Below are 57,671 nucleotides of genomic sequence, written 5' to 3'. Positions count from 1 at the left end.
GTGTCGTATTCTCCATGAACGGTTATCCGTTCAGTGGCACCAAGATTGACAGACGGTTCAGCTACTCCAAGATAGACGCGGTGTTGGATGCTAACCGTCATGAGGAACGGCAGCGGGTAATGGCCAACCAAATGGCAGATTACCGACATCCGGCATCGCCACCATCACAGTTTGAGCCCAAAGGTAGTGATGACTTGTATAGCGGCTCAATAGGTCTTTTCATGCCCGACAACTCAAACGCGCAGGCGGATGAGAACTATTTTGAGGAACAGCTAAAACGTAAGAACAAGAAAAAGAAACAACGTAAAATCAGATTCTAAATATGGATAATAATGAAGTTTATGCTCTCTTTGAAGACATCAGGAATGGCTTAAAGGGTATCAATAACAAATTGGAAAACACCCCAAAAGTTAGTAACAGTCAATCAGGAGAACAAGCTCCTGCAATGGATTTGACTCCCATAAAGGAGTTGTTCGACAGTTCCGCAAAGGAGCATCAACAGCAGACCAAAGCCATGCTGACCAAGTTCGGGGAGGCGGAGGTTCACGCATCGAACAAGATTCTGCACTTGTTGCGTGATTTGAAAGAGATGTTTGTCCGAAGTTCGGAAGAACGGACGGACGAGCCGCAGAAGCATTTCCACCGCCACTGTTTTGACATCCGGTCAAGCAAGGTCTTTTCTCTTTTGGTCGGCATGGGTGTCGTGTGCAGCCTATCCGTCTGGGGCAACATCGAGCTTTGGAAGAACAAACGGCAGTATGCGGACGATGCTTTGAAGTTCCGCGTTATCCGCTCGTGGGGAGGATGCGACGCAAAGGCCATCCTTTGGCTGAACGATGTGTTCGATATCCGGCGTGACGAGAAAACCATCGAATGGTTGCGTCAAGAGGCTGACGGCTATGACAGGGAGTTGAAGGCAGTTTCTGACAGCCTGATGCAGGATAAGCTGAAAAAAGTTACTCCAGAAGTAAGATAGTCCATTTCAGTAAGCCACAAGCAAAAATATAATCAGATGCTATTTTATCTGGCAACTCTTTGCCTGATTTGCTTGTGGCTTTCATTTTTTATTTTGTGATATTCTAAAGCAACGAATTCATATAATTGATGAAATATGCCATATTCTTGAAATAAAATTTCTAAATCAGATCCGATTCTCCGAGAAAAGCTGTATCTTTGCAAGATTTAAGGCTAACCATGCAACATAAGATATTAGTATATGCAAAAAATCAATAGAATAAAAGCTGTACTTGCAGAACAAAATAGGACCAGTAAATGGCTTGCTGAGCAATTAGGTAGGGATCAAGCCACAATATCTAAGTGGTGTACAAATACTTATCAACCTAGCTTAGAAATGTTGGTAAAAATTGCGGAACATCTTAATGTTGATGTTAGAGATTTAATTGTAAAAACAGAAATAAAAAACAGTCAATGTATAAGATAGAATGGGATAAAGAGACAGGGGGCATTCTTCTGAGTTCCAAGGTTACAAAAGAAACTTTGGGCATTTCTCCACGTCCTGTTTGGTTTGAAGAACTTAATTTGCTCGGTCTTGAAAAATTAGGATACATTTACCCTCCTGCTGAAGCACCACTAATGTGGGCTGTTAATAAACAATATTTCTATCGTGGTGAACTTATGTTTGAAGCCAAAGGTGCTAATATTTACGATGCACCTACCATTGTCTTTCAAGAGGGGAAAGAAACTGCCACATTAGTTCCCGTTGATTTAGAGGAAATGCTACGCCGCAACAAAGACCAAATGTTTCTCATTGAAAACGAAGCCTTGGAGTTTATCCGTGACACCTACATTGCATATGCAGGCGTCAATCAAGCTTACGATGCCATAATGGCCAACCAAAATATAGATTTCGAGGCTTTGGCTCAAAAAGTAGAGAAAAAAACCAAACAGAAGATGGCTGTCGTGAAAGAAGATTGCGACAGCTTTGATGTGATGCCCCTTGATGAGGCAAATGTAAAAGGCAAGCGTGTCTTGTTGTCTACTCGTATTGATAAGTTTATTGCGTCTTTCTCTGGCGGGAAGGATTCTCAAGTAGTGCTCGACCTCGTAACTCGAGCCATACCGCCTACCGCATTTGAAGTGATTTACTCTGATACTGGTTACGAATTACCTCCTTCATTGGAGCTTTATGAAGAAGTGAAACGTTATTATGGCAATCGTTTTCCCGCATTGAAGTTCACCACCACACGTAATCACGAATCAGTTCTCAACTATTGGGATAAAATTGGTACTCCCAGTGACACTCATCGCTGGTGTTGTTCGGTAATGAAAACAGCCCCCCTATACCGTTCACTCAAAATGGATGGTAACAAACAGGCACGTGTACTTACTTTCGATGGCGTCCGAGCAGAAGAATCTACACGTAGAAGTAGTTATAATAGGATTGGAAAAGGCAAACATATTTATACCTACAATGCCCACCCCATTCTTCAATGGAATACTGTTGAGATATTCTTATATATGTTTATCCACAATCTTCCTATAAACCAATCATATCGATATGGCTTTTCTCGTGTTGGCTGTGTAATTTGCCCTTTTGGTTCTGAATGGTCTGATTTTCTAGTAAGCAGACTGTATCCCAATGTTAGAAAACCATTCTTGGATAAACTGCAATATTGGGTTGAAGCATCAGGCATTAAAGACCCAGAAACTTTTATTAAAACAAAGCGTTGGCACATATCGGCTATAGGAAGTCCTGTTTTGCGGAATAAGGAAAAGGTCTTAATAAGTAGTAACAACCATGTTACGAGGCTCAAAATATCAGCCACTTCGAATATGTTTTTTGAATGGCTAAAAGTCCTCGGATCATACACTATGGGGTATTCAAAAAATTCTTTTTCAGGAGCTATTCAAATTGGCAAAGACATAATCCCATTTAGTGGAACAAAAACATTGACACATATTGATATTAAGTTCAACTCAAATGATTCTCGCTTTGCTAACAATATAATGCGAATTGCCCAAAAAGCTGCATACTGTATTCAATGTGAGGTTTGTGAGGTTCAGTGTCCTACTGGGGCTTTGAAAATTGTTCCACAGGTATCAATAGGCTCCCAATGTGTACATTGCTTAAAGTGCATTAATTTTCACGAAAAAGGATGCATTGCAGCTGATTGTTTAAGAAAAATATCAGGTAAAATAAAAATGGATTCTACATTATCAATTAAAGGTTATAAAACATTTGGTCTTCGCGATGAATGGGTCGATGAATATGTGAGTGACCCAGATAATTTTTGGTCAAGCACCTTATTAGGAACTGCGATGTTCGATTCATTTAAATCATGGACTAAAGACGCAGGATTACTTGATACCAAAAACAACCCTACGGAGTTTGGAAAATTGATGCAAGAAATTTATAGAAATACCCCCTCATTATTTTGGGAAGTAATCTGGATAAATCTTTCTTATTCTTCTTTTATCGTAAATAGATTTATTAATCAAATTTCTGTTGGTGATATATTTGACAAGAGAACTATAGCAGATAAAATTACCACATCTGAAAGTGTTTCATCTCTAACTACATTAAACAATGCTGTTGGAGCATTAATCGACATGTTTAAAAGTTCTCCGATAGGTGAGGATTTTTCCCAAGGTGAAGTGATTGAAAAAAAACGTATTAGACGAAGCTACGATGATTTAAGCCTAGAAGGGCTTGCATATTCATTATATCTATATGCTGAAAAAAACGATAGCACAGAATTTAGAGTTTCAGACCTTTACAACACTGAAGGCTATAAAAGCGCACCCTTGGAATTTGGCATACCAAGAAATGTCCTTCTGAAAAAACTTCGCTCTCTTTCTTCAGATTCCAATAGGGTCTTATTGGCGGAACTAAATATGGGGTTAGACCACATCACTTTGCGCAAAGACTTAAATGCGATTTCCGTTCTTGAACTATTAACAAAATAACATTCACTCGGCAATGGCAACGAAATATAACGACATCATACGCAAGCGCAGCGGTAGGGCTGCTTATAGCATTGAAGAAGAAAAAGGGAATCAATGGGCTTCATTCATCCCAAACGGCCAATTTAATACGGTTTTACGTACAGTACTTCGCTCAGTGCGTGGTAATGATATTGATGCTCATAAATCGTTTTGGATAAACGGCACATATGGTACAGGTAAGAGTCATGCTGTGGCCGTTATTTCCCACTTGCTCTGCGATACGTTAACCAATATCAAAGAATGGGTGGATTATGAATATGGAGCTGATAAATTCGACCTTATTCGAAGCCAGATTTATAGCCTACGTAAAGTTAAACGTCTGTTGCCCGTCAAGATTGAGGGATTGTGCGATATGTCGCACGTTTCCGACCTACCATTGGTGCTTCAAACAGCCGTTGTTAAAGCACTCAACGAGGTGGATCTTGAAATCGCCGTCGATACCGATTTCGATGCCCTCGTTCAGCACATTCAAGACAATCAGGTAATTTGGGATTATCTGATTGATAATTTTGCCGAGCTGCGTTCCATTGCATCCACTCGTGAAAAGTTAATACAAAAGCTCAGAGGCAAGGACATGGCGACTTTCCAAAAGGCAAAATCAGCTTTGCGGAAAGCCAATATGACCATTTTGCTGAATCAAGAAAATGTGGGAGCCTGGCTTATTGAGGTTCAGGAAAAACTACGCACCGAAACCGACTATAAAGGCTTGCTCATCATCTGGGACGAGTTTACTGATGTGATGGAAGATTCTATCGGCATCCCTGTGCTTAAAGCTCTTCAGACCATTGCCCAGAAATTTGCCAACGAAGAAAACGACAGTTTCCTATTCTTAATTTCCCATCCTTCGGCTTTCAATAAGCTGGGTAACGAGGAAACGAAGCAAACCGATGGACGATACCACCGTATGAAATACAACATGGAATCGGTGTCGGCATTCAAAATCATGTCGCGCAAATTTGAGATTATAGATCAAGAACGTCATCAATCGATGACCAATTTCTTTTATTCAGTCCACAATAATTTGCTCGATTTGTACACAGCATCTTCAAATGACCCCAAAGAAACTCGGGGTGATTTGCTCAATCTCTTCCCGATACATCCGGCAACAGCAAACCTTGCCACCCACTACGCAACTGTTGTCGGTTCATCGAGCAGAAGCGTGTTTGAGTTTATCGGTCAAAACGAGGCAATGGAACAGTTCCTAGAAAGTGAAACCGCTTTTGCTAATCGCGAAACAGTTACTGCTGACTATCTTTGGGACTTTGTCCTGAAAGTGTTCCAAGACGATGTGTTAAATTACGGCGCTGTTACCGAACGTTTCAATACCTATCGTCAGCATGTGGAGGATCACGGGAAAGCAGCATACGCCATATTTAAGGGCATCTTGTTGCTTAACGCCTTTAATAATATATCGGCCGAGAACAATAATGACCTTGTCACGCCGACAGAAGACAACATTATAAATCTATTTCTCGGCACTCAATACGAGAGTGAGGTCAAAGAAGTGCTCAACTGGTTTAATGACCAAGGTATCATTCAACGAACACCGGGCGGCATATTCTCGGTTCAATTTACCGCACTGCCCTCACACGAAATTGAAGAACTGAAACACTCACTTGCCAATGACACTGACAAATTCCGTTTCATTTCGAGCATTCTTAATTTTGGCGACACAGCCGCATCGTACTTTACTAAAAAAATTGTTCAGAAAATTATTCGTCCTTATACATATCATTTCTATTCTGAAGCATCGAACGATGCGTTGCTGAAAGACAGAATTAAGCGGGCAAAGAAAGAGTCTCGGCCGAGCGACCTGTATTTGGCATTGCTCTTTTCCAAGAACAATGCAGAAATAGCACATCTTCGCGAATTTGCCGACCTCGCTTCAAACAGCGGTGTGACGGACGATAAAGATTTGCGGGATATTATATTCATCGTGTTTGATACTGCTTTTGGCGACAAACAATATGCTCGTTTCATTGAGTATATGGCAAACTATACTTCTGCCCAATCTCATGGTTTTCTTGATCAAGTAAATGTGCATCGCGACCATGCTGCTGATATGATTAAAGAATGGTTGCAAAATGCCTCACGCGGCAATGCCACTGTCTACATTAACGGACAGCAAATTCCAATTTCGGTGAAACGCCTTTCGCCATGTCTCAATGACACGGTTGCTCCTATCATCTTTCCACAAGGACCTGATGCCATCGAAACAATTAGGTCAAAAGCCCCTAATACTTTCTGGAAGCCCCAAGTGTCGAAAGAGATTATTCGCACCTTTATTTTCAGCACCAGCAAGTCGGAACTTACCGAAGTTGCAGGGCAAATGAAACCTGTCCAATATCTCATCCAAGATGCAATTGATGAAAATCTTGAATGGCGTGTGGATATGCCAGAAAATCATCCTTTCAAAATGGTTTATGATTTTATACAAAACAAAATTAAATATGCGGATAAATCATTGTTGTTTAACTTCATTGAGAAATTTGACGATTTGCGCAAACCGCCATACGGACTTTCAGGTAACTATGCTTCTGCTGCGATGGTAGCTTTTGCCATGCGCAATTGGGAAAACAAAATTTTTGACACCTTAGGAAAGCCTCTTGACAAAAATAATTTGGTAGAAGTGATTGGCGAATTGTTTAGCGTTTGGGAAAAAGGGAAGAACTCAAACAAGTTGAGTTTCAAGTTTCAGACTCCCGAAGAAGGTAAACTTTGCAAATCACTTGTCAAGACTTTCAAACTTGACAAGTTGAAAGGATACAGTGATATTTCTAGCCTTAAAGATGCCCGCTTTGCCATAACAGGTTCTTTACTCGAAGAAAAGGGCTATCCGCTGTGGGCACTTAAATACATGGATGAGGAGTTTGTCAACTCTCACCCAGCAATATTGCTTAACGAAGACATCAAACGTCTGTTTGATAATATCGTTGCTATCTGTGGGGAGAAAGACATTAAGAATCCTGCACTTATTAAAGACACTCTCAACTTAATAGAAACTTATCGTGCGGATATTCCTGACATCATGGCTAAGCCGGGCAATTTTCAAAATGGATTCAACAACTTCATGCTTAGCCAACCCGGTATTGGCTTACAAAACTTTGAAGTAGATTCTGCCTATGACTTTGTGAAAAAACATCTGGAATCGACCGTTGGTTATTGGTCTGAAGAAGAAGTAATTGTCGCATTGAAAGACTGGCGTATTGCCGAGAACGACAAAATCGAGGCAGAACGCCGCCGTGAAGAAGAGGAGCGTCATCGTTTAGAAAGGGAAGAACGCGAGCGTAAACTTGAAGAAGAACATCGTCGCCTTGAAGAAGAAGCGAAAAACGCCAAAAATGCAGCTATTCAAGAACTAAAAGGAAATCCAGAGCACATAGCCCGCAAGAAAGTTTCTGCAAGACAATATATTGATTCCATTGACTCTGCGGATGTACTCCGTTCACTTCTTGACAAGGTAATCGATTTGGGTTACGAGTTTGTTATAGACAAAATTCTAGAATCATCAGATAATCAAGGGTAGGCCTATGTATAAGTCGTTCAACTCACTTGATGCGCTTTTTGCGTATATTCAGGAGGATAAGCATTGGACAGGTGCCAATGCTTCCCATTACAACAGGTATCCTGTCAGGTTTGTGTTATTTGATAATTTTTCTGACTTCAACGAATTTATTGTAAATAGACCGACTGGTATTTACAAGCATTCGATTGATACAATGATTGACATAGAGTCACCAGATGATTTCCTATCATATACCGAATTGTCTCGTGAAATACGTGCCTTTACAAAGAAAATTCCTATTAACGATTTTGTCATCTATCCGTTTTCTGAGATGGCTCGCTTCTATGATAACGAGGAATGCAAGGAATTTGATGCTCTTATCACTACTATACGCGCTTCTCAAGCCCCAGAGGATGCCCAAGAAGAGCATGTCCGTATATACATACCCATAGTCGGCATGCAAAAGAAAATGGGCAGATTTATGAACGACAATTCGACTTTTGTTTGGGAATTTAAGTCTGAAATTGACAAAGGCACATATAATTTGGTTGTAACTAATGGAACTATTTATGGCGTTTCAGGACTGTCCGACAAGTACACGTATGTCAAGACCTTGTACGAATGGCTTAAGTTATGGGAAAAAGGAGGTAAAATAAAACAAACAATCATTAGCAGTTCACCGAACATTTTTGCAAATACTCATTTTGCGCAACCGGACAACGCCTTCACATATACAGAGTGCAAAAATGCTTACCAATTTCTTGTCAACGGATTGCATATTGATTTTGGTGTAACTGAAGAACCCTGTAATGAAGAAATGCATTATTGGGAACAATTGGCGGCAAAGATTGATGTGAACACGTTCAACTTTGACGAGTTCGTAAAAGAACATCTTGATACATTTACCCTGCAAGATGGCATTGATTTTATAAAATCATGGTTTGATTGCGAAACAGATTTTGACCGTTGGCTATTGTCTATCTATTTCCGTAAGATTGCTGATAAAACAGGATACATCTATCGTGCTGTCTCTCAATGTACCAACCTTAGCAAATCAGAATTGTTCTCTCATATTGCTACGCTAATATTTGATGAGCCAAACAAAGAAACGTTTATCTCCGAGCGTTTAGCTGCTATGAAATTAGCTGCTGAGAAAGGTGTGCAAATCCCTGACATGGCGAGAACCAAATTGAAAGCAAAACTTACATCCATCGCAATAGCACCCGAACAAGGAGGATATTATCTTGCCACTAGGCTTCTAACCCCATTGACAGATGAAGAATTACAGCTTGCCATACGCTGGGTCGCTCAAGGGAATGTCAGTATTAACGATATAAAGAGCATCTTCCCAGATTTCTATTCGTATCTGCAACCCCTCAACCTAAACTACTTAGAGGCAGCTAATCAATGGATACTAGAATACTTCGACTGTTACCGCATATCAAAAATATCAGATACCATAAATGAACGTGTATCTGATATCATGTCTGAGAAAAATGCTAACTCTACATCATTCCTGAATTGGTATAACAATTTTAGAACTGTAAAGACGATATTACACAATCGTTCAGATATTGATATACTCTATTGGATAGACGGACTTGGCGTAGATTGGATACCATTCATCCGCAACATAATAGACAAGTTTGAGAAAGAGCATGTGTATCTTAACGAGATACACATCGCTGTAGCAGATTTGCCAACTATCACTGCTATCAATAAACCAATTCTGCAATCTCTCCTTCCAGACAATTGTCCTCTTGAAAGGATAGGTGACTTGGATAGCTTTGCCCATTCTGCGAAAAAATATCCTCAATATATCATTGGTGAAATGAGAATTTTGGAAAAAGCAATTACCCAAGTGCTTGATAAATATACAGGAAAGAAAATTGCTTTTGTTTCTGATCATGGTATTACTTACCTTGCACAACATTCTAACGGCCTTAAATTGGCAGGACTTAACCCTAACCATGAAGGCAGATTGGCTGATATTGTTGGTGGAAATTACGTGTCTGACAACAAATATATTATTCTTGATGATAAGAGAACTATATGTTCCTTAACTCACCAATCATTAACAGACAAGGTAAACATGGGGCATGGAGCACATGGGGGGTGTTCTCCTGAAGAAGTGTTAGTGCCAATCATTATTGTTTCTTCCCATAAAAACGCAAACACCTATTCAGTTACTATTGACAATGATGAGATAGATGGCAGGCAACCTAATCTTAAATTTACTATTAAGGGACTTGCCTCAGTAGATGTCCCAACGCTTGAATATAACGGTGTAATATATCATCTGTTAAATTTAGGTGGCGACAAATTTGAAAGTGAACGTCTGAACTTGGTTGATACTGCTACAAGGGCTGTTGTGCGTATCAACAACGACATTTTCGGAACATTTAATATCAAGATTTCGACGGGTGCTGTCGAAGATGATTTATTTGGCGATTTATAAATATTACAACAATGAACGAATCCTTATCAGATAAAATTCGCGAGCAATTTGCCGCAATGACTATATACAAAGATCCTACTTCTACAGGTAGCCTTTTTGCAGGAAGAAATTTACCTTCATTTGTTAAAGACTTTCTGCTCAAACGATATATAAACCCTGATGGTTCTGTTAATCGGCTCAAACTGACAGAATTTCTGGACTCTGTTATTCCTACTGAACAATCTACGGTTAAAGATCGATTGGATTGTAGAGAAGAACTAACCCTTCTGACACGTTTTATAGTATATATAGACCTTGTAAAAGGTATCCGCCGCTTTTCGATACCAGACATGGGTATCAAACAAAACGAAGGTCAGATTCCAGAGTATGTATATAAAGCCCATATGGGAGAACTTGTTGACGGAGAAAAATGGGGTATTATAAAATTAGCTCTTTTACCCGATGATGACGGGAAAAAGAATCATGTTGAAATGACTGACTACAAACCCTTCAAACCATACAAGTCAGTTGATATAGATTATTTCAGAAATGCAAGAGAGGCTTTTACTACTAAAGAATGGATTGACTTATTGCTTTCTGCTATGGAGTATGATGCCGAAGGTTTTCAATCGCAAACAGAAAAAATAGAGTTCCTTACAAGACTGCTCATTTTCTTAGAGCCTCGTCTAAATGTAATTGAGCTTGCTCCCAAAGGAACAGGAAAGAGTTATGTCTTTGGCAATCTATCCAAATATGGTTGGTTGGTTAGCGGAGGTAAGGTAACTCGTGCCAAGTTGTTTTATGACAAGCAAAAACAGCAAAATGGCATTATGAAAAATCATGATTTTACTGCGTTCGATGAAATTCAGACCATTGTTTTTCAAGAACCTGCAGAGATTCAAGCTGCCTTAAAATCATATCTCGAATCTGGTAAAACCACAATAGACAATAACGAATTCACATCCGAATGTGGCTTGATGTTAATGGGAAACATCCCTTTAAATGAGAGAAAGCGACCACTCAACTTCCGTTATTTTGATTCTTTGCCACAAAATTTCCGTGAGTCTGCATTGCTTGACCGTTTCCATTGTTTCATAGAGGGGTGGCATTTACCACGCATTCACAAAGGGATGATATTCTCCGGGTGGACTATTAATGTGGAATATTTCTCTGAAATTCTTCATGCTCTCCGCACTCAAAATATTTATGGTATCGTTTTTGACCAAATAGTTGGATATGACAAGAATGCGGATACCCGCGATTTCAATGCGGTCAAGCGAATAGCAGTTGGATATATGAAGTTGCTCTTTCCTCATTGGACTAATTCATCCAAAGTGGATATGGACGAGTTTGATCGATATTGTTTACAACCTGCAATATATCGTAGGGGAATTATTAAAGAGCAATGCCATTATATTGACCCTGAGTTTAAAACTACAATGCCCAACTTTTGGATTAAAAATGAACTTTTGAATATAAGTTCAAACAAACAAGGGATGGAAGAAAATGAGCTATTTTAGGTTAATGATTTCATATATCTTACAAGTTTATGAATAACGGCATTGAATCCCAAAACATAGAATTCAAAGAATCTTGGCGTGACGAATACCAGAAATGGATTTGTGGCTTTGCCAATGCACAAGGCGGTATCCTTTATGTGGGTATAAAGGACAATGGCGAGGTGTGCGGTGTGCAGGATGCCAAGAAACTGATGGAGGACATTCCGAACAAGGTGCGTGACATGATGGGTATCTTAGTGGATGTCAACCTGAAAGAAAAAAACGGAAAGCAATATCTGGAAATCATGACGGAGGCTTATCCTTATCCCGTCAGTTTCCGGGGCAAGTATTACCAACGGAGCGGTGCGACCAATCAGGAACTGAAAGGGGCGGCACTCGACCGCTTTATGCTTCGCAAACAGGGAAAGACTTGGGACGGTGTGCCTGTGCCTTATCTGAAAGCGGAGGACTTGGACAACGCTACGTTTGACTTGTTCCGCAAGTATGCTAAAAGGAGCGGACGCATGGAGGAAGCGGACTTGATGGATGACAATCACGGATTGCTAGAAAAACTTCGGCTTTATGAGGGCAGTTACCTGAAACGTGCTGCCGCCTTGCTGTTCCATCCCGACCCGGAAAAGTATGTGACCGGAGCGTTTGTAAAGATCGGCTTCTTCCGTGAAGGCATGGATTTGGTGTATCAGGACGAAGTGCATGGTAATCTGTTCCAACAAATCGTGAAACTGATGGACTTGCTGTGTACCAAATACATGAAAGCCATCATCACCTACGAAGGTATCCAGCGGATAGAAACATTGCCTATGCCCCGTGAGGCTCTGCGTGAGGCACTATTGAATGCCTGTATCAACAAAGACTATGCGGAGCCTTCCCCAATCCAAATCCGTGTATATGAGAACAAAGTGGAGATAATAAACGGTGGAGTATTGCCCGAAGGTTGGACTGTGGAAACCTTATTGTCCTCACATCGAAGTATGCCTTACAACCCGGATATTGCCAATACGTTCTTCCGTGCAGGTGAGATTGAGGCATGGGGACGCGGTATTGAGCGCATTATCACGGCATGTAAGAATGGCGGTTTCTCCACGCCGGAGTTCCGCTACGATGCTTCAGGGATTTGGACTACATTCAAGTTCGAGTATCCGGAAAGGGTTACGACCCAATACGACCCAGAAACGACCCAAAAGAACGACCCAGAAAAGACCAGAAACCGACCAGAAACCGGCCAGCAAAAGCAAGAAAACGTCATTCTTGAACTAATTAAAGAGAATCCTTATATACAAAGAAAAGAATTGGTAAGTCGCTTAGGCATACATGAAAGCAGCGTAAAACGTCGGTTGGCTTCACTCCAAGAAAAAGGGATGATAAAACATGTCGGCCCCAATAAAGGAGGCTATTGGGAAGTCCAACAAGGATTTTGAACCAAGGTGGAGAAATTTTCATGATTACATGCCTGACTTTCAAAAGAAAGCTGTATATTTGTAATCAATAAAGGAAACCTCCACGCAATCTGTCGCAGAACGCTGCAACAATCCGGTGGAGCAATAGCGGGAGATTACACTACTTGCTGATTCATAAATCAAAGATATTCAGCCACTTGAACGAATAGTTCGATTTCTGGTGGTACCACATCGTAATCCCGAAAAGCCTGTAGAAAGAGGGTTTTCGGGATTATCTATTTTATGTAAGGCACAATGCGACTTGCGAAAGGTAGACAACATTTGTGAAATGGATGCGAACAAGGGGAATGACAGTGCTGTCCGAACAGTATGAGATGTGGATGCGAACCCGCAAGAAGCTATGCAGTAACTCGCCATTGGAATCGCCAACTGCCGGACGCATCACCACAGCAAGCTGCCTGCCAACAGATTCCATTGTGCCCACCACGGTCCAACGGACCGCAATAAAAGCCAACAGTCGACAATGCCCGTGCCCTGGCCTACATGGCGGGCGGCATCGTCAACGCCACAATCATACCACTTCTGCAACGTGGCAAGAGCAGTCTGCTCGCCAGCCCTGGGCTGCCTGTCGGTGTCATTAAACCTGCAGCGGCCACAAACCTACATATCCAACCACCCTAACTAGGCAACAGGCACCACCAGACGGCGCACGCCTTAACCTAAGTAGCCCATTGCCGTCAAGCTATTTTAACCTTGTCTCCGTGCGGACAGCCCCTCCCTCCTTGCCAAAGGCATTGCCTGGCAATGGCGGCCATAGCCACGCGACACACATGCCGCAACACCGCTGCAAGCCCCACACCAACATGATGGCAACACAAATCAAACATTGCGCCTACGCTCAATCACACGGTTAATCTCGTCGATACGCTCGTCGGTGAGTTCGTAACGCGATATTATCATCAGGGCGACAACGAGCAAAGCCGCCGGTATGACAGCCACAAGCCACAGGATGCCCTGTTCAGCCAGCGGCGACTGTACGCTCTCGCTACCCTTGTCGAAGCCCACAAAGGCCAGCACCATGCCTGGTATCACACCACCCAGGGCCATTCCGGCTTTGTAGAATATGCCCGTCAGAGCGTTCACTATGCCAGATATCCGCTTGCCGTTTACATATTCGCCATACGAGATGACCTCTGGAACCAACGCCCACATGTAGCCCGTGGCCACAATCACGCCAGTTGACTTCACGAACTGAGCGGCATAAACCATCCATATATTGGCCCGCAGCGCCGGTACTACCGAGATGACATACAGCAGCACCATGCCCACAATGGCAACGGAAAGGAAGATGCTGAACATGGCCCGCTTGCCAACCTTCCGCTTGATGGCCGGAACCATTGGCATGAATATGAATGCAGGCACAGACCCCAGAGCCATGAAGTTGGCCACCTGCCCGGCATCGGCATGTATGTTATATATCATGTAGTAAGAGCCTGCCGAGTTGCCCACGGCCATCATGGCAAACGCCGTCACGAAGAAGAAGGCCAGTATGCGCAGCGGCCTGTTGCGGAAGAACTCCGTCCAGAGGTCACTGAGCCTCACGTCGGCAGTCTCGTCGTCGCCCATCACCACACGCTCCCGCGTCTGGCTGAAACAGAAGAGCATAAGCGCCAAACCTGCCACAGCGTAAATAGTCATTGTCGTCAGCCATGCGTCCGACGAGGCAGCGGTGTTCATCTTCCCGTCGGGCGACAGCTTGGCCAAGAGCACCGGGATGCCATAGGCCACAGCCAGTCCGCCGGTGTTTGCCAGCAACATCCTCACCGATGTGAGTATGGTTATCTCGTTGGTGTCACGAGTGAGCGAGGCATTCAGGGCACCGTAAGGCACGTTTATCAGAGTGTATAGCATCGACAGCCCCACGTAAGTGACATAGGCATACAGCAGCGAACCGCTGTATCCGTTCCAGAAGCACATGATGGCGAAGCCCGACAGCGGCACTTCGGCAAAGAGAAGGTATGAGCGGTACTTGCCGAAGCGCGGCGAGTGCTTGTCGACAAATGTTCCCACTAAAGGGTCCCACACGAGGTCGACCACCCTCACTACGAGAAACATGAACGCCGCTGCCGACGGGTCAAGGCCGTAGACATTGGTGTAGTATATCAGCAAATATATGGAAATGGTCTGGTACACCAGGTTCTGTGCCAGGTCTCCTGCGCCAAACCCTATCCTCGTAAGCCAGCCCAGGCGACAGAAGCCCTTAGCTTCATTCAATGAAACAGCAACGCTCATGGCTCGGCCTTTGTTTGTTCGTCAATGATAAACTGCGCCGCCATCCGGCCCATGGCCTCATACCCTTCGGCGTTAGGGTGCAGCCAGTCGCTTTGCCACTGCCTCCTGAGCTTTGCGGGGCATTCGCTGTCGCGCATCAGCATGTCGAAGTCGATAACCCCGTCAAAGGCCCCGCCAGTCCTTATCCACCTGTTGACGGTCTGCCTGGCGGCCTCCCTGAAGAAGCCCGCGTCGTAGAAACTGTTGCCAAACGGCGTTATTGTAGCCCCATACACCTTTATTCCGCGTTTGTGCGCCTTGTCCACAAACAGTTTGTAGGCCTCTATCAGCTCTCCGGCCCTGCGTTCACAGTTGCCTTGTTCTCCGCCTATGTCGTTGATGCCCTCAAATACGACTACCGCCTCAAGCCCGTTTTGCCCCAGTATGTCGGTGTCAAAGCGGTTCAGTGCCGTTGGGCCGAGCCCCCCGGCCACCACACAGTTGCCGCCAATGCCAAGGTTAAGCACCCCGATCCCGGAGGTCAGCGCGTTGCCGGCCAGTGCCTCGGCCATCCTGTCGGGCCACCTGTTCTGCCTGTCGGTGTCGCTGCCTCGCCCGTCGGTTATCGAGTTGCCCAGTATGGCAATGCTTTTCTTGCCGTCGGCCCTCACCTCCACTGCTGCGATGTTGAGCCACCGCTCCAAGCGCAATGCCCCGTTGAATGAGCGCCGGGGCCTGCCCTCACCCTTAACGACATACGACGTGGTACGCGAGCCCCTGTGCCCCGTGGCCTTGGCCGGCACCGCCCCATAGCTGATGGTTATGGCCAGCAACTGCAACGGCTTGAGGCCGTAGGCCAGGGCGTCGCTCGTCACGGTCTTGCCCGGTTCTATGATTACGGCCTTCTTCCCGCCGAAATACAGGCTGCGGGCCGTCTTCCTGTCCACGTCCGACGAGTCGCGCGCGTCGGCCACCCATACCGAGATAATCTCTATTGGTTTCTCACTGAACTCGTTCGACAGCCTCAACCTTATCTCCCGGCCCCCCGTCGACACCTTAACCACTTGCCTTATGGAGCTGTTGGCCAAGTCCAGATTGTCCGGCAGGTCGGTTTTTCCCCACCGGCTCTATGGCTGTGGCCCACGTTCCTGCCCACTTGCCGTCGGCGGCATGCGCCATCATGGCAAGAAGCAACAGCATGACAGATACGTAATGTCTCATTCTTGTTTTTTTTGTTTGGTTTACATTGCGAAGTTAATCACTAATTCCGCATGAGGCTTGCAAGCGTGTTCCGTATTGTTTGCTATTTGTTTCATGCCGCAAAATAAAAGCCGTTTCATGGCCTCACTGTCCTTAAGTATTGCTAATTTCGCGGAGAAACGAATAACATACCTAAAATTAGAAATGAGAAAAAGACAATCTTTCATCAGGCAAATGGCCGTGTCAGCCCTGCTATTCGTGGTGTCGGCCATGGCCGGCGCCCCCCGGTTCGTTAGTTTCACGGGCGGCGGCCTGCTGCTTAACGACGGCCGCGTAACCATCGACCTTGACCCTGCCGACCTCAAGGGCGTGTCGATAGCCGCCCGCAACCTGGCCACCGACATCGGCAAGGTGTGCGGCGCCGAGGCCACGGTGGGCCGGCATGCCGACGCCAAGATCGTTGTCGGCACCATAGGCCACTCTGCAGGCATCGACCGCCTGGCCAGCCTCGGTGTGATAAACGCCAAAGACCTGAAGGGCAAGTGCGAGAAATACATCATAACCACCACCGGCAACCAGGTGGTCATTGCCGGCTCCGACCGCCGCGGCACCATCTACGGCATATACGAGCTGTCGAGGCAGATTGGCGTCTCGCCGTGGTATTGGTGGGCCGACGTGCCTGTAGAGCACCACGAGCGCATTTATATAAAAGGTGGCACCTACACCGACGGTGAGCCGGCCGTGCGTTACCGCGGCATATTCCTCAACGATGAGGCCCCCTGCCTCACCTCGTGGGTGAAGAACACCTACGGCACCGACTATGGCGGCCACGACTTCTACGCCCGCGTGTTCGAGCTGCTGCTGCGTCTCAAGGCCAACTTCATGTGGCCGGCGATGTGGGGATGGAGCTTCTATGCCGACGACCCGCTCAACAGCAAGACTGCCAACGAGATGGGCATCATCATGGGCACGTCGCACCACGAGCCCATGGCGCGCAACCACCAGGAATGGGCACGCCACCGCAAGCAGTACGGGGCGTGGAACTATGAGACCAACCAGAAGGTAATCGACGACTTCTTCCGCCTCGGTGTTGAGCGCGCCAAAGACACCGAAGACCTGATAACCATCGGCATGCGTGGCGACGGCGACGAGCCCATGGGCGGCGAAGACCGCAACGACAGCGAGTACAAGACCAAAGACGAGCGCAACATAGCCCTTCTGCGCAAGATTTTCAAGAACCAAAGGGCCATCATTGCCGAAGCCACCGGCCGCCCGGCCAAGGAGAGGCCACAGGTTGGGCCGTCTACAAGGAGGTGCAGAGATACATGGCGAAGGGACTTAAGGCGCCCGACGACGCCATAGTGCTGCTGTGCGACGACAACTGGGGCGACGTGACCCGCCTGCCCAACGCCAGCGAGCGCAAGCGCAAAGGCGGATGGGGCATGTATTACCATGTAGACTATGTGGGAGCGCCCCGCAACTCAAAGTTCCTCAACGCCACGCCAATACAGAACATGTGGGAGCAGCTGCACCTCACCTACGAATATGGTGTCGACAAGCTGTGGGTACTGAACGTGGGCGACCTCAAGCCAATGGAGTATCCCATCAACATGTTCCTGAGCATGGCATGGAACCCGCGCCGCTTCAACGCCGGCAACCTGCTCGACCACACGCGCGAGTTCTGCGCCCAGCAGTTTGGCGAGGCCCACGCCGGCGAGGCAGCGCGGCTGCTCAACCTGTGCTGCAAGCTCAACGGCCGCTCTACGGCAGAGATGCTCGATGCCGGCACCTACAACCTCGACAAGGGCGAGTGGGACGAAGTGGTGGCCGAATACACCGAGCTTGAGGCCGAGGCACTAGAGCTGTACACCAGGCTCCGCCCCGACCAGCACGACGCTTACCGCGAACTGATTCTCTTTCCCATCCAGGCCATGGCCAACCTCCACCGCATGTATCGCGCCCAGGCCATGAACAACAGGCTCTACGAGGCCGGCAACCCCGACGCCAACGTATGGGCCGACCGCTGCGAGCGCTTCTTCAGGCGCGACTCGGCTCTCTGCGCACAATACAACAACGAGCTGGCCGGAGGCAAATGGCGTGGCATGATGATGCAGAAGCACATAGGTTACACATCGTGGAACGACGATTTCCCCCACGACATCATGCCACGGGTATACCGTATGGCTGCCGGCGGGCAGGGCGGCTACGTGTTCGAGGGCTCCGATGGCGTGGTGAGCATCGAGGCCGAGCACTATTTCTGCAAGCGCGACGCAAAAGAGGCATGCTGGACAAACATCCCCCACATGGGCCGCACCCTGGGCGCCATGGCCCTCATGCCCTACACCAAGCCTACCGACGGGGCCGAATTGACATACAAGTTCGGCGGCATTGGCGGCGTGAAGACAGTGAAGGTGCACGTCGTTGTCAAGTCAACGCTCGACTTCCAGGTCAAGGGCGGCATGACATACGAGGTGAGCCTCGACGGCGGCGATGCCGTAAGCGTCAACTTCAACAGCCGGCTCAACGAGAACCCCGAAAACGTCCACTCGGTTTATTACCCCACCGTGGCACGCAGGGTGGTCGAAAGCACCGTCACGCTGCCCGTGGGCCCCGACAGCCTCCACACCCTCACACTGAGGCCAAAAGACCCGGGCATCGTGTTTGAAAAGGTGGTGGTCGACGCCGGCGGCTACGTTCCGCAGTTCCTCTTCGGCAAGGAGTCGGGCAAGAGGGTGGCCGCAGACCGCCGATAAACAAGCCACAATCGGATTGCAGGCACATTTAAATAGTTGATTATACTTTGTTTCTTCGGTATGGGCGCATCGCAATTAACGCGCCCATACCATTTCAACCAACCGTCGGCATGACTGCATCTGTAACGAATATTCGTGGCACTACAACACCTCGCCCACCATCGTCACGCCCGTTAGCGGCCACCCTCAGCGGCCGGCCCTGAGCCACAGACTTGCAATACGGCCCTTTCGGCCGGCCCGAACGGCCCGTATCGACGGTCGGAACGGCTCGTTTCGCGTCATCATACGGCCCGTTTCATGCAGCGCCACCTTGCCCACTGCATCGTGGCGGCAAACCAACCGGACAGCCACGGCACGCCTCCACGGGGCGAGCCACCGGCACACAAAGGGACAAAGGGGACAAATGGCATGGCCGACAATGCCCCACAGCCCAACAAAGCCCCACCCACCGGCATGCAGGCCTCCACATGCTCAAGCGTGGCATCAGCCGCCCTTGCGCCGCAACCCGGCAGCAAAGCCAAGCCAGAGGCCTATGATGTAAACAAAATTCAGAATGAAGGCGCCTACAGCAAGGCGTAGCTATAAAATTCACGTCACCAACAGTGCTATGCAACACAAGTGCATTGCCGCCACCGCAAGCCTGCCACGGCACCACGGCCCGGGCCACATCCACTGCATGCGGCAACCCGGGCAGCCCGGCTTGCGCCAACACAATAACAGCGTTAAACTCACGTAGATGAAACCGATACATGCCCTAACACTATCCATACCCCTGGTGCTGGCATCGTCGATCATTCAGGCCGACACCGGGAAGCTATACTCTGCCGACAAGCTGTCGAGCAGCATGGTCAACGATATCTGCCAAGATGCCTACGGATACATCTGGGTGGCAACCGAATATGGCGTCAACAAGTTTGACGGCTACCGCAACACGGCATACATGAACGACGCAGCCGACTCGACATCAGTGCCGTCGAACTCGGCCATAAAGATAATATGCGGCCCCGACAGCTCACTTTACGTGGGCTTTGTCAACGGGTTGGCGCGCTACGACTACGACAGCAACGCCTTCAGGCGGCTGCCTTTCCCCGAAGGGGTTACCCCCAGGGTGAGCTCGCTGGTCACCGACCGCAACGGCGACCTGCTCATAGGCACCTCCGGCTACGGCATATTCCGCCTGAAGAAGGGCTCCGCCACCATTGAGAGCGACCGTGTGTGGGGTGCCAAACCCATGCAGGGATTCTACACCAGGCTGTTTTTCGACGCCAAGTGGCGCCTATGGCGCATGGGGCGGAGCAGCAACCTCGAGCAGGTGTCCATAGGCAAGGATGGGCGTCCGGCCGTCAAGGCTTTCGACGCCGGCCTCGGCCTTATACGAAAGTTTGTGCCATGGGGCAAGAGCGGATTCCTGCTGGTGTGCTCCGACGGCATTGCCCGATACGACTATGCTACCGACCGACTGGCCGACGCCGGCTTCGACCTGAGCGCCATGGGCGAGAGGAAGGCCATAAACACGGCCTTTGCCGACCGCAGGGGCAACATTGACCTCGGCTCGTCGGCCACGGGGCTCATGGTGATAAGGCGCGGCAGCAGGGTGGCAAGGTCCATAGACCAGTCGGTGGCACCCTTCGACATTCACACGGCCAACGTCAACAGCGTCATCGAAGACCGCGCGGGCAACCTGTGGGTGGGCTGCTACAACAAGGGGCTGCTGCTATTGAACAAGGGCAACGACGTGTTCCAGACGTGGAGTTTCTCTGCCCAAAACGTCAAGACGGGCAGCTGCATCAAGTCGATGGCCATGCTCGACGACGGCGGGGTGTTGTGCCTCGTGCCGAGCAACGGCCTCTTCCGCTTCGACAAAGGCGGCAAGATAGCAAAGCGGCGGGGCTGCCCAACGGGCATCGACGTGGTTTACAAAGACCATGGCGGGGCCCTGTGGCTGTGCGGGCGCAACGAGGTGTACCGCTACAGCCTGGCGACCGAGACCGCCACCATGGAGCTCACGCTCGAGGGCGACGGACTGGCATGCATGGCTGACGACGGCCGCGGCAACTACTACTTCAGCAGCCTGGGGCGCGGCATCTACGTCTACAACGCCGTCACCCGGCAACTGCGCAACATAAGCATGAACGACACACTGCGCAGCGGGGGCACCCTATGCAACGACTGGGTGAACTACATGTACATAGACCGCCGCCAGCGGATGTGGCTCAGCACCGCCAACGGGGTGTGCTGCATGGACATGGGCACAGGCAGGTTTGACACCATGGGCTGGCAAACATTGCTTAAAGGCGAGGCAACAACCGCCTTGGCCGAGACGAATGGCGGGCATATAGTGGTAGGCACCAACCAAAACCTTTACCTCTACGACGAGCGCTACGGAAGCATGAGGCCTTTTCCCCACTCTGCCGCGCTCGGCAACAAGGCGGTGTGCGCCATCGTGCCCGACAGCAGCAGCGACGTGTGGCTGAGCACCACCGACGGAATATGGCAGTACGACCACAAGGCGCGGGCCTTCATAAGCCACGTCACCGGCAACGGGCTCACCACCAAGGAGTATCTCGACAAGGTGTTCTTCCACGAGAAAGACGACCGAATAGGCTTCGGCACAGCCGACGGACTGACAGTGTTCAGCCCCGACAACGTGAGGAAGAGCCGCGTCAGGCTGGGGCAAGTCACCCTCTCGGCCATGAGCATAGGCGGCAAGCAGGTGGGCAGCACACACAGCCACTACGACATATCCAACGACGAGAACACGTTTACCATGGAGTTCTCGCTGTTCGACTACCGCAACACCGACAACGTGGTGTTTGAATACAGGGTGAACAACGGTCCATGGAACACTGCCGGCACGCTGTCGAACGCCATCACGTTCAACAGGCTGCCACCCGGCGACTACATAATAGAGGTTCGCGCCACGGTCAACGGCATCTACTCTGAGGGCACCGAGAAGATTACCGTCAGCGTGGCCTCGCCATGGTATCTCACCGCCGACGCCTTCTTCGTCTACGCCATGATGATGCTGGCGACAGCGCTCATGGGCATGGTATACTACAACCGCCGCAAGAACCGCGAGCTCGAAGAGTCCAAGATGCGCTTCCTCATCAACGCCACCCACGACATGCGCTCGCCGCTGACACTCATACTCAGTCCGCAGGGAAAGCTGAAGCAGCGCATTGCCGACCCCGAAAGCCGGGCCGACATGGACACCATCGAGCGCAACGCCATGAGGTTGCTCACGCTCATGAACCAAATACTGGACAAGCGGAAGATTGACAAAAACCAACTGAGGCTGCGCTGCAGGCAGACCGACCTCGTCGACTTTGTCAACGGGGTGATAGCCCTCTACCGCTACAACGCCACCGAACGCAAGATAGACTTCACGTTCGACCACCCCGCCCACCCCGTTTGGGCATGGATAGACCGCAGCCAGTTTGACAAGGTGGTGGCCAACCTGCTGTCTAACGCGTTCAAGTACACGCCCGACGGCGGACGCATAACCGTGTGCGTCGACCAAGACGACAAGGGCGCAAGGCTGAGCGTTACCGACACCGGCATAGGCCTCAAGGGCGAAAACACGGCCAAGCTGTTCGACAGGTTCTACCAAGCATACCAGTGATACTGCTAACATCGAAGGCCGAGGTTGCCGACAGGCTTGAGGGACTGAAGCGAGGGGCCGACGCATACATGTCGAAACCGTTCAACATGGAGGAGCTGCACGTCACGATAGACAACCTGGTAGACAACGTAAGGAGGTTGCGGGGCAAGTTCTCGGGCGCGCAACGGCAAGAGGAAAGAATAGAGGCCGTGCAGGTAAAGGGCAACGACGACGCACTGATGTAGCGCGTGATGAAGTCGGTCAACGACAACCTGGGCGACCCCGACTTCAATGTCGAACGGCTTGCGGCCGACGTAGGGCTAAGCCGCACGCAGCTACACCGCAAGATGAAAGAGCTCACGGGCATTCCGGCCAGCGAGTTTGTGCGCAACATACGCCTCGAACAGGCTGCAAAACTGATACGCGGAGGCAAGATAAACATAACCCAGGTGGCATACACGGTGGGGGTCAACAACAACGCCCACTTCTCTACCTCGTTCAAAAAGCATTTCGGCGTGTCGCCAAGCGAATATGCCGAACGCAACAACGGCAGCCCCGGCTGAAATTAACCGCAAGGCGACATTTGGCCGCAAAAGGTTCCGCGACATAGCCGGGCACGTCGGCCTGCGCCGGGGCAGGAGTGGCGCCGGGGCTCAAACAGGCCGAGGCGCCACAACGCCAAGACACGGCAGCCATGCGGCTGGGGCCATGGAACACGCAGACAACAATATGGAACAAACAGAAAACACGCAGCCATTAAGATTACGTAACTTTGCAGCAAATACAAAGACCTATGGCCCCATGGCAACCAACTGCCATGCAAAGCCCCATTAGCCACCGGGGCCAAGCAACGACATGACTGAACACCGCAAACCCTGAAATAATAACATCAACCTAAAAACAATGAAAATACAAGTGAAGAAGACCATCGCAACGGCTGCGTGGACGCTATCCGACCTGTGCGTGTCGTGCGCTGACGGCAGCCCGCTGGCCGTCATCATGCTGGAAAAGCCAACCGACGTCGCCGACAGGGACTACCTAAACACCTACGGTGTGCTGAAGTCGTATGTCAACAAAGAGGCCGGCTCGCCTTTCGTGCTGGCCACAGCGGTAAACCATGCCGACTTCCAGTCGGAGGGACTGGCGTACTCTACGGCACTGAGCAACTTCGACGGGATTGACCTCGACGGGGATTGCTCGCCATCGACACTGATAGACGGCAATGGCGAATATGGCTTCAACGCCATGAAAGCAGCCGTCTATGCTGCGCAAAACGCCGGCACGGCCGTTTTCGGAGGCACACTGTGCTCAACCCAAGGCCAAGCGGCGGCACACCTCAGACAACTCATTGCGCCCATCATAATACCCTCAGACCCGAAGACACTGGTAACTATGGTGGCCGATTTTGAGGCCGACGAACAGGGTGGGCACTACGCCATGACCAACGGCAACCAAGGCGTGGTAGAGAAAGACCCCACGGGGAAAAGCGGCAATGTGCTGCATGTGGGCACCGCCGACGACTTCTGCAAGTACAGCTACCCAAAGTTTCACGTCAGGCTGAAGCCAGGCAAGACACTGGCCGACTATGGCTCCATTGCGCTCGACATGTTCCTAATAGACGGCAGGGGGCAGTGGGGCTCGGGCATGAGAGTGGTCATCAACGGCACAGAGATGAACTGCGGCAAAGGCCCGAGCGCATTCGGTTGCATGCCAAACGCATGGGCCAGAGAAGCCATAAACATACCAATCATAAGCGTGGCCGAGGGAAGCACGGGCGACGGAAGGATTGCCATAACCGACGACTTGGCAAAACTAAGCGAGTTTGACCTGGCCATAGGCTCGGGCTCAGGTGAGTGGCACGCCTAGATAGACAACGTAAGGCTGAACATGAAAGACAAGGGCGACGAGGTGATAGAGAAAACGCCTGAAGAGAAAAGGGCCATACTGACCGACGAGATGGGCAAGTGGATAAAAGTGATGGTTGCCTCGGGCGGCGACTACGTGAAGCAGTGGAACGTGGTGGGCGACCTGTTCGACAGCACGGCCGACGCCAACACTTTTGCCTGGGCCGACTATCTCGGTGCCGACGGCTATGCCCGCACGGCTGTGAGGCTGGCCCGCGAGGCATCAAAGGCCGACCTCACGCTGTTTGTGAGCGGGCACCTGTCGCAATACGACGACATGGTGGACGCCACAAATCGGCTCATAGCCACGGCAGACAGCTGGCAGTCAGATGGCTCCACCCGCATTGACGGCTTCAACATAGGACTGCAAGCCGTGTGCGCCGAAGACGCCGACGAACAACAGGCAAACAAGGATCAGATAACCGGGATGCTGGAACGCCTGGCCGCCACCGGCAAACCTGTGCGGCTTTCCGCCCTCGACGTGATATATGAAGACCGGACTGGCAACATAGTGGCGGCCTCCGACATTGCTCCGGTGCAGAGGGAAAGGGCGGCTGACTATCTCTCGTTCATCATCAGGGAGTACATGCGCATAATACCAGCAACCCTTCAATACGGCATTTCGTTGGCCGGAATGACAGAAGAAGCCACAGGCAACCACCTTCGACCATGGACGTCGGGCTTTGAGAGAACGGCCATTTATGAGGGCCTGGCCAACGGTTTGAGGCAGTCGGCCGCAGGCTACGACAAAACACAACACTAACATAAACCATGCAAAAGATGAAGAACAGCATACACGTCATGATGACAATGATGGCGGAAATCTGCCTGTGGGCAATGCCAGGTTGCTCCGACGAAGACCTGACGGCCGGCGGAACCGGCGGCGGCATCGAGCAAGCCACAGCAAACATTAACTCGAACACAGCCGCATTGCGCACACTGATTGTGGCAAAGAGCGAGGGCAAGGCGGTGAAGTCGTGCACCCAGACCTCAGCCTCGTCATACCAGGTAGAGCTTGACGACGGCACTTCGCTGAGCATACTGACCCACATCGATGCACTCGGCGCCCAAGACAAGCCCTGCTACACGCCAATGGTCAGTGCCATCGAGGGCGACGGCACATACCATTGGTGTATCGACGGCTCGCCAATCACCATGGCCGACGGCAACAAACTGGCGGTGAGCTCCGACGTGACGCCCGAGATTGGCGTTGACCACAACGGATATTGGACAGTGAGGTGTGGCGGCGACATCAGGCAACTGGGCCATAAGGCCGGGCCGGGCACAGTGAAAAGCCTCTTCGGAGGCATTGACATGAGCGACAAGAGGCATGTCACGTTCCTACTCAGGGGCGAGACGCCAAGCCTCACCCTCGACATGGCCGACGGCAAAGACAACCCAGGCATGGGCCCAACCTATGCCCTGCGCCGCCCCATATCGCCCGACCATCCCGCCTGGCTGATACACATCGACGTATGGAACACCCCCGACCCACAAGCCATCATCGACCTCATACCGCAAGACATACGCCCTTATGTCATCTTCAACCTGTCGTTGTCGGTGAGCCACGACGAGACTACCGGCCGGTGGAACCGCGTGGAATACGGCTACGAGACCGTGAAGTCGTGGCTCAGGACGTGCGCCGAGAACGACGTGTGGGCCATGGTGCAACCGTCGAGCGGCGGTTTCTGCCACTTCCCCGACTATTCGAGCTACGAAGAGATAAAGAGCGACAAGAGCGTGTTCAAGGAGTTCTACCGCGACTTCCCCAACTTCGTGGGCTTCAACTACTGCGAACAGTTCTGGGGATTCGACGACAAGTTCTCGGTAAGTTACGGTCAGAGGCTGCGCCACTGGGCCAACCTGATGAGGCTGAGCAACGAGTATGGCGGCTACCTGGTAATCAGTTATTGTGGCTCGGGCGAATATTCGTCGGGCACAACGCCCACGGCCATGCTCAAGAAAGACCCCGAACTGGCTGACGCATGCAGGCAACACCCGGAGAACCTGATAGTGTGCGAGAAGTTCACATCGACAGCCGGGTTCTTCGACATTGAGAGCGCCACACTCGGAACGTGGCTCTCCGGCTATGCCGGACAGTATGGCATGCGCTTCGACGTATGCGGCTGGCCCGACGATAAAGTGTGGAACGGCGACGCCGGATACCAGACCCAGGCGGGCGCGATAGCCATGATGGAGCATACCATGCTTACCGGGCAGACCGTCTATGACGGGCCTGAGCTCATCTGGACCGAAGACTTCAAGGAGGTGAAGGAGAAAAGCACGGGCGAAGGATTCATGAAACGCTCATGGGAACGCTTCCCGCAGTTTGAGAACATAAGCATGGACATCTATAGAAAGATAATTGATGGCACCATAAGGATAATGAGCCGCAAGGAGGTGATAGACCGCACAAAGCTGATAGTAATAAACGACATCACGCCAAAGAACCAACGCCTTGACCCGGGATACCTCACGCCTAGGAATCTCTTTGAGGGCCTCTATCGCCTTGACAACGACGGCAACCAGGAGAAAAACATCATCTACTTCAAGAAGACGGGTCGATATCCAACCATACCGATGGCCGTCGACCTGGCCGACGGACTGGCCAACACGTTCAAATACCAGATAAAAGCCTCGGCCTTCAATGGCGGATGGGACGACATAAGGCTCAAGCAAGGCAAGTTCAACCGCATATTCCCACAAGAGTATACGGGCGAACTGTATGCCGGAAGGCACGAGAACGGGTGGATGGTTTACAATCCGCTGCCTGGAGTGAGGACGGCTTTTATACCCTTTAAGTACAACACGTGCGAAAAAATGAGCTTGGCCTTCGGCAAATATACGGCAGCAGCTATAAGAGAATATGCCGACAGGGTTGACTTCTACCTGACCAACTACACCACAAAGGGAACGCAAACCACTGACGTCATAGAGATTCACGGCAGCGACAAGCAGCCCACCATGACCTACAAAAACCGCGTGGAAGGCAACCCGTGCACTGTGAGCAGCGAATGGAAGGACGGAGTCTTCACCATAACCATAACACACAACGGCGCCGTAGACCTGACCATCAACTGCTCTGGCAACGCCACTGGGCGCGAGACACGCTTCACCAGGGCCAATGTGTCGCAACCACCTACACCCAACGCAAACTGGGGCAAGGCCTATGCCGGGCCACGCCAATATGAGACAGAGTACTTTGAGTACAAGAATGTGAAAAAGGTCTACAAGAACGCAGTGGCCGACGGCATCCGCAACTACACAGCCCTGGGCTATGTGAACTTAGGCAGCGCCGACAACGCGGCCATAAGAAACACCATGAACATTGATGAGGCCGGGGCATACAACATACAGGTGAGGTATTACTCCCCGACAGCCAATGTCAACACCGTTGCCATGTACATCAACAACAGGCGCGTGGCAGGCCTCAACTTCACCCGACAGGCAGGCAGCAACGCCACGTGGCAGACAGTATCGGTGGCTGCGTCGCTGCAGAAAGGACAGAACCGGATAGAGCTAAAAGCCGAAGAAGCCCCGGCCGGCGACCTGTACCTGGACAACATAACAGTGGAAAAACAATGATGCAAACACCTGCCATTCATGCGCTTATGATGATGAAACATAAACAAAAGCCTATGAAACGGAAAGCAAACACCAATGCCCGCCGTTTTAATATCTTTGCGACGAGAAACAAAACCATCAAGCCTATGACATGAAACAGAACAACTGACAACAATCCAAGTCGAGCCTTACAATGGCTAAGCCTAAATGTTTTAACAACAAGACAACAAACGCATTAACCAAAAAACAATGAAGAATCAAGCCATAAATATCATGAGGCTTGCCCTGTCGGTAATCGTGGCTCTGCTGTCGTGCCAATTGGCTTTGGCACAAACAGGCGGCGTGAAGATACAAGGCTAGGTGTTCGACAGCAACAATGAGGCAATCATCGGCGCGAACATCAAGGTCAAGGGCAGCCCAACCATCGGTACGACAAGCAACATTGACGGTGTGTTCAAGCTTACCGTGCCAAACGAGAAAAGCGTCATCGTAGCCTCATATGTCGGGATACAGACAATGGAGATAGAGGTGGGAAAGAAACGCAACTTTAACGTAACACTGACAGAAAACGCAGGCCTCAACCTGGGCGAGGTAGTGGTCGTAGGCTACGGCCAGCAGAAGAAGGCCAGCGTCACCGGCTCAATCACCCAGACCACCGGCGAGGTGCTCGAGCGCTCGGGAGGCGTGACCAATGTCGGCGCGGCCCTTACCGGCAACCTGCCCGGCGTGGTCACGTTCAGCTCTACGGGAATACCGGGCGCCGACGAGCCAAAGATTGTGATACGAACCCAGAGTTCATGGAACAACAGCGACCCGCTGGTGCTGGTCGATGGCATTGAGAGAGACATCAACACCGTTGACATATCTTCAGTGAAAAGCGTCTCGGTGCTTAAAGACGCATCGGCGACAGCCGTCTATGGTGTGAAAGGTGCCAACGGAGTGATACTAATCACCACAAAGCGAGGTCAGGAAGGCAAGGCGCAAGTGCAGATCAAGGCCGACATGACGGTCAAGACGGTGTCAAAACTGCCGGAGAAATACGACTCTTACGACGCTCTCATACTGCGCAACCGAGCCATAGAACGCGAACTGCCCATCAGCCCCGGGGCATGGACAGACTACCGGCCTATACAAATAATCGACAAATACCGCCATCCGGCCAACGCAACAGAGTGGGACAGGTATCCCAACGTGGACTGGCAAGACTACCTGTTCCGCGACATGGGTCTGTCGTACCACACCAGTGTCAACGTGTCGGGCGGCTCAAAGTTCGTCAGGTACTTCTCGTCAATCGACTTCGTCCACGAGGGCGACATGCTCAAACACTTCGACAGCGGGCGCGGCTACAAGTCGGGCTATGGCTACAACCGCGTCAACGTGAGAAGCAACCTCGACTTCACGCTCACCAAGACAACCCAGTTCTCGCTCAACCTCTTCGGCTCCAACGGACAACGGACACTGCCCTGGGGAGCCGACAACAGCGGTGAATCGAGCTCATGGGCCTCGGCTTACAAGACGGCCCCCGACGCCATGCGCCCCGTTTACTCGAATGGCATGTGGGGGTGGTATGCCCCGAGAAACGCTGACGTGCCCAACTCGGCATACCTGCTCGCCACAAGCGGAATAGAGAAACGAACGACCAACAAGATAAACACAGACTTCATACTCACCCAAGACCTCGGCATGGTGACCAAGGGACTAAGCGCACGCCTCGACTACTCAATGGACTACCGTTTTCTGGAGAGAGAGCGTGGCGTCGACGACCGCTACCACTCTACCACACAACGGATGTGGGTAAACCCAGACACAGGCCAGATTGAATATGAGGCACAAGTAAATCCCGGGACGCAACTCGACCCGTTGAACACCATAGCATGGTCGACCGTGGCCGGCAATGTCGACCTCGGGCAGACGTTCCGAAAGATATACTACTCGGCACAGCTCAACTATGACCGCACCTTCGGCAAGCACCAGGTGACAGGACTCGGTCTGTTCAGCCGCGAGAGCTATGCAACGGGAGGCGAGTTCCGCCATTACCGTGAGGACTGGGCTTTCCGCGCAACATACAATTACGCCCTGAAATACTTTGCAGAATTCAACGGCGCATATAACGGCTCGGAGAAGTTCGGCCCCGACTACCGCTTCCACTTCTTCCCGGCAGTGTCTGCCGGATGGACTCTTACGGAAGAGCCGTTCATGAAGAAGCTTAAGTTCATAGACATGATTAAGTTCCGCGCATCATGGGGACAGATAGGCGACGACAACGTAGGAGGACGTTTCCTTTACGCCGACCAATGGGCCTACGGAGGCAACACGCTCATGGGCTACATACCGGCAGACAGCCCCTACAAGTATTACCGGCTCAGCTCGCTCGGCAACAAAGACGTTCACTGGGAGACGGTAGAGAAGCGCAACTTCGGCATAGACTACTCGTTCATTGACGGCATGCTCGCCGGCTCCGTCGACATATTCAGCGACAAGCGCACAGACATTCTTGTGTCGGGCAACAGCCAAGCCATACCATCTTACTTCGGGGTGACACCCCCGATGGCCAACCTTGGCCGCGTTGACAGCCATGGATATGAGTTTGAGCTACGCTTCAACAAGAAATTAGGCACCGACACACGCCTTTGGGCCAACTTCAAACTGACACACGCCATCAACAAGGTGAAGTTCAAGGACGACCCGCAGCTTAAGCCTGACTACCAGAAGGCCGCCGGACACGCCATAGGGCAGACTTATTCATACATAGACAACGGCACACTGGCTTCGTGGGACGACATGGCAGGAAGCACGAAGTGGGAGACCAACGACTCTGAGCGGTTGCCAGGAGACTACAGCATTGTCGACTTCAACGGCGACGGGGTCATCAACGCCGACGACAGAGTGCCTTATGCCTATTCGGGAATACCGCAGAACACATACAACGCAACTCTGGGATTCGAGTGGAAGGGCTTCAGCTGCTTCGTACAGTTCTATGGCGTGAACAATGTGACGCGCGAGATAAGCTTCCCGACATTCCAGGCTTCGTCGACCGTGGTATATGTCGAGGGCGAATACTGGAACAAGTACACCGGCACCGGACTGCCCATGCCGCGCTGGTCGACGAAGGTAAACGAAGCCAACAACGGCACTCGCTACCTGTACGACGGCTCTTACCTCAGGCTCAAAAACGCCGAGATATCATACAAATTCACCGGCAAGGGCATAGAGAGGCTCGGAATAAAGGTTCTCAGGGTTTACCTCAACGGCGACAACCTGCTGCTTTGGACAGACATGCCCGACGACAGGGAGTCTAACTTCAGCGGCATGGGCCCCAACGGAGCCTACCCAACAGTGAGAAGGTTTAACCTTGGCATCGACTTAACACTTTAATCATCATGAACAAGACATTCCTTACATTCAACAAGAAACTCGCCTTCTGCGCTTGCCTGGCTGCCTCGGTAGCCATGACATCGTGCACCGACTACCTTGACAAGGCACCCAACAGCACCATACAGGAGGGAGAGGCATACAAGAACTTCAAGAACTTCCAGGGGTTCACGGAGGAACTGTACGACTGCATACCCAACGTGACGTCGCATGACTACCATAACAGTTTCAACCTTGGCGAAGAGGTAATATGGGAGCCCGACGTCAACTACTCGCTGTCTTACCTTATAGACCGTGGCGACTATTGGGCGTGGAACAATACCTACACCTCATGGCTACGCAACGGCGGCAGCAGCAGCGGCACGGCCAGAGGCGACAAAGGATTCCTGTGGGGACTGGCATGGGACGGCATAAACAAGGCAAACCTTGGCTTGGCCAACCTTGACAAGATGGTCAACGCCACGCAGGAGGAGCGCAACCTCATTGCCGGACAGCTGTATTTCTTCCGTGGATGGTTCCATTTCATGATCATGCAATACTGGGGCGGTCTGCCTTACATAGACAAGGTGCTCACGACCAACGACCGACTGCCACGCCTGTCGTACCAGGCTAAGGCCGAGAAAGCAGCCGAAGACTTCCGACGGGCGGCCGACTTGCTGCCTGTCGACTGGGATGCAACCAAGGCCGGGCAGGCCACGATGGGCAACAACAACATACGCATAAACAAGGTGATGGCCTTGGGATACCTTGGCAAAGACCTGCTGTGGGCTGGCAGTCCGCTGATGAACTACGAGTCGACGGGCAGCAAGTCGTACAACAGAGACCTGTGCAAGCGTGCTGCCGACGCCTTTGCCGAAGCCCTCGAGATATGCGAGAGCACAGGGCGCTACCAGCTGGCCGACTTCTCACAGTGGTCAGACCTGTTCTACACACACAACCAGAACGGCAGGCTTCCGGGCCTAAAGGAGGCCATATTCTATGAGAACCTGCGGGAGACAAGCAGCAGGTGGCGCTGGAACATGGTCAACGACTTCCGCCCACAGCTCATCAATGCATCGGGCGTGAAGTGCTGGCCAACGGCCAACTACGTCGACTACTACGGCATGGCCAACGGAATGCCCATCAATGACATAACCAAGAAAGACGCTGAGTCGGGCTATGACCCAGAATACCCATGGAAAGGACGCGACCCACGATTCTACAAAGACATAATATTTGATGGGGTTAAGTGCTGCACCAATGGCAAGGGCGACATGAAAGAGACCAAGCAATATGCCAGCCTATACACCGGGGGCAGCTACCGCGTTGACACAAAGGGATGCCTGACAGGATATATGAACACCAAGTTCTGCCCACAACTGACCAACGACTACGACGGGTATCGCGAAAACAACTGCATGGTGCTGTCGTTCATGCGCGTGGCTGATGTATATCTGATGTATGCAGAGGCTACGGCACAGGGCTATGGCTCGCCCACGTCGAAAGTCAACGGATACGGGCTCAGCGCCGCTGATGCAGTGAACAAGGTGCGCGACAGGGCCGGCGTGGGGCACGTGGCAGACAAGTTCCTGGCCTCACTTGACGGTTTCATGAGCGAGCCGTAGAGCTGGCTTTCGAGGGTCACCGTTTCGTTGACCTGCGACGGTGGATGCTGCTAACCGAACGGCCGTATACGCTGAAAAAGGCCGTCTTCTTCGACCGCGACCCCAAGGGCGTAGACTATGACAACCCGCAAGACGCTCATGTATTGAACATCAGGGAGGAAATTCTTTTCGAGCGCAAGTACCAAGACAGGCACTACTGGCTACCGTTCTTACGCGACGACGTGATGATGTACGAGAGCTTTGGCCAGAACCCCGGCTGGAACTGACGGCGGGCCAATACAAATTAAAGCACAGCTTTACGATACGCAAACGATAGGTTTATGTAACAAGGGTGCCGCAGAAGCGGCATCCTGAACCAGAAAACAGTAACAATGAAACGAAAAGACTTATATATCAGAGCCATGATTTCGATTATGACGGCGGGCTGCCTTACCGAGGCCATGGCAAGGGAAGTGACAGACAGCGTGGATGTCAGCAATGGCGAGACGGTGAACGTGGCGTTCGGGCAGGCCGACAAGCGTGACCTGATGGGAGCCGTGTCGACAGTGAACGTGGCCGAACTGTTGGAGAAAGACTACCACACCGGCGCGACCGACAATCTCAACGCCATCATAGGCGGTTACTCCGGCACCATATGGGGACAATGGCCCCTTATCATCATTGACGGCATTCCACGCAACGTAGCCGATGTCAATGCCACCATGGTCGAGACGGTGACAGTGCTAAAGGGCGCAAGTGCGGTGGCCCTCTACGGCAGTCGGATTATCATCACAACAAAGCGTGGAAAGGTGTCGCGAATGCACATCGACGTACGTGCCAACGTTGGCCTGAAAGTGCCCAAGGCATTCCCCAAGTACCTTGACGCTGCCAGCTACATGGCCCTATACAACGAGGCGTGCCGCAACGACGGAATAAACGAGCGGTATGATGCCACCACCATCTACCAGACCGCACGCCACTCAAACCCTTACCGTTATCCAGACCTCGACCTATACAGCTCTGACTACCTGCGCAAGTTCACCACCACGGCCGACGCCACAGGCGAGGTTTACGGAGGTTCGAAAAGCACCCAGTATTACGTCAACTTCGGCATGAACTATGCCAACGAACTTGTAAAGCTGGGCGAGGCCGACAAGAACAACACAAAGAACTTCTATGTGCGCACCAACGTTGACATGCGCATAACCGACTGGCTCAAAGCGCAAGTCAATGCCGCCGTGAACGTGCAAGACCGCTACTGGGGCCGAGACGACTTCTGGAACACAGCCTCTACGCTGCGGCCCAACTGGTTCGCGCCACTGCTGCCCATCGACCAGATGGATCAGAACAACTCTGCCATACGCGACATCATCAGCACGAGCAGCCACATAATTGACGGCAAGTATCTCTTGGGGGGCACCTCCACCGACCTGAGCAACAACCTGGCCACAACCATGGCTGCAGGCTACGTGAAGTACCGCACACGCAACTTCATGTTCGACGTCAACATCGGGGCCGACTTGAGCATGCTTCTCAAGAGCCTGTCGTTCAAGACGGTGTTCGGAGTTGACTACGAGAACTATTATTCCGAGGCATACAAGGTGGACTATGCCGTGTACGAACCCACGTGGTCTAACGTCAACGGCCGTGACATGATAACATCACTTAAGAAGTATAACGAAGACACGGCATCGTCAAACGAGTACCTTGGTGACAGCAAATACAGGCAGACCATCACCTTCAGTGCCCAATTCGACTACAACCGAACGTTCAACGACTCGCACAACGTGTCGGCCACCCTGCTTGGTTGGGGCTACCAGACACAACAGTCAACCGACGCCAACCACGGCAGTTCCAACTACCACCGCACAAGCAATGTAAACCTGGGCCTGCGTGCAGCATATAACTATCAGCACCGTTACTACTTCGACTTCACCGGTGCCATGGTACACTCGGCAAAGTTGCCCGAGGGCAACCGCAATGCGCTGTCTCCCACGGTGGCGCTGGGATGGCGCGTAAGCCAGGAGAAATGGTTTGCCGAAAACGTGGCGTTTGTCGACGACCTGAAGCGAACGGCCTCATTCGCCAACCTGCACGAAGACTTGGACATAAACAACTACTACCTCTACCAGGGATACTACGACACCAAAGGAGGGTGGTATCAATGGCACGACAGCTCGGCAGGCGGCTACACGGCCAGCCAGAAACTTGGCAGCAACCCCAACCTCACATTCGTCACACGCAAGGAAATGCGCTTCGGACTGGAGGCTTCACTCTTCGACTGGCTGCTGACCATTGACGCCAACTATTTCCGCTACGTGATGGACGGCGGCCTGGCCACCGGCAACAATACGGTTTATCCCTCATGGTTCAGTTACAGCAACGTCAACTTCCTGCCCAATATCAATTTCAACAAAGACAGATACTCGGGCTTCGACTTCACTGTCAACCTTCACAAAAAAGTGGGCCAGGTGGATGCCAGCCTGGGGTTGGCAGGCATGTACAGCACAGCCGAGGCTACAAAACGTGACGAGGTTTACAGCGACAAGTACCAGTACCGTGTTGGCAACCCGCTCAACTCTCAGTGGGGATATGTCTGCGAGGGCTTTTTCGACAGCCAGGCCGACATAGCAGCCCACGCACAGCAGACCTTCGGCTCTGTCAAGCCTGGCGACCTGAAATACAAGGACGTCAATGGCGACAACGTGGTCGACTCCCGCGATCAGGTGAACCTCGGCCGTGGCACGAGCCCTTTCACGTATGGCATCAACCTCACCTTGAAGTGGAAAGACTTCACGCTGTTTGTTGCCGGGACAGGCCAGACAGGGGCAAAAGGCTTCAAGAACTCCGACTATTACTGGGTTAGAGGGTCACGCAAATACTCTGAGGTGGTGATGGGCCGGTGGACAGAAGACACCAAGACCACTGCCACATTCCCGCGCCTGAGCACCAACGACAACAGCAACAACTTCCGCAACTCCACGTTCTGGCTGTACTCAACAGACCGCTTCGACCTCAACAAGGTTCAGTTCACCTACGACCTGGGCAAGAGCATGTTCAAGCCGGGCATGCTTGTCAAGGGGCTCAGCGTATATGTCAGCGGCGAGAGCCTGCTCACCATTGCCAAGGAGCGCAAGCACATGGAGCGCAACATTGGTGGCGCACCCTACACCCGCAACTTCAACATCGGCTTAAAAGCACAATTCTAACAACCGGAAACTATGAAGAAAAATATCATCATGCTGGTAACGGGCATCGTTATGCTGTCGGGATGCGACGACCTGTTCTCACCAGCCATAGACAATTTCAAAGACCAAGAACAGGTAAACTCCAGCTCTGAGTATGCCCAAGGCATGCTGCTCAACTGCTATAGAATAATACCGGGCTACTATAGCGACACCGACTACGCCACCGACGATGCCGTGACCAACCAGAAGGGCAACCCATACCTAAACATGGCAACAGGCAACTGGACGGCCGCCGACAACCCTGTGAACTTCTGGAACCAGGGCTACAACACCATAAACGTGCTCAACAGATTTATTGCCAACATAGACAACGTAAAGTGGACCGACGACGAAGAGCCGGCCCGGTTGTTCAGAATGCGCGTAACGGGTGAGGCTTATGGTCTCAGGGCCCTGTTCTACTACTATCTGCTGAGAAACCACGCCGGCATCACTGACGACGGACAGCTCATGGGCGTGCCTTTGTTTACCACGTTCCTAAGCTCTGACGCCAACTTCAACATGCCTCGCGCCACATTCTCGGAGTGCGTAAGGCAGATTATCTCCGACCTCGACTCGGCCGAGGCCAAACTGCCCGAGGAGCATGAGAACATAAACAGCAACAGCGACATACCCGCCAAATACCTGGGAATAACCAAGCGGAAGGAAGTATACAACAGGGTGATGGGGCAATACGCCCGCCAGTTGTTCAACGGCATCATTGCCAAGGCCATACGCTCCAGGGTTACGCTGCTGGCCGCAAGCCCAGCCTTCAAGGGCGACCAGCAAGCCTGGGGAACTGCCGCCGACGCTGCAGCTGCAGTCATCGACCATGTCGGCGGGGTTGACGGCTTGGCCGCAAATGGCGTAACCTACTATTGCAACACCACCGAAATCGACGCCCTGAAGGAGGGTGTCAACCCCAAGGAGATACTCTGGCGCGAGAATATACAGACCGCCGACGACTCGCAGGAGCAGAACAACTATCCGCCGTCATGGTTTGGCAAGGGCATGATGAACCCCACGCAAAACCTTGTCGACGCTTTCCCAATGGCCAACGGCTATCCCATCAGCAACCCGAAGAGCGGATACAACGCCGAAGACCCATTCTCAGGCCGCGACCCGAGGCTGTCTAAGTACATCTTCTACAACGGCAGCAAGGGCACAGCCGACGATGGCACAGGCACGTCGCACGACGTTGCCATCCTCACCGGCTCGCTCTCCGGCACCGACGACGGCATCAACGTGAAGGAAACGTCAACCCGGACGGGCTACTACATGAAGAAACGCCTGCGCATGGACGTCAACTGCAACCCTTCGTCAAACATGAAAAAGCCTCATTACATACCACGTGTGAGATACACCGAGATTTTCCTCAACTACGCCGAGGCAGCCAACGAGGCCTACGGGCCCACCGGCCGAGGCGGGCATGAATACTCGGCATACGACGTGATAAAGGCCATACGCAAGCGAGCTGGCTTGGCCAAAGGTCAAGAAGACGCCTATCTCGAGGAGTGTAAGGACGACAAAGACAAGATGCGCCAGCTCATACGCAACGAGAGACGACTGGAACTGTGCTTCGAGAGCTTCCGCTTCTGGGATCTCAGGCGTTGGAACTCCACGCTGACCGAGACTGCCCGGGGCATGGATGCCAACGCCGGGGCATACCATCCGTTTGATGTCGAGCAACGTGCGTTTGCCGACTACATGACGTTCTGCCCCATACCATATTCTGAGATACTGAAATATGACGCACTGAAGCAAAACAAAGGCTGGAAATAACACTTAACACAACAATCAATGATACACTACAGACATACACTATTGGCGGCATTGGCCGAGATGGCACTGACGGCCTGCGACAACGGCGACCCTGTGTTCGACGACTTCGATTACCAGACAGCATACTTCGCCCACCAGGTTGTGGGTCGCACTGTGACTTTAGGCAACAACGACGAGGTCGACGTGACTCTCGACAACCAGTACAAGGTGCAGATACAAGCCAACATGGGCGGGGCCTATAGCAACCCAAACAATATTATAATAAAGGTGAGCGTCGACGACAGACTCTGCGATGGACTCTTCTTTGACGCCTCGACTGGCGGCAACAAGGTGCTGCCTATGCCAAGAGAATACTATACCCTGGCTTCCGACAAGATAAGCATACCTGCCGGGAAGCCGCGAGGTGGGGTCGACGTGCAGCTCACCGACGCCTTCTTCAACGACCCCAAAGCCCTGGAATTCAACTATGTCATACCTCTGGTCATGACCGATGCGATGGGAGTGGACTCTATACTGAGAGGCAAGCCTCTGGTCGACAATCCCGACCGCATGGTTGGCGGTAACTGGAGCGTGCAGCCCCGCGACTACGTGCTCTACGCCATCAGGTATGTAAACCCATACCAAGGCTCGTACCTGCGCCGTGGCACAGACGCCATAACCAAAGCCGACGGCACCAAAGCCACCGCCGTGCGCCACGCGCAATACGTTGAAAACGACGAGGTTGTGTTCACCTCGACCATGGGTCTGAACAAGACCATGCTACCCGTAACCGTAAAGAAAGACGACGGCAACGCCGTTACGTTCAACCTCACGCTTACGTTCAGCGCCGACGGCACATGCTCAGTGACATCTGACAATGCCGATTACGAAATATCGGGCAACGGAAAGTTCGTAAGCAAAGGCGAGAAACACAGTATGGGAGGAAAGGACAGAGACGGACTGTACCTCGACTACAAAGTGAGACTGAAAAACCACGGCAACCTGGAGTATGCCACCAAAGACACCCTTGTGCTTAGAAGCAGAGAGGTGAGGATGCTATACCCCACCGTGACAAAGAAGTAGAATAAAAGTTATTTGACATGAACTCTTTAGGCAAACTTGCGATATTGGCCTTGGCTATAGACTTGACGTCGTGCGCCGACGACGGGCCTTTCTACTCGGGCATGGCGTTCAACCGCCCCGACGAGGCAGCCATGGCCGACTACCTCAACAGCTATGGCGTGCTGAAAAGCTACGTTGACCGCTCGCGACACCCCGCCTTAAAGCTCGGGATAGGCCTGCCGGCAAATGACCTGACCGAAGGCACTGGCCTCAACAGTCTCGTTATCACCAACGCCGACGAGGCAGTGACAACAAGCGGCTTGGGCCATAAGGACATCATCGGCAACGACGGCACAGTCGGCGCGTATGCCGTGACCGATCTCGTGGCCGCGGCCAAGGATGCCGGCACAGGCATATTCGGCCATGCACTGTGCGGCCACGACATCAACAACACGGCGTACCTCTATTCGGCCATAGCACCGATACCTGGCACTGAGCACCCGGGCACTGCCATGTTCTTCGACTTCGAGGCACAACCGCTTGGGTCGGCCTTCCGACTGTCAGGCAACTCGGGCACGGCAACGGTGGTCGACGACCCTGTGGGCAAGAACGGACATGTGCTCCATATCAAGGATGCGACCTACGACTCTTACCCTGTGTTTGACATCAGCCTGCCCGAGGGGGTGACATTGGGCGACTGCAAGACTCTCGTGCTCGACATGAAAGCTCCCGGCTCGGGAGGACTTTACGGACAGGGAATGAGAATGCGAGTGGGTGCAGGCGGAGATTACACGCCATACAACTCGCCCTACGGCTTCGGATGCCAAGGCGACGCATGGGGCAAGGAACTGATTCGCCTCGACTTCGCAGCCCTCAACCTTTCGGCCGAACAGAAGAAGTTCTCATCTTTCGAACTGGCTGTAGGGTCGAAGACGGGCAAGGCCGACTACTACATTGACAACATCTACATCGACTGGTCGGTGGGCGAGCCTCCCTATTACTATACGGCCGAGGAGAAACGCAACACTCTGACCAAGGCGCTCGACGCCTATCTTGCAGGAGTGATGAAGACCGCCGGTGGCTACATCAGGTCATGGGACGTTTTGGATGAACCCATGTCTGACGACGGGCGTTACATGCTTAGGTCGGCCAACAATGACAACAAGGCCGACAAAGACACCTTGACCAACTTCTACTGGGCCGACTACCTGGGGGGCAACTATGCCCGCATGGTGGTGGCCAGCGCCCGCAAGTACTACAAAGACAACGGCGGCGAGGGCGAGCTGACTCTATTCGTAAGCGAAAGCAACCTTGAGAAGAACGGGACTGAGAAGCTCAACCGCCTTGTCAGGATGATAGCCAAGTGGGAGGCCGACGGCGTAACAAAAGTCGACGGCATCGGGGCCAAGCTCCACCTTGCCTGCTCGCTGTCGGCCGAGAAGCAGAAGCAGAATGAGGCCGACATATCGGCACTACTGTCAAAACTGAAAGACACGGGCCGGATGATACGCATCGCCGAACTCGACATCCGCCTTGAAGACGAGCACGGACAGCAGATAGAAGCCGGGGCCATCACTTTCGAGCAAAGGCTTAAGGTGGCCGACTACTACAATTATGTGGTCAGGAAATACCTTGAGACAATTCCCGGGCCGCAACAGTATGGCATAGCTCTGTCAAATGTCACCGACAACGCCAGAGGACTGTGGAATGGGCTTCACATGCGCAACGCCTCATACATGGGCGTGGCCGACGCCTTGGCCGGAAAAGGTGTTACCGACAACTCTATACAATGACTTTTACAATGAAAACGAATAAGAGAAAACACTTAATGGAAGGTATGGCGGTGCTTGCCGTAAGCATCGTTACGGCCTTCGGCATGTGGTCGTGCTCCGACGACGACACCATCAGTGCGGCACTCACAGTGCCTCTGTCGTTTGTCAGCGACAGCATTGCTGTCGACTATACGGCGGGCTCGGCCACAGCTGTGGTCGAGAGCGACGGCAGTCATTACCGCATAGAACATTCGGACAACGGTGTCATCACCGCAGTGAGAGCCGTGAGCGGAGGCAGCCGGGAGGGCGGAAGGCGGTTTGACAAAGTGAGGATTGAGTATGCCGAGAATGCCTCTGACGAGGCGAGGCAGGCCACACTGGCACTCATCGGGGCCGACGGCAAAGCCAAAAGTTCCCTCACCCTAACCCAGAAACCTAAGTATGAGACTGTCGATGTGACCACCGACATAAGCATCACCCACCAACACGTGACCGGATTCGGAGGCATGTACAACCCGTCGATATGGGTAGCTCCCGCCGACCGCATTTCGGCCGGCGAGCTGGAGCGCATGTACTCGCCGTCGGGCTTGGGCCACAACATCCTCAGGCTGATGATTTACCCCGACGAGAACAGATGGGCCGACGATGTCGACGGCGCAAGGCGGGCTCAAGCCCTCGGCGCCATCATTTTCGCCTGCCCGTGGGACTGCGGCGACGAGCGGGCCGACAAGGTGACCGTCAACGGCAAGTCGCTCAAGCACCTGCGAGCCGACAAGTATGCCGACTATGCTGACCACCTGGTACGCTACGTCGACTTCATGCGGCAAAACGGGGTCGGCATATACGCCATTTCGGTGCAAAACGAGCCCGACATGGACTTCACCTATTGGTCGCCTGCCGAGATTGTCGACTTCACAAAGCGCTTCGGCCAGAAGATAAGGGCCGCAGGCACAAGACTGATGGGCCCGGAGTCGTGCGGATACAACCCCGACTATACCGATGCCGTGCTGACCGACGCCGAAGCCATGGCACAGACCGACATCTTGGCCGGCCATTTATACCAGGGATTCTTAGACACCACGCAGCCCTACACTGCCCAACGGCGCAAATATGTGTGCGGACTGTACGACAATCACCTCAAGGCAGCTGGAAAGACGTGGTGGATGACGGAACACCTTTTCAACGACGGGCAGGACAAGGACAACGCCGACAACTACCTCGAGTTCCAGAAGTGGACATACAGCCTCAACCATCTGGCTCTGGAGATGCACCATTGTATGGAAGGCAACTGCTCGGCTTATGTATATTGGTACCTGAAACGGTTCTACGGCATGATTGGCGACAACGACCCGGAGCGCAACACCACGCCAGAGGGCGAGCCCACCAAAAACGGCTACATCATGGCTCACTACGCCAAATATGCCAAGGGTATGGACCGCATTGAGGCCTCTGCGGTGGCCCCCGACCTTCTGGTCACGGCCTACGCCAACGCCTCGCGCACTGAAATGACACTCGTGGCCATCAATATGGGCGATGGTTTCAGGTGCCTGAGCATACAACTGCCATCGGCCGAAGCCACGGCCGAGGCTGTTGAGACCAACGATAATGTCGACATGGCCGATGCCCACGCGCAAGTGAAAGGTGGCAAGGCTCTGGTGCGCATGTCGGGCAAGGGCATTGTGTCTGTACAGATAAAAATGTAATTTCTACAGGGCATCGCTACACCACAGGTGGCGTTTGCCTGATATGCAGTCGCCCTCCCGCCTGCCAGTGAGGCAGGCGGGAGGATGGCTTTTGCCAAAAGATGGCAGCCCGCCACTGCGCCACCGCGCCATGTGCCCACACCGGTGCACCGACAGGAGGCAGGCAGAAGTTTGTTGGCAAAGCTACGGTTTCTCAAGTATTTAGGTTATATTTGCATGTCATAAGCTGCCTGCGGGCCGTTGCGGGAACCACTACCAGCCACTCGCCCGCCGCCAAAGAGACACCCTGACAGGCAATACAAATAAAGACGCTAAACATGAAAAAAAACTTACTGGCATTCATCGCCATTACCTTATGCGCCTGCACATGGGCTGGCGAGCTCAGGCTATGGTACTCGCAGCCTGCCCGGGCATGGACTGAGGCCCTGCCCATTGGCAACTCCCGCCTCGGCGCCATGGTATTCGGCGGCACCGAGAAGGAGGAACTGCAACTAAACGAAGAGACTTTCTGGGCCGGCTCGCCTTACAACAACGACAACCCCAACGCACTCTACGTGCTGCCGGCTATAAGGAAACTTGTGTTCTCCGGCAAGAACAACGAGGCCCAGAGACTTGTCGACGCCAACTTCCAGACTGGGAAGAACGGCATGAGCTACCTCACCATGGACAGCGTCTTCATGACATTTCCCGGCCACGGCAACGCCTCACGCTACCGAAGGGACCTCGACATAGGCAGGGCCGTGTCAACCACCACCTACGAGGTGGCAGGAGTGAGCTACACTCGCACAGCCTTTGCTTCGTTGGCCGACAATGTGATAATAATGAACATCAGGGCCGGAAAGGACAAGGCGCTGAACTTCACCATCGGATACGACGCCCCGCTGCGCCATGAAGTGCGGGCCGAAGGCGAAAAGCTGCACATAACATGCCACGGGCGCGACCAGGAGGGCGTGAAGGGATGCCTGAGGGCTGCCTGCCTTATAGGCGTAAAGACCGACGGTCAGACCGATGGCTGCGGCGAGACGCTGAGCGTGAGCCACGCCACTACGGCCACGATATACATTTCGGCCGCCACCAACTATGTGAGCTATCGAGACACGAGCGCCGACGAGCGTGCCAAGGCAGACCTATACCTCGACAAGGCCATGCAAACGGGATATGACGAGGCCGTTAGGCGGCACGTGGAGCGATACAGGTCGATGTTCGACTGGGTGAGCCTCGACCTGCCAGGCTCTGCGGCCTCGCTCGCCGAGACACCGAGGCGGCTTGCCAACTACGCCGATGGGAATGACGAAGACTTGGCCGCGCTGCTCTTCCAATACGGGCGTTACCTGCTCATATCATCGTCGCTGCCTGGCGGCCAGCCCGCCACGCTTCAGGGTATATGGAACAACAGCGTGGCAGCGCCTTGGGACAGCAAGTACACTATAAACATTAACACCGAGATGAACTACTGGCCCGCAGAGGTGACCAACCTCAGAGAGTGCCACGAGCCTTTGTTCGACATGCTCAAAGACCTGTCTGTCACCGGGGCGCAGACCGCCCGCACCATGTATGGCTGCCGCGGGTGGACGGCCCATCACAACACCGACCTGTGGCGCATAGCGGGCTTGGTCGACTTCGCCGCGGCAGGCATGTGGCCAAGCGGTGGGGCCTGGCTGGCACAGCACCTGTGGCAGCACTATCTGTTCACGGCCGACACTGGTTTCCTGCGCAAGTATTACCCCGTGCTGAGGGGCACGGCACTGTTTTTCCTCGACTTCCTCACAGAGCACCCCGACGGTCGGCATCTTGTGGTGGCACGGTCTATATCGCCTGAGCACGGCCCCGTGACTGCCGGATGTACAATGGACAACCAGATTGTATTCGACGCACTCGGCAACACCCTGCTTGCGGCTGGCATAGTGGGCGAACGGCAGTCGCTGAAAGACTCGCTCAGGCTGGCCATGGACAAGTTGCCGCCAATGCGCATCGGACGGAACAACCAGTTGCAAGAGTGGTTGGACGACATTGACGACCCGGACGACAAGCACCGGCATATATCCAATCTCTACGGGCTCTACCCCAGCAACCAAATTTCGCCACGGCTCAACCCCCTGCTGTTCGAGGCGGCAAAGACGACACTCGGGCAACGCGGCGACCAAGCCACGGGATGGAGCATTGGCTGGAAGATAAACTTCTGGGCGCGCATGCTCGACGGGGAGCATGCCTACCGCATAATAAGCAACATGCTCCGGCTGCTGCCATCCGACAAAGAGGCTGCCGACCATCCCGACGGACGCACATACCCCAACCTTTTCGACGCTCATCCGCCATTCCAAATCGACGGCAACTTCGGATTCACAGCAGGGGTGGCCGAGATGCTTGTGCAGAGCCACGACGGGGCGGTGCAACTGTTGCCGGCCCTGCCTCGGGCATGGGACAAGGGCAGCGTCAGGGGGCTAAAGGCCCGGGGCGGTTTCGAGGTGAGCATGGAGTGGTACGGAGGCAAGCTGGCATCGGCAACAATAACATCGGCCAGGGGTGGAACGCTGCGCCTGCGCTCATACGTGCCACTGAAAGGCAAGGGCCTGAGGCCCGCCAATGAGCCCTGCCCCAACCCTTTCCTCGCCCCGGCTGCCATCGCCACGCCTGAGGTCTCAGCCATGGCAACACCGCGCATGCCTTCGCTGACAAAAGTCTACGAGTATGACATTGACACCGCGGCAGGCCGTTCTTACGTTGTTAGACGCAAGGCAGAGGCCCGCCAATGACGGCATTACATGCAACAACACGCAACATCAACAGACATATACCAATATGAAAAGAACAAGAATGCTTATTATCGCTGCCTTGATGTCGCTCGCGGCAAGCGCGCAAGGAGTAAATGAAAGCCGTATCGTGACCGACACCATACTGAGCAAAGTGCTCGGCGTGAAGCGTGCGTATACCGTATTGCTGCCCAAAGGCTTCGACTCCGGAGACACAAGGCGCTACCCCGTGCTCTACCTCCTTCACGGGATGTGGGGCAAAAACGACGACTGGGTGTCACAGGGGCGGCTGAAGGATGTGGTCGACAGGCTCGTGGCCAGCGGCGAGGCCAGGCCGATGGTCATCGTTACACCCGACGCCGGTGGCGGCGACCCTAACGTCTACCAAAACGGATACTTCGACATGGATGGCTGGAAGTACGAGACGTTCTTCTTCACCGAGCTCGTGCCATTCATCGAAAAGCAATTCCGCACAGGCGGAAGCAAGGCCAACCGCGCCATTGCCGGTCTGTCAATGGGTGGCGGCGGCGCCACGGCATATGGACTCAGGCACCCCGACATGTTCTGCGCCGTATATGCCATGAGCGCCTTGATGGACATACCCGATGGCCGGGAGACCGATGCAGAAAAGCCCGACGGAAAGCTGGCCAAGCTCACGAGGTCGGTCATCGACCATAGCTGCGTGCGGTTCGTGGCAGAGGCCGACAGCCAGTCCAGAGAAAGGCTTCGCTCCGTGCAGTGGTTTGTCGACTGCGGCGACGACGATTTTCTGCTCGACCGCAACATCGACTTCACCCGGGCCATGCGCCATGCCGCCATCCCCTGCCAGTTCAGGGTTAGGGACGGCGTGCACGACTGGGAGTATTGGCACACCGCCCTTTACCTCTGCCTGCCTTTCGTAAGCCGCAATTTCTCTGCCCAATAAACACCCAACCCTATCCATACAGAAAAAATGAGACACATATTTTCGCTTTCCGTGGCGGAACTGTCGGCCGCCACGGCATTGGGCCAAAGCCCTATCATACAGACAAAGTATACGGCCGACCCCGCCCCACTGGTAGCCAACGACACCATCTACCTTTACACCACCCACGACGAGGACGACGCCGAGGGCTTCAAGATGAAAGACTGGCTGCTGTACACGTCGACCGACATGGTGAACTGGACAGACCACGGGGCCGTGGCATCGCTCAACGACTTCGCCTGGGCTAAGCACGACAATGGGGCGTGGGCCGAACAGGTGGTGTACAGAAACGGCAAATACTACATGTACTGCCCCATCCACGGAAACGGCATTGGCGTTCTCGTGGCAGATTCGCCATACGGACCATTCAAAGACCCGCTGGGAAAGCCTCTCGTATGGCAGCGTGAGCACTGGGACGACATAGACCCCACGGTGATGATCGACGACGACGGGCAGGCTTACATGTACTGGGGAAACCCCAACGTCTACTACGTGAAACTGAACAAAGACATGATTTCTTACTCTGGAAACATTGTCAAGCTCGACAAGAGGCCCGAACACTACCAGGAAGGGCCGTGGGTGTACAAGCGGCAAGGGCAATACTACATGGCCTTCGCCTCTACATGCTGCCCCGAGGGCATCGGCTACGCCATGAGCGACAGCCCCACCGGGCCGTGGCAGACACGAGGCTACATAATGCGGCCCACCGACAAGTCGAGGGGAAACCATCCGGGCATTATCGACTACAAGGGTTCGTCGTATGTCTTCGGGCTTAACTACGAGCTGCTGCATCTGGAGACCATGGAGCACAAAGAGCGCCGCTCGGTGGCTGTGGCCAAGATGCACTACAACGCCGACGGCACCATCGAGGAGGTGCCTCACTGGCTTGACACAAGGCTTGAGCAGGTGGGAACATTTAATCCTTACCGCCGTGTGGAGGCCGAGACCATGGCCTGGGGATACGGACTGAAGACCAAGCCCTGCGTAACGGGCGGAATTGTTGTCACCGACATTGACGACGGTGAGACGCTGTGCCTGCGTAGCGTTGACTTCGGGCCAAAGGGGGCAAGGAAACTCACAGCCACTGTGATGGGCAAAGACCAAACGGCAAAGGTGGAAATACGTCTCGACAGTGCCGAAGGGCCGCTGGCCGGCACGTTAAACGTAGGTGAGGCCGTCGCAAGGCCCGGTTTCACCCGCGTGTCTTGCAAGGTTAAAGGCGCCAAGGGGGTGCACGACCTGTATTTCCGCTTCAAGGGCGACAAGGTGAAAGACCTGTTTGACTGGGATTTCTGGATTCTGAAATAACGGTTTACGTGCACCTGGCCGTGGTGAATAGTGGGCTTTGCCACGGTCGGGCCTCATGGTTCAGAGGGTCAAAGCTAAGGCCACACGGGCAGACAGCTCCATGGCTAACAACAAAAGGCTCCCGGTTCACGCTTAAACCGGGAGCCTTTGTTTTTCTGGATGGGCCACAATAGGAGGGTCTTGCGGCAATGCCCGCTGCCAACAGGCACGTGGGTTATGCATCTGCAAGGCAATGCCGCACAGCCGACAGGCACGAGGGCGAAGCCGCCACAAGACGCCGCCACAACAGTCACGGGCCGCCGGCCCGAACGCCACTCACACCGGCATGCCACCGCCCAGCCGCGAGTCGGTGTCGAAATCCTTGGCCAGGCCACCCTCACTGGTCTCCTTGTAAAGCGAGGGTATGTCGTGGCCTGTTTGCTTCATCACGTTGATTACCTTGTCAAACGAAACCCTGTGCGTGCCATCGGAAAACGAAGCATACAGGTTTGCGTCAAGGGCGCGGGTGGCAGCAAACGCATTGCGCTCTATGCACGGTATCTGCACAAGCCCGCAAACAGGGTCGCACGTCATGCCAAGGTGGTGCTCAAGCCCCATCTCTGCGGCATATTCAATCTGCGACGGACTGCCCCCGAACAGCTGGCAGGCAGCAGCCGAAGCCATGGCACAGGCAACCCCCACCTCACCTTGGCATCCCACGTCGGCACCAGATATCGAAGCGTTGTGCTTGACGATGTTGCCTATAAGCCCGGCCGTGGCTATTGCGTGCAGTATGCGGCGGTCTGAGAAGGCGTGACCCTTGTAGACATGGTACAGCACGGCAGGCAACACCCCGCAGGCCCCGCATGTCGGTGCCGTGACTATGGTGCCTCCCGAGGCGTTCTCCTCGCTGACGGCCAACGCGTACGAATAAACCAGCCCTCGGGTCTGCAGCGACTGCTTGTAGCCGGAGGCCTTCACATAGTATATGGGGGCCTTGCGCATGAGGTTGAGCGGGCCCGGCAGCCGGCCTTCATTGTTGATGCCTCGCTCCACGGCGGCCTGCATAGTCTCCCAAACCTGCTGCAGGTAGTCCCAGATGGAACTGTCTTCGCACATGTCAACATACTCCCAGTAGCTGCGCCCGGTGCTGTTGCACCACTCCATTATCTCGGTCATGGTGTTCATGCCATACACCTCTGGGGTGTCGAATATGCCGCCCTGCGCGGTGCCCTCCGACAGAGCCCCGCCCCCAATGCTGTAAACAGTCCACTCATCGAGCGTGTGCCCCTCGGCGTCGCGGGCCTCAAACTTCATGCCGTTAGGGTGGTATGGCAGGAACACCGACGGTTCCCACAGTATGTCGACAGGGGCCAACGGCTCCAGCACATCGCGTATGGCCACGTCGGTCATGTGCCCCCTTCCTGTTGCGGCGAGGCTGCCATATAGCGTTACTACAAACAACGACACGCCGTTGTTGCGTGATGCAAATATCTGAGCGGCCTTCTGCGGCCCCATTGTGTGGCTGCTCGACGGCCCTTTGCCTATTCTGTATATTTCCTTAAGCGATTTCATACCAAATAAGAGTTACATTGCCATTGCCTCGTGCATGGCATTACATCGTGACAAAGTTAATCAAAATATGTGAGATAACGGCATTGGCAGACCATAATTGCGTCTTATCGACCGATAACAATGGGGGCGGCGGGCCTCAAGGGCAAGCAGCGCCCGGGGGCAACGCAATCCGGTCGGCATTGTTTCGCCGCAGGCACACCACCCCACCCCAGGCACAGGCAACAGCCCGGCAGGCGTCAGTGCCCGCGCTTCCGGCCCACACTGGCACCCGGGAACAACGGAATAGGCCGGGCTGCCAACGCCCTATTCGGCATAAATACCAATCTTGTGGCAATAATATTATGGCGTTCGCCATTCTTTTTGTATTTTTGCACCGGGCCACCGGGGGCGCCAAGCAAAGGCCGCACAGCCGATTACGCCCCCACGGTGGCTGAAGCAACAAAACGACAGAGCGCTTATGAACAACAAAGCCATCCACAGATGCGCCACGCTGCTGCTGTCGCTGCTTACAGCAGTGGCATGCACATCGCCGCCGTCGGCCCACAGGGAGAACGGCTGGTACGGTATATACGACGGCCGGAAAGACAGCATTGCCCTCAGGCCGGTGGCCACCGTGAAAGAGTTTGTTGGCCTGCGGCTTTACCGCGACCACTTAGGCAGAAGCGTGATAGCAGGCCGCGTCGGCGGCAACAGGCTGCAGGCATGGGCCGACTCTACCAGCGCGCTCTCGGGCAGGCGCATGGGATTTGTGTTCAACGACACCGTCGTAGTCGCCCCTCGCATCTACATGGGGCTCGAAAGCGGCCAGTTCTTGATATCTGGGCCCGACGGCTACGACATGAGCCGCTTGTACAAGAGCATGCTGAAAGAAAAGAAAGACTCGCTCGACGCATTGTTTTCTGCCAACGGCTGGCTCATCGACACACTGCGCTTCAGCAGGCTAACGCCCGGCGAGCAAGACTCGCTGGCAAACATGCTCGACTATTCTGACGCCTGCCGCTTGGTGGAAGGCTTTTGACAACGACAACAAACAGACATCAATATGAAACCGAAACTATTGGCATTGGCCCTGTTGATGCTTGCCACCCTATCGCTGCGGGCCCAGGACAACGGGCGATACATCGAGGTGACAGGCACGTCGGAAATAGAGGTTGTGCCCGACAAGATTCACTATCTGATAGAAATACGCGAATACTTCGAAGAGGAGTTCGACGGCAAGTCGAAGCCCGAAGAATACAGCACCAAAGTTGCCCTGTCCACAATAGAGCAGGGGCTGCGCAAGGCACTGGCCGAAGCCGGGGTCGGCCCCAATGCCATAAGGACGCAAGAGATAGGCGACTACTGGCGGCAGCAGGGGCTCGACTTCCTGGTGTCAAAGAAGTTTGACGTCACCCTGACCGACTTCAACCAGATAAACGACATCGTGAAGCGCATAGACACCAAGGGCATACAATCGATGCGCATAGGCGAGCTGGAAAACAACGACATGGCTGCCTACCACCGCAAGGGAAAGACAGAGGCCCTGAAGGCCGCGCAGCGCAAGGCCGCCTACCTGGTTGAGGCCATGGGCAAGAAACTTGGCGGCGTGATACGCATAGTGGAGGAAGACAGCCAGGGCGCCATGCCGTTTGCGCAAAGCAACGTGTTGTCGTCGAACGCGGCCTCGTTCGACTTCTTCCGCACCATAAAGAACCGGTATTCGATAGTTGCCCGCTTTGAAATAACCGACTGAAGGCCGTGACAGGTGGCTGCGGCCAGAGTGGGTTACGCCAACTCCATTGTCAGCAACGCCCGGCAGCATGGCGGGCATCGCTGTGTCTGACACCCTCGCCACCGTAAGGCAGCAGGCGTGAAGAGCAACGGGAATATGCCACAACAGCCGCCTGGAGTATGCCGCCTTATAGTCTGAAACCTGCAAATTAAGTAGGTGTTCAAAATCAGTTGCCATCAAATTGTGCGCTATTTCGGAGATGCATGCAAAAGTCCGAAGAGGGAGCGTAGCGGGCTACGCGACCGATGAGACTTTGGTATGCGGCCCGAAAGAGCACACAAGATGGTGGCAAAGACATAGAGGACACCTGCAAGGTCTATTGTATCGGTTAATTTTGAACAGCTACTTATGTCGAAAAAAACGATATTGAAATAGGAATATATTAAAAATAAGCTACTTATAAGCATTTCTCAAAAAACGAGGTAATGACTTGGAAACAGTCACAAATTCTGCAATATGCGGTAAATTTCTGTCAAACAACTCTTGTCTTAGCGCAAAGATAGTGAAAAGCAACCAAATTCTATTACCGTTTCCCATATTTCTTTTCAAATAATTCTGTATTCTTCTCTCCCCATGCAATCATAGCATCGATGATGGGAATAAGCGTCATCCCCAACGGAGTGATAGCATACTCCGAACGAGGAGGCAGTTCAGGGTAGATGGTCTTCGATACGAGCCCGTCCTCTACCAGTTCCTTCAGTTGCAAGTCGAGCACACGAGGCGTGGCTTCGGGAAATATCTTGTGCAATTCACTGGGACGCAGGGCACGGTGGCGCAGTTCGTCCAAGATGCATGACTTCCACTTGGAATCAATCAGGCTCATGGTCAGCCGCAAGGGACAGTCCAAATCTACGGGTATCTTTCTTTCGTACATGGTTTTATCTTTATTGAATGTTACGCCTGCAAAGGTAAGGATAATATATCGTAACGGGTATATACCGAATAATTTTTCAGTATATGAATAATTTTTCGGTACTTGTGCAAACTGGAGGAATCACCTACCTTTGCAGCATCAAAACAAGATAATCAATTAAACATTAGCATCATGAGAGCAAATATCGAAGAGTACAAGGCAGTGGAAGAAGCTGCCATGAAGTTTGTGAAAAGTGTGGCAGAAGGCAACAGCAAGTATGCCCGCGAATTGTTTATTGACGAAGCCGTCTTATTCGGCTACTTGGACGGGAAGCTGGAGCACGGCAGCATCGAGCAGTTCTACCACAATGTGGACACCGTAGGCGCAGGCGATGACTTCAAGGCACGCATCGACGTGGTGGACGTAGAAGAGACCCTCGCCGTGGTGCGCGTGCTGGAAGAGAAATGGGGAGGCCGTATCGACTTCACCGACTACCTGCTGCTGATGAAGATGGACGGCGAGTGGCGGTGCGTGGCGAAGGCGTACAATCAGAATTCGAATACCATTCAAAAGTAAGGAGGAAGCGTCATGAAGATAACAGTTATTACGGGAAGTCCACGCAAGCATGGCAACAGCTTTGCCATGACGGACGCATTTATCAGGGAAGCGGAGACACTCGGCCACACGGTGCGACGATTTGATGCCGCACTGATGAAGATAGGCGGTTGCCGTGCCTGCCAGACCTGCTTCAAGACGGGCAAGGCTTGTTCGTTCGACGACGATTTCAACCTTATCGCACCTGCCATTATGGAAGCCGATGCTGTTGTATTCACCATGCCAACCTACTGGTATTCCATCCCGGCACAGATAAAGGGTGTGATTGACCGCCTGTTTTCATTCGTGGTGGGCGGAAAGGATATCGCCGGAAAGAAATGCGGACTGATAGCCTGCTGCGAAGAAAACGACGTGACGGTAATGGACGGCATCCGTATGCCGCTGGAACGTTCTGCCGCTCTGCTGAAATGGGAGATGGCTGGCGAAGTGCTTATTACCGGAGTATTGAACGAAGGTGACATCAACAAGACGGACGGCTGCAAGCAAGCGGCTGAACTGGCGCATAAATTCTGAACGTATGAAGGTATTGTTGATTAATGGCAGCCCGAATCAAACGGGCTGCACCTATACCGCCCTGCACGAAGTGGAAACCACCTTGCAGGCAAACGGCATTGAGACGGAATTGCTGTATTTAGGCAAGAAGCCCATAGCGGGCTGCATCGCCTGTGGAGCCTGCATGAATACAGGACATTGTTTCCGCGACGACCTCGTGCAAGAGATACAGAAACGGCTGGATGAATTTGATGCCATCGTCATCGGTTCTCCGGTTTATTACAGTGCACCAACGGGGCAACTCGTTTCGTTCCTGAACCGCCTGTTCTTCGCCACGGAGAACCGCATGGCGGGCAAGCTCGGCGCATCAGTAGTATCGTGCCGCCGTGGTGGAGCCTCCGCCACCTTCGAGCAATTGAATCAATATTTCACTATTGCGAATATGCCTATCGTAGCATCGCAATACTGGAACTCGGTACACGGCTTCACACCCGACGATGTGCGCAAGGACAAGGAAGGCTTGCAGACCATGCGCATCTTGGGGCAAAATATGGCGTGGTTGCTAAAGTGCATTGAAAGCGGACGGAAGAACGGCGTTCGCAAGCCGGAATATGAACCGAGAATGCGGACGCACTTCATCCAAGACAAATATGAATAACCAAACTTAACAAGAAAACTTATAGATTTTTGAGTAGAGGATGTTTCCTGTCCGATTTTGAATTTAACCAATGGGAGGATAGCAAGCGGTTTTGGTCTGCCCCAAACACAAACTTGCTACCCTCCCGTTGGCATCGTTTATAATCTCATGCCCTTGTCTCTCCTAAGCGGCTTAACAGTCCTTTTAATGGATGAGAACAGCCTGCCAAACTGTTCCTTGAACCATTCGCCAATCAGTTGCCCATTGATGGCAAGCGCAAGTTTGGATTTGTCTTTCGGGTCTTTCACCACTTGGAAGCCTGCTTCCTCGGTCGTGAACTTCCGCCTGTGCTCCTCCGAATAGAGTTCGCCCTCATAGAACAACGGCTTGCCGCTGATGAGCGTGGCGGTCTGCCGCTCGTTGAAGCCGACTTTAAGGCAGAATTTCTCCATGTACACCAACTCTTGGAACAGCGGAAACCATTTCTTGGCTTTTTGGATGATGGATTTCAGGAATGACACTTCCCTTTGGTGTTCCGCTTCCTTGTCCGCCATTTCTCTGCGGTGCTTGGCTTGCAGTTCCATCAGTTGACGGCTGTGTTCATCCTGCTGCCGCTGCATCTGTTGTTGCAACAACTCGATGCTTTCGTCACGGGCTGCAACCTCATTTTGCAGGGTGCGGTTGTCGGCTTCAAGTTCTTTCAGCTTGCCGCTTCCCAAAAGAGAACCGACCTTTGCCACAAGTGCCGTTTTCGCTTCGGTCTTGGCGGCTTCCAGCTTCTCCGACTTGATTTCCTTCCTGACTTCGGCAAGCAGCCGTTCCGCTTGTTTCTGTTCGGTCTGCAACTGCCTTACGTTGGTTTCAAGCTCTCCCGTCTGCCGTTTCAAGTCACGGTAGTATTGGGCTGTGGTGGTATGCCGTGCCTCTGACCCACGTATGCCACGATGCAAGCCGTACTTTGCCATCGCTTCAGCATAGCTATCGTGGTAGGCAACAAGCCGTTCACGGGTCAAGAGGTCATCTGCGCACAGGCGCACGGCGTTGGCTTTCTTGCGGTAGGTGCGTTTGCTGTCCGCTTGTTTCTTCTTGGCTTTCCTGCGCTCTCCCGTCACTATCGGAACGACCGTGGCATGGATATGTGGAGTGTGTTCGTCCATGTGCAGCACTGCCGAAACGGTGTTCTCCCTGCCGAATGTGCGATGCAGCCATTGCAGGTTGTCATCGCACCATTCGGATAGTCTACCCTCGTCTTGTACTTTCACCATATCCTCATGCGTACCTGAAAGCACGATGCGGATTGCCCTCACTTGGTCGGACGTTATCTTACGCCTGATGCCAGCCGTGCGGATGCGGTGGCTTATCGCTTCGGTACGGTCTGCCACACCGTCGGGGAACTCCACCAGTTCACGGTTGAGATGGGTGCGTGTGGGGTCTGTGTTCTTGGGCGTGGTCTTGCGTTCTATGTGGTCGGATGCGCCCGTGTCAGCCGACCCTTTCGCCTTGTTGATTTGAATGCTTATGTATCCCATGTTCGTTTCTTGTTTTTGAGGTTCTACAAACTTGTTTGTCAATGTTCGTCCGCCTGCGGTCATGCCGCACAGGACAAACGGGGGTGTCCAGAGGGGTGCAACCCCATTGGCTCATTAGGGTGTTTTTAGCATGAGCGAAGCGGTGCGTGAAGAAAACGCCCTAATGAGCTATGGCTTTTTGTTTCCCAAAAGCCTGCGGTGGTGTCAGCGGTGATGTTGGCGGACATTGGTTGCTTTTTCTTTTCGCCAGCGACATCGGCTTTCCCTTGTCGGTCGGCAGGACGGAAGTCCGTCCGACCAGCCTACGGATGGCGATATTCACCTTTGTTGCTTTCCCGGCGGACTTGATGAGGGGTGAAAATCCGATGAATTGATGATTGGATAGTCTAATATACTGACAACTAATGCAATAACCTTTCATCAGCGTTTCATCAAACCGCTCGCCAAAAGAAAAGTGATGTGTGGGGTTGTGTACGCTTTCTCTTTTCATCAGCCAAATACTTTTGTTGAGTGTTTGATGAGTATGTAAGTTGCTGTTATTCTTTATGTTTATATATGCTTTCATCATTTCATCAAAATATCAGAGTGTTTCCAACTGCGCTTTGCTTACTGTATAGTAGCGTCCAATCCGTCTGACAGGTGAATAGTGACATTCGTGGTTGTAATCGTATTGGTAGGTGGTGTAAGAAAGCGAATTGGATACAGGAGCTAGCTTCCAGCATTCCTGCACCACTTTCCGAACCTGCGACTTCTCCACCTTGACTTGCGAGCAGACAAGCAACGGGATAATGTCATTGAGGCAAAAAGAAACAGAACTGACACCCGTGCTTGCCATGATGTCGAGCAGCAGTTCCGCCATCTCTATCTCCAAACGGTTGCGGTTGCTTCGGATAATCTTCCGCAAGGCATCTGTTTCCAGCTGCTTCGGGTTGAACCACATGCGGCTTTCTTTCTCGGTGGAGAGTTGCCTGTGTTGCAGGAAATGGAGAAAAGCTGGGATTTCCGCTTTCAGCTTTTGCAGGAAGTCTGTATCGTCATTCTTGAGCGGCACAATTTTCCGCACCCAATAGCGTGTCTCGCCAATGTCAATGATGACGGGCAGATGCTCGTTGTTGGAACACAACACGAACTTTGCGAAGAAGCCTATCTCGTCACGGTCTTTTCCTTTCGCCTCTACCTTGTAGGAAAGCGTGGTACTGAGATTCTTCAAACGCTCGCTGTCCTCACGGCGGTTGAGCAATACCTCGTCCACCATGATGAGCAGCTTGCCAGCCCAGTCGGAATTGAACTGGCTGCGGAAGTCCTCGTTGGTATTGAACGTCACGTTGTTTTGGAATACGGCTTTCAGGAAGTTCAGGAACGTACTTTTGCCCGTATTCCGTTCTTCGGACACGAGCAGGAGGATGGGGAGTTTCTGAACGGGATAGAGGTAGAGCAGCTGCAAGTAGTCCATGCCCAACTCGTACTGTTCGCCGAAGATGTGTTCCACCAACGAGCGGATGCAGGGAAAGTCGCCCTCCTGCGGCTGGTGGTTTATCGGCTCGTAGAGGTTGAGGAACTTGCCGACAACGGGCTGGTAGCCCACATGGTCGGGTACGGTGCAGAAGCCGTCATACTTCGGGACACTTGCCATGTAATCCTTGCCGTAGTCCTGCCGCAGGGTCTCGGAGTTCCATGCGATGCGCTTTCTCACATAGCCGCCGTCAATGCGGGGCTGGTCCACAATCTTGTAAAGCGTTGTGCCTACTCGGATGAATGTTTCTTTCTTTTCCATGTTTCAAATATAGGTTTTAGTGCCGCCGACACCCTGTCGGCAGGCGGATTAAACATGGCTGCAAAGCTACGGCATGACGGTTAAAACCTTGATACGTAAAACTATGCAGAACGGCGCAAAAGAAACCGACAAACAAGAAAATGCAGCGAAACGGGCAATGCCAGCCATCAAAAGGTGAAAAGAAAAAGCCCGAAGAAGCAAAACCGCACTTCTTCGGACTGATATGATAGTGGTATGGATGTGTAACCACACAGGCGTATTGACGAATGGATATATTGACGAATAATCGCACCCATTAACATTTACATGGCTGTCTGTCGCTTAACGAAAGCCACAGCATTTGTCTGTCTTTTCGCAAGCACATCCTTTCCAAAAGGGCATTGCGCACCCTTGCGGCATTGGGTGTGTTGATATGGAAGGCAAGTGCAACGACCATTGGCAGGGCATACGCTTCCGCATAATAGCCATTAGGCAGCCTGATACGCGTTTCCACCTCGCAAGATTTCAACACTCCGCTCTTATACACGGATCGGACGGTGGCACGGAGTGTAGGAACGATTACATTGAAAAGTTCCACCAGTTCCATTTCGCTCATCCATACGCTGGCGGCATCGGACGGTACAGCAACCCTGCCGTACTCGTCCATCGTGATTGTTGTCCGTTTCATACCCTGTGCGTTTATATGGCGAAACGTCCGCTTACCTTGCTCTCGAAATCGGATATGTCGTTTTCAAGTTTTTTGTTCGTCACTTGTAGGCTCGGCTGTCGGCGCCATGCCACCTTACGGTGGTAGGTTTCCGACAGCCTGCCTCCGAACCGTACGTACACG

The 57,671-nt window shown here is 52.6% G+C and carries 38 protein-coding genes and 2 pseudogenes (1 of these 40 running past the window's edge); 31 read left to right on the top strand and 9 right to left on the bottom strand.

Annotated elements, in window-relative coordinates:
- The 8 genes from H6B30_RS07370 to H6B30_RS07335 all read left to right on the top strand — a co-directional run.
- Positions 1–320, top strand: partial view of a relaxase/mobilization nuclease domain-containing protein gene (locus tag H6B30_RS07370; RefSeq protein ID WP_205109188.1) — the end only. It extends 631 nt beyond the left edge of the window; 320 of the gene's 951 nt are visible here — the last part of the coding sequence; its start codon lies beyond the left edge, outside the window; the stop codon is at positions 318–320.
- 2 nt (positions 321–322) lie between these two features.
- On the top strand, positions 323–976 hold the full coding sequence (locus H6B30_RS07365) for a hypothetical protein (protein WP_205109186.1): 654 nt from the start codon (positions 323–325) through the stop codon (positions 974–976).
- Between the two features lie 240 nt (positions 977–1,216).
- Positions 1,217–1,441, top strand: coding sequence for a helix-turn-helix transcriptional regulator (locus H6B30_RS07360; RefSeq protein WP_205109184.1), 225 nt, complete (start codon positions 1,217–1,219; stop codon positions 1,439–1,441).
- Positions 1,429–3,927 carry a phosphoadenosine phosphosulfate reductase domain-containing protein gene (locus tag H6B30_RS07355; protein ID WP_205109182.1) on the top strand — a complete coding sequence of 833 codons (2,499 nt, stop codon included), beginning with the start codon at positions 1,429–1,431 and terminating at the stop codon, positions 3,925–3,927. Before H6B30_RS07360 ends, H6B30_RS07355 begins: the two co-directional genes overlap by 13 nt.
- Positions 3,928–3,940: 13 nt before the next feature.
- A complete protein-coding gene (locus H6B30_RS07350) occupies positions 3,941–7,492 on the top strand; it encodes a DUF6079 family protein (RefSeq protein WP_205109180.1) in 3,552 nt (1,183 codons plus the stop codon).
- A gap of 4 nt (positions 7,493–7,496) precedes the next feature.
- The gene (pglZ, locus tag H6B30_RS07345) at positions 7,497–9,929 is read left to right on the top strand and encodes a BREX-4 system phosphatase PglZ (protein WP_205109179.1); all 2,433 of its coding nucleotides are present in this window, start codon (positions 7,497–7,499) and stop codon (positions 9,927–9,929) included.
- An 11-nt stretch (positions 9,930–9,940) separates the two neighbouring features.
- Positions 9,941–11,428, top strand: coding sequence for a BREX system Lon protease-like protein BrxL (gene brxL, locus H6B30_RS07340; RefSeq protein ID WP_205109177.1), 1,488 nt, complete (start codon positions 9,941–9,943; stop codon positions 11,426–11,428).
- Between the two features lie 29 nt (positions 11,429–11,457).
- Positions 11,458–12,846, top strand: coding sequence for an ATP-binding protein (locus H6B30_RS07335; RefSeq protein ID WP_205109175.1), 1,389 nt, complete (start codon positions 11,458–11,460; stop codon positions 12,844–12,846).
- Between the two features lie 858 nt (positions 12,847–13,704).
- On the opposite strand, the gene H6B30_RS07330 is transcribed toward H6B30_RS07335, so the two are convergent.
- The 3 genes from H6B30_RS07330 to H6B30_RS16340 are packed head-to-tail and all read right to left on the bottom strand — an operon-like array spanning position 13,705 to position 16,317.
- Positions 13,705–15,117 (bottom strand): MFS transporter, encoded by a 1,413-nt coding sequence (locus tag H6B30_RS07330; protein ID WP_205109173.1) that lies wholly within the window; start codon positions 15,115–15,117, stop codon positions 13,705–13,707.
- On the bottom strand, positions 15,114–16,160 hold the full coding sequence (locus H6B30_RS16345; RefSeq protein WP_338088956.1) for an SGNH/GDSL hydrolase family protein: 1,047 nt from the start codon (positions 16,158–16,160) through the stop codon (positions 15,114–15,116). Before H6B30_RS16345 ends, H6B30_RS07330 begins: the two co-directional genes overlap by 4 nt.
- Positions 16,153–16,317 (bottom strand): hypothetical protein, encoded by a 165-nt coding sequence (locus tag H6B30_RS16340; RefSeq protein WP_239483741.1) that lies wholly within the window; start codon positions 16,315–16,317, stop codon positions 16,153–16,155. The genes H6B30_RS16345 and H6B30_RS16340 overlap by 8 nt, the downstream gene beginning before the upstream one ends.
- Before the next feature lie 183 nt (positions 16,318–16,500).
- Here H6B30_RS16340 and H6B30_RS07320 point away from each other — a divergent pair.
- From H6B30_RS07320 to H6B30_RS07240, 18 genes and pseudogenes are all read left to right on the top strand, one after another.
- Positions 16,501–19,049 (top strand): annotated as a pseudogene (locus tag H6B30_RS07320) (glycosyl hydrolase 115 family protein).
- Between the two features lie 736 nt (positions 19,050–19,785).
- A complete protein-coding gene (locus H6B30_RS07315) occupies positions 19,786–22,671 on the top strand; it encodes a ligand-binding sensor domain-containing protein (protein ID WP_205109171.1) in 2,886 nt (961 codons plus the stop codon).
- Positions 22,668–22,895: a response regulator transcription factor gene (locus tag H6B30_RS07310; RefSeq protein ID WP_338088955.1), complete on the top strand. Its 228-nt coding sequence runs from the start codon at positions 22,668–22,670 to the stop codon at positions 22,893–22,895. Before H6B30_RS07315 ends, H6B30_RS07310 begins: the two co-directional genes overlap by 4 nt.
- A 6-nt stretch (positions 22,896–22,901) precedes the next feature.
- Positions 22,902–23,213, top strand: a complete 312-nt coding sequence (locus H6B30_RS07305; RefSeq protein WP_205109167.1) for a helix-turn-helix domain-containing protein — start codon at positions 22,902–22,904, stop codon at positions 23,211–23,213.
- A gap of 340 nt (positions 23,214–23,553) precedes the next feature.
- Entirely contained in the window at positions 23,554–24,516 is a 963-nt protein-coding gene (locus tag H6B30_RS07300; protein WP_205109165.1) for a hypothetical protein, read from the top strand.
- 21 nt (positions 24,517–24,537) lie between these two features.
- Positions 24,538–25,317, top strand: coding sequence for an endo-1,4-beta-xylanase (locus H6B30_RS07295; RefSeq protein WP_205109163.1), 780 nt, complete (start codon positions 24,538–24,540; stop codon positions 25,315–25,317).
- Positions 25,318–25,334: 17 nt separating this feature from the next.
- Positions 25,335–28,139, top strand: a complete 2,805-nt coding sequence (locus H6B30_RS07290) for a glycoside hydrolase family 98 domain-containing protein (RefSeq protein WP_205109162.1) — start codon at positions 25,335–25,337, stop codon at positions 28,137–28,139.
- A gap of 228 nt (positions 28,140–28,367) precedes the next feature.
- Positions 28,368–31,493, top strand: a pseudogene (locus H6B30_RS07285) (SusC/RagA family TonB-linked outer membrane protein).
- A 5-nt stretch (positions 31,494–31,498) separates the two neighbouring features.
- Positions 31,499–33,094: a RagB/SusD family nutrient uptake outer membrane protein gene (locus H6B30_RS07280; protein WP_338088954.1), complete on the top strand. Its 1,596-nt coding sequence runs from the start codon at positions 31,499–31,501 to the stop codon at positions 33,092–33,094.
- Between the two features lie 44 nt (positions 33,095–33,138).
- On the top strand, positions 33,139–33,360 hold the full coding sequence (locus H6B30_RS16675; RefSeq protein WP_338088953.1) for a hypothetical protein: 222 nt from the start codon (positions 33,139–33,141) through the stop codon (positions 33,358–33,360).
- 105 nt (positions 33,361–33,465) lie between these two features.
- Positions 33,466–36,282 (top strand): SusC/RagA family TonB-linked outer membrane protein, encoded by a 2,817-nt coding sequence (locus tag H6B30_RS07275; protein WP_239483739.1) that lies wholly within the window; start codon positions 33,466–33,468, stop codon positions 36,280–36,282.
- A gap of 12 nt (positions 36,283–36,294) precedes the next feature.
- Entirely contained in the window at positions 36,295–38,079 is a 1,785-nt protein-coding gene (locus H6B30_RS07270) for a RagB/SusD family nutrient uptake outer membrane protein (protein WP_205109160.1), read from the top strand.
- Positions 38,080–38,097: 18 nt separating this feature from the next.
- The gene (locus H6B30_RS07265; RefSeq protein ID WP_205109158.1) at positions 38,098–39,141 is read left to right on the top strand and encodes a DUF5627 domain-containing protein; all 1,044 of its coding nucleotides are present in this window, start codon (positions 38,098–38,100) and stop codon (positions 39,139–39,141) included.
- Positions 39,142–39,158: 17 nt separating this feature from the next.
- On the top strand, positions 39,159–40,913 hold the full coding sequence (locus H6B30_RS07260; RefSeq protein ID WP_205109156.1) for an endo-1,4-beta-xylanase: 1,755 nt from the start codon (positions 39,159–39,161) through the stop codon (positions 40,911–40,913).
- A gap of 8 nt (positions 40,914–40,921) precedes the next feature.
- On the top strand, positions 40,922–42,595 hold the full coding sequence (locus H6B30_RS07255; protein WP_205109154.1) for a hypothetical protein: 1,674 nt from the start codon (positions 40,922–40,924) through the stop codon (positions 42,593–42,595).
- Between the two features lie 317 nt (positions 42,596–42,912).
- The gene (locus H6B30_RS07250; protein ID WP_205109152.1) at positions 42,913–45,348 is read left to right on the top strand and encodes a glycoside hydrolase family 95 protein; all 2,436 of its coding nucleotides are present in this window, start codon (positions 42,913–42,915) and stop codon (positions 45,346–45,348) included.
- 46 nt (positions 45,349–45,394) lie between these two features.
- On the top strand, positions 45,395–46,270 hold the full coding sequence (locus H6B30_RS07245; protein WP_205109150.1) for an alpha/beta hydrolase: 876 nt from the start codon (positions 45,395–45,397) through the stop codon (positions 46,268–46,270).
- 27 nt (positions 46,271–46,297) lie between these two features.
- Entirely contained in the window at positions 46,298–47,617 is a 1,320-nt protein-coding gene (locus tag H6B30_RS07240; protein ID WP_205109148.1) for a glycoside hydrolase family 43 protein, read from the top strand.
- A 315-nt stretch (positions 47,618–47,932) separates the two neighbouring features.
- Here the strand turns inward: H6B30_RS07240 and H6B30_RS07235 are convergent, their stop codons facing one another.
- Positions 47,933–49,171, bottom strand: a complete 1,239-nt coding sequence (locus tag H6B30_RS07235; RefSeq protein ID WP_205109146.1) for an L-serine ammonia-lyase — start codon at positions 49,169–49,171, stop codon at positions 47,933–47,935.
- A 457-nt stretch (positions 49,172–49,628) separates the two neighbouring features.
- Here H6B30_RS07235 and H6B30_RS07230 point away from each other — a divergent pair, with 457 nt between their 5' ends.
- Together H6B30_RS07230 and H6B30_RS07225 are read left to right on the top strand one after the other, a co-directional pair.
- Positions 49,629–50,189, top strand: coding sequence for a preprotein translocase subunit SecD family protein (locus H6B30_RS07230; protein ID WP_205109144.1), 561 nt, complete (start codon positions 49,629–49,631; stop codon positions 50,187–50,189).
- 24 nt (positions 50,190–50,213) lie between these two features.
- Entirely contained in the window at positions 50,214–50,903 is a 690-nt protein-coding gene (locus H6B30_RS07225; RefSeq protein ID WP_205109142.1) for an SIMPL domain-containing protein, read from the top strand.
- Positions 50,904–51,465: 562 nt separating this feature from the next.
- Here the strand turns inward: H6B30_RS07225 and H6B30_RS07220 are convergent.
- Complete coding sequence (locus H6B30_RS07220) at positions 51,466–51,816, bottom strand: winged helix-turn-helix transcriptional regulator (RefSeq protein ID WP_021928858.1); 351 nt, start codon at positions 51,814–51,816, stop codon at positions 51,466–51,468.
- Positions 51,817–51,987: 171 nt separating this feature from the next.
- Between H6B30_RS07220 and H6B30_RS07215 the strand changes: the two genes are divergently transcribed.
- The 3 genes from H6B30_RS07215 to H6B30_RS07205 are packed head-to-tail and all read left to right on the top strand — an operon-like array spanning position 51,988 to position 53,560.
- Positions 51,988–52,371, top strand: a complete 384-nt coding sequence (locus H6B30_RS07215) for a nuclear transport factor 2 family protein (protein WP_021928857.1) — start codon at positions 51,988–51,990, stop codon at positions 52,369–52,371.
- Positions 52,372–52,383: 12 nt separating this feature from the next.
- Positions 52,384–52,923 carry a flavodoxin family protein gene (locus H6B30_RS07210; protein WP_087207705.1) on the top strand — a complete coding sequence of 180 codons (540 nt, stop codon included), beginning with the start codon at positions 52,384–52,386 and terminating at the stop codon, positions 52,921–52,923.
- Between the two features lie 4 nt (positions 52,924–52,927).
- Positions 52,928–53,560, top strand: a complete 633-nt coding sequence (locus H6B30_RS07205; RefSeq protein WP_021928855.1) for a flavodoxin family protein — start codon at positions 52,928–52,930, stop codon at positions 53,558–53,560.
- A 137-nt stretch (positions 53,561–53,697) separates the two neighbouring features.
- Here the strand turns inward: H6B30_RS07205 and mobV are convergent, their stop codons facing one another.
- The 4 genes from mobV to H6B30_RS07185 all read right to left on the bottom strand — a co-directional run bounded on the left by mobV (position 53,698) and on the right by H6B30_RS07185 (position 57,509).
- On the bottom strand, positions 53,698–55,068 hold the full coding sequence (mobV, locus tag H6B30_RS07200) for a MobV family relaxase (RefSeq protein ID WP_205109140.1): 1,371 nt from the start codon (positions 55,066–55,068) through the stop codon (positions 53,698–53,700).
- Positions 55,069–55,228: 160 nt separating this feature from the next.
- Entirely contained in the window at positions 55,229–55,558 is a 330-nt protein-coding gene (locus H6B30_RS07195) for a hypothetical protein (protein WP_205109138.1), read from the bottom strand.
- 90 nt (positions 55,559–55,648) lie between these two features.
- On the bottom strand, positions 55,649–56,842 hold the full coding sequence (locus tag H6B30_RS07190) for a primase-helicase family protein (protein ID WP_205109136.1): 1,194 nt from the start codon (positions 56,840–56,842) through the stop codon (positions 55,649–55,651).
- A gap of 295 nt (positions 56,843–57,137) precedes the next feature.
- A complete protein-coding gene (locus tag H6B30_RS07185) occupies positions 57,138–57,509 on the bottom strand; it encodes a hypothetical protein (RefSeq protein WP_072530733.1) in 372 nt (123 codons plus the stop codon).
- Positions 57,510–57,671 lie beyond the last annotated feature (162 nt).

The sequence above is a fragment of the Marseilla massiliensis genome, from assembly GCF_016899955.1.
Classification (GTDB): Bacteria; Bacteroidota; Bacteroidia; order Bacteroidales; family Bacteroidaceae; genus Prevotella; species Prevotella intestinigallinarum.
This window is presented reverse-complemented; position numbering and strand designations above follow the sequence as displayed.

Excerpts from the sequence above, each read along its gene's own strand:
- H6B30_RS07365 (WP_205109186.1), top strand. The coding sequence starts at position 323 with ATGGATAATAATGAAGTTTATGCTCTCTTTGAAGACATCAGGAATGGC.
- H6B30_RS07360 (WP_205109184.1), top strand. The coding sequence starts at position 1,217 with ATGCAAAAAATCAATAGAATAAAAGCTGTACTTGCAGAACAAAATAGG.
- H6B30_RS07355 (WP_205109182.1), top strand. The coding sequence starts at position 1,429 with ATGTATAAGATAGAATGGGATAAAGAGACAGGGGGCATTCTTCTGAGT.
- H6B30_RS07350 (WP_205109180.1), top strand. The coding sequence starts at position 3,941 with ATGGCAACGAAATATAACGACATCATACGCAAGCGCAGCGGTAGGGCT.
- pglZ (WP_205109179.1), top strand. The coding sequence starts at position 7,497 with ATGTATAAGTCGTTCAACTCACTTGATGCGCTTTTTGCGTATATTCAG.
- brxL (WP_205109177.1), top strand. The coding sequence starts at position 9,941 with ATGAACGAATCCTTATCAGATAAAATTCGCGAGCAATTTGCCGCAATG.
- H6B30_RS07335 (WP_205109175.1), top strand. The coding sequence starts at position 11,458 with ATGAATAACGGCATTGAATCCCAAAACATAGAATTCAAAGAATCTTGG.
- H6B30_RS07330 (WP_205109173.1), bottom strand. The coding sequence starts at position 15,117 with ATGAGCGTTGCTGTTTCATTGAATGAAGCTAAGGGCTTCTGTCGCCTG.
- H6B30_RS16340 (WP_239483741.1), bottom strand. The coding sequence starts at position 16,317 with ATGAGACATTACGTATCTGTCATGCTGTTGCTTCTTGCCATGATGGCG.
- H6B30_RS07315 (WP_205109171.1), top strand. The coding sequence starts at position 19,786 with ATGAAACCGATACATGCCCTAACACTATCCATACCCCTGGTGCTGGCA.
- H6B30_RS07305 (WP_205109167.1), top strand. The coding sequence starts at position 22,902 with ATGAAGTCGGTCAACGACAACCTGGGCGACCCCGACTTCAATGTCGAA.
- H6B30_RS07300 (WP_205109165.1), top strand. The coding sequence starts at position 23,554 with ATGAAAATACAAGTGAAGAAGACCATCGCAACGGCTGCGTGGACGCTA.
- H6B30_RS07295 (WP_205109163.1), top strand. The coding sequence starts at position 24,538 with ATGAAAGACAAGGGCGACGAGGTGATAGAGAAAACGCCTGAAGAGAAA.
- H6B30_RS07290 (WP_205109162.1), top strand. The coding sequence starts at position 25,335 with ATGAAGAACAGCATACACGTCATGATGACAATGATGGCGGAAATCTGC.
- H6B30_RS07280 (WP_338088954.1), top strand. The coding sequence starts at position 31,499 with ATGAACAAGACATTCCTTACATTCAACAAGAAACTCGCCTTCTGCGCT.
- H6B30_RS16675 (WP_338088953.1), top strand. The coding sequence starts at position 33,139 with ATGCTGCTAACCGAACGGCCGTATACGCTGAAAAAGGCCGTCTTCTTC.
- H6B30_RS07275 (WP_239483739.1), top strand. The coding sequence starts at position 33,466 with ATGAAACGAAAAGACTTATATATCAGAGCCATGATTTCGATTATGACG.
- H6B30_RS07270 (WP_205109160.1), top strand. The coding sequence starts at position 36,295 with ATGAAGAAAAATATCATCATGCTGGTAACGGGCATCGTTATGCTGTCG.
- H6B30_RS07265 (WP_205109158.1), top strand. The coding sequence starts at position 38,098 with ATGATACACTACAGACATACACTATTGGCGGCATTGGCCGAGATGGCA.
- H6B30_RS07260 (WP_205109156.1), top strand. The coding sequence starts at position 39,159 with ATGAACTCTTTAGGCAAACTTGCGATATTGGCCTTGGCTATAGACTTG.
- H6B30_RS07255 (WP_205109154.1), top strand. The coding sequence starts at position 40,922 with ATGAAAACGAATAAGAGAAAACACTTAATGGAAGGTATGGCGGTGCTT.
- H6B30_RS07250 (WP_205109152.1), top strand. The coding sequence starts at position 42,913 with ATGAAAAAAAACTTACTGGCATTCATCGCCATTACCTTATGCGCCTGC.
- H6B30_RS07245 (WP_205109150.1), top strand. The coding sequence starts at position 45,395 with ATGAAAAGAACAAGAATGCTTATTATCGCTGCCTTGATGTCGCTCGCG.
- H6B30_RS07240 (WP_205109148.1), top strand. The coding sequence starts at position 46,298 with ATGAGACACATATTTTCGCTTTCCGTGGCGGAACTGTCGGCCGCCACG.
- H6B30_RS07235 (WP_205109146.1), bottom strand. The coding sequence starts at position 49,171 with ATGAAATCGCTTAAGGAAATATACAGAATAGGCAAAGGGCCGTCGAGC.
- H6B30_RS07230 (WP_205109144.1), top strand. The coding sequence starts at position 49,629 with ATGAACAACAAAGCCATCCACAGATGCGCCACGCTGCTGCTGTCGCTG.
- H6B30_RS07225 (WP_205109142.1), top strand. The coding sequence starts at position 50,214 with ATGAAACCGAAACTATTGGCATTGGCCCTGTTGATGCTTGCCACCCTA.
- H6B30_RS07220 (WP_021928858.1), bottom strand. The coding sequence starts at position 51,816 with ATGTACGAAAGAAAGATACCCGTAGATTTGGACTGTCCCTTGCGGCTG.
- H6B30_RS07215 (WP_021928857.1), top strand. The coding sequence starts at position 51,988 with ATGAGAGCAAATATCGAAGAGTACAAGGCAGTGGAAGAAGCTGCCATG.
- H6B30_RS07210 (WP_087207705.1), top strand. The coding sequence starts at position 52,384 with ATGAAGATAACAGTTATTACGGGAAGTCCACGCAAGCATGGCAACAGC.
- H6B30_RS07205 (WP_021928855.1), top strand. The coding sequence starts at position 52,928 with ATGAAGGTATTGTTGATTAATGGCAGCCCGAATCAAACGGGCTGCACC.
- mobV (WP_205109140.1), bottom strand. The coding sequence starts at position 55,068 with ATGGGATACATAAGCATTCAAATCAACAAGGCGAAAGGGTCGGCTGAC.
- H6B30_RS07195 (WP_205109138.1), bottom strand. The coding sequence starts at position 55,558 with ATGAAAAGAGAAAGCGTACACAACCCCACACATCACTTTTCTTTTGGC.
- H6B30_RS07190 (WP_205109136.1), bottom strand. The coding sequence starts at position 56,842 with ATGGAAAAGAAAGAAACATTCATCCGAGTAGGCACAACGCTTTACAAG.
- H6B30_RS07185 (WP_072530733.1), bottom strand. The coding sequence starts at position 57,509 with ATGAAACGGACAACAATCACGATGGACGAGTACGGCAGGGTTGCTGTA.